Origin of the sequence: Cellulophaga sp. RHA_52 (assembly GCF_007827205.1) — a bacterium.
In the GTDB taxonomy this organism is placed as follows: domain Bacteria; phylum Bacteroidota; class Bacteroidia; order Flavobacteriales; family Flavobacteriaceae; genus Cellulophaga; species Cellulophaga lytica.
The window spans coordinates 1-57,671 of sequence record NZ_VIRZ01000001.1; the positions used below are offsets into that span (position 1 = coordinate 1).

Here is a 57,671-nt window from a genome sequence, read left to right on the forward strand (position 1 = left end):
ACTACAGATGGCACGTCTTTTAACGGAATTGGCTTGTAATTTTCTAAGGAATAAATACAATGTGCTCTAAGGTTGGTGCCTCTATATCTGCTGGAGAAAACCAGTCTGCCATAGCATACATTGTTGCCATAAAGCCTTTTTTATGATATACTTTTTGTAACCCGTCTTCATGACTTACCGTCCAACCTCTGCTACGCAATAATGCTACTGTTTTTTTAGGCTGAATCTGGTGTCCTTGGTAACGCTCTGACTTTGCACCAAGCTCTAGCTCATCTTTAGTAACCAAGTATAACTCTCTAAATACCTGCTTAAACGGCTGTACCAAACGCTCTGCAAATAGGTGTTTTTGGTACAAATCCCACTGTACGGCTTTGTATAGGTGAGATGGGTGTGCAATTACCAAAACATCATCATCTTGTAATTGATGCTTTTTACCTTCTGTATCTGTTAATACTCCGTCTGCATAAAAACCAGAAAATTCTTTTTCTGGAGCAAACAACACCAATTTGCTAAGCATAACTTTAACTATTGGATGTTGCATTATTTTTTGAATCTCTGCTGCAGTAAACTCATCTTCATTTACCATTGCATTTTCTAAAGACAAACGGGTTCTACTGTATTGTTTAGATAAGTAAGACTTGCCTTCTTTTAAGGCCCAATACTTGCTTGTCTTTTTTATACTTAGCAGGTATAGATTTTTGTTTTTTATTGCCTTTAGTTACTAAAATATCTGTTTTGCCATCTTCTGTAATTACCAGTTCTATAACTGCATCATCAAACTTTAAAACGGCGTTTTCCATTATTGCTAAAGTTGCTTTACTCTCCATAGCCCAACTAAAGCGTACGCGGTCTTGAAAACCTGCGTTTCTAGACAGGTTGTCTAACGCAATTTCTACTGCATTTTTCTCGCTCTCTTGACGTTGTGCACCAAACTGCTTGCTTTCTTTTAAAAACTGTTGCAACAAGTTGTAGCGTTTTAATAAATCTTTTTCTGGAATAGTTTTACTAAGCGGAATTAAGCCTAAAGCACGTACATAGTCTTTATCTCTTTTTTCCTTTATTTTTTTTAAGGTCTCTGTAATTTTTACTTCGCCAAGCATTACACTAGAGTATAGTTTTACTTGTCTGTGCCCATTACCATCTGTAATATATTTGGCTGCTTCGTGTAAAATTTTCCAGTTGGCTTTGCCTATACTTTTATACACTTTATTAAACCAGTCTATGTCTATAGCTCCAATTGCAAAGTCGGACTTTGGAATATTAGAATACCTAGAAATAATGGTTTCTTTTTCGCTACTCATATATTCTGATGCATGTGCTTGAAACCACCAAACTGCATCTTCTAATTTTTCTAACCCAAGATACTCACCTACAAAACCTGCCCATTGCGTTGCGTAACAAGCAAGCTCTACTAAACGTTTTTTAGGAATTTTAGTTTCATTTGCTAGTGCTGCAAAGTTTGCATAAGTTTCGGTTTCTTTTAACACACTCTTTTTTAAGATAGAGCTAAACTTAGATCTTTTACTGTCTCCATAATAGCTATAACCACGCTCAAAAGTATCTTTACCCATGCGTTGTAGTACTTTAAAAACATAGTCTACACCTTCTACTTTATAAAGAGAAGAAATATATTCTGATGCATCTGTTGCTAAATCTCCACGCTCTAACTCTACAGAAAGTATATTTGCTTTAAGCTCTGCAAGAACACCTTTTGGAACCAATGCTACATCTAAACTACCGTTACGTAGTCTGTAATTTTGCACCCCATCTAAAATAGACATTAGTTCTGATAAGTATAGTGCCTGAAAAAGAAGATCGTCTTTATTAATTATATTTTTTTGATACAACACTAAAGAAATATCTAAATACGGCAATACCAAACCTCTGTCTTGTATTTTTTTATCTGTAATGTCTTTAATGTTTGTTATTACCTTTGGATACCCTATGTATTGTGCAGCCAAATACATTTTTATATCCCAGTATTTTTTTAGTTGTTCTAATGTACCATACTCAGTTAATTCATCCTGATTGATAACACAAACCAAACCATCTACAACACTTACCCAGTTGTAATTGTCATACATATACCCTTTGTATGAAAATTTAGTTGTTTTTAATTTCTCTGGAAAATTAGCAATAACATCTTCCCATAAGCTTAACTTAAAGCTAAATAATGCTGGCATATCTGCGTAAGCATTAAGTAACAGGTTTAATACTTTTGTGTATTTAGAGTTTACACTGTAATAACTACGGTCTGATGCGTCTACATTTATAGCTTCTAAATTAGGCACATATTTTTGTACATAATCTTCTAATTTATCATAATTACCATAAGGAGCATTAACTCTATTAATGTAGCGTATGGCCATATACATTTCAAAATCATTAAGGCCACTTTCTTCATACCACTTTATCCAAAGATCTGCTAAAGGAACATTTTTTAAATGTACTTCTGGCGTAACAATTTCTTGAATTCTTTTTATGTCATGAATACCATTTGCAATTAATGTTGTACCTGTTTCTCCATCATAAGCCTCAAACTGGTACTCATAATTTCTATTTTCATGTATAAGATTTATTAACTTATTTATTTGAGTTACAATTTTTTCATCATCTATAAATTTTTTGAACTTAAATTTTGATGGTGTAAAACCAAGTTTATCAAATAAACTTTTAGGCTCTTCAAAATTTACCTGTGGTGTATATAAAGGTGTTAAGTTGTTATAGTCTACAGCTCCAAAACCATTACTAAACGTATACCCTACTTTTGTTTTAGAAAACTTATCTAAAAATACACTTTCGTTCTTTGTAAATTTAGGGCGTTCTTTAAACAGTGTTATTTGTTCTTCTATAAAGTCTGGGTATTTCTCCTCTTCATCTACAATTGTTAGTATTTCTAATGCAGCTAAGCGCCTATCTACACTTTTAGATGTGATTAAATTTTGCGTAGTTTGCTTAAATACTTTTTCTGGCTGCTTAATTACAAGTTTTATTAACCCAGAGCGTAACGTTTTGTTTTTACGTCCAAATAAATCCTCTACAATATCTAATTCTTTTTGGTATAAAGGCATATGATGAAAAACCGTTAAACCCGTAGACATTACAGACTCATTTCTATCTTTAACTGCTTGGTGCGCTAATTCTCTTCGCCATGCATCTTTAGATAGTACAAGCATTTTTGGTTTTGTTCTTCCGTAACTATATCCAAAAGAATATGTATAATGGTTTGGGAAAATTTTTCTAATATAACTTTCTCTAATTTCTGATGGCAGCTTTGCTAAATCATTAGATAACAAAATTAATTGCTCTTCTGAAGCATGCTTGATTAAAAAATTATAAAAATAGTTTGGTGTAACTGTAAAATTTAGCCAAGAAAAAACCATTCCTTCATACACCTTACCATCTTTTGGTAGACTCGTTGCTATTTTTTCAATTCGACTAAAAAGATCATTATCTATTTCTAAAACAGGTAAATTAACAGTTAACCAATAATCTAATGCAGGGTTATTGCCTAGTTCATTTTTATAATAATCAACAATAGAATTCTGGGTACGCTGCGTTTGACTAACAAAATACAGGCACAGTATTTTTTTCTCTAAACTATCTGTTTTATAAACCAACTCTAATGCTTTTTGGTTAGCAGCATCTACATTTATTAAACCAATAGCCCAAAGACCTATATAAATTTCTAAATTATCATTACTAGTTAAACAGTCTTCAATATTTTTTAAATCTAAAATATGATCTCTACTTAATTCTAAAACTCTTTTTATTGTAGATTTTTTAGGAGCTTCCCAACCAAATCCAAACCACGTATCTACTGCTCTAACTACACTACTAAAACGAGTTAAATCATGCTCTAAAATTACATTCATCATATATTTTAGAGCTCCCAAACTGGTAGTATCAATAGATTCTAAAATAGTTTGCCTTAACCCTTCTTGGCGTTGTGCTGCAAGCAAAAGTTTAGCTACCAACTCCCAATACGCCTCTTTTTTTGTAAGTAATAAACCTTTAATTATATCCCTACTTATACCACCAATTTCATCTTCGGCCTGTATAATATCTTTTACAACCTCATCTACCAACTCACCCTTAAACTCCAATACAACAGCAAAAAAATAACTGTGTCTATTATCAAAATACGTAGAATACTGAAATTGTTCTTTTAATGACAAATAGCCAAAACCACTACGGTTAGCATATAAAAGACGTTTAAAATACTCTAACTTATTATATAAATGATCTGTGTTTGGTTTTGTTCTAAAAGCTCTTCTACTATACCCGTTTTGGTAAGGCAAGGCATTAAACATACTCCATAACACTGGTAAAAAAGGAGATTGTATATCTCCAAACAAAAAAGAACCTAAGCGTATACCTTCTTCAGTTGCCCATGGGTTTACGGTAGTTTCATCATCAAACACATTAGAGAAAATAGTTACAGTCTCGTGTCTTTGTCGTGGGTTAAGCACATCTGCCACAATCATACCCAACACTTGATATGGATATGAAAACTGTTCAAAATCTGCGTCTGTTAATTCTTCTTTTTTATACTTTTTAATATACGCTTGTGCTTTTTCAAATGGAATCATATAGGTAATATTCTTTTCTAAATTTAGGCTTTGTTTACTATGGTTTAAATATAAACTAAGTCTTTATGTTCTTATTTTATTTAATCTTAAAACTTTCGCAAATTATTAAGACTACAAACATTTTTTATCCCTGAATTATGGGATATTTTAGCTCCACTGAATACCGTTAGAAAACCTATTTACTTATATTCTAAGTTTGTAAGTCTAAAAATTTAATTATTGCAATGCCAAAAACAATAAATACCCCTGTTTTTAATTTTTTTGAAATTGAAAAATCTTATAAAACTATTAAAACCCACAACAACTATCCTGAGGATTTTTATTATGAAATTTTTGTAATTGCAAAATCAACAACAGACAAAAATATTAGAACTGCGTGTACCAATATCATAAAAAAACAGGCACCAGAAGCTTTACAACTCGCCTTTAAAAGTCGAAAAAAACTCACCCAAAAAGGAGGGATAAAATCTGTAAACGCAAGACTGATTAGCATTTTAGAATATGGATTGCTTTCAGAAGACTTAGACCTGTTTAAACTCTATAGCCTTATTAGTAGAGCGCCAGAATTGGGATTATACAGTTTATCGAAAGAGTTTTTGGTTCAGTTGTTAGAACATCCTGAAATTTTAGGACGCTTTAATGGGATTGAAAGTCTAGAGATTCATTTAAAAGGCGAAGGCAATACCTATGATAATATCCTTAATGAAATACCAAAACTAACAACTTTAAAATCATTAGACCTTGAAGGTGAGTTTGAGCAATTACCTGAGGCTATTGGTAATTTACCCAATTTAAAAAAATTAAAGCTTGTGGTGCCTTGTTTAAAAAGGTTCCCCTGTACAATGTCGCAATTAACTTCTTTGAAAAAATTAGGTATTGAAGGGGCTTACTGGTCTAGAAACTCTACTGACAACCTGAATTTAACGGACTTTAATTGGCTTACAGCACTAACTAAATTAAAAGCGTTGAAACTGCGTTATGTTGGGGTTCAAGATTTGTCTCAAGTCGTGTTTCCAGAATCCTTAAAACGTATGGATTTATTTAGCCTGGATGAATTAACAGCATTACCTAAAGATGTTAGTCATTTAAAGCAACTAGAATGGTTTATGTTGCTGTCCAAAAGCATAACAAGCCTACCAAATGGTTTTGAAGATTTACCCAAATTAGAACATTTTGAGCTGATAGCACCGAAGATAGATACCATATCAGCGGCCTTGTTTTTTGGAGATGCGTCCAAACCTAAATTGGTCACTAAAATAGGTAATAGCAATATTAACATTGCACCTATGACTACGGAAACCCAACAAAAAACAATAGAATTAAACACGCCTAAATTGTTGAATTACGTTTTAGATAATGCCTCGTTTTTTCCTAATTTAGAAACTATAATTGTAAACTGTGAAGCTCCTAAAATAGAAAACACAACAACATTAGCTGCATTTAAAAACCTAAAACACCTTACTTACAGGCTAGAGCATAAATTAGATTGGTTATTTAAAGGCATAGAGCAATGTTTAAAATTAGAATCTTTAGAAGTGTATCGTTCTAAAGAATGGCACCATAAAGATGAGGAAGCACCAGTAACAATCTTCCCCAAAGCATTTTTAACAATAAAACAGCTAGAGAAACTTGTTGTAAAAAATGCAAGTGCACTGGTTTTAAATACTGATTGCTTACCTAAGTATATTACCAATTTAACTATTTCTGAAATTAAAGGTATAGAAGCGGGATCACAACCGCTTAATGTGTTTAGTATGGAAGTTAAAGCAACTCAAATACTCAATTTACAGCAATTTCACACTATAATTAGTGCTGCTAAATTTAATCTTGGACATAGAAATAATGATGTAGAAAATGTTTTAAATTTTGAAACTTTTAGGCATCCAGAAAAAATTGAATCTTATGAATTTACAAGTGATGCAAGTAAGCTTGGCAGCTTACTTAAAACTTTAGTAAATTTAAAAAGTCTTAGCATCACATTTAATAAAGATAACCCTGAACAAAACAATGCTTTAACAGCCTTTAAACACCCAAATCTAAAAGTATTAAGAATAGATGATTATAACGGAACTACCGAAGCTCTAGAATGTTTATTAAGTCAGACACCAAACCTTGAGTTTTTAGGAATATTTGAAGCAAAAGGTTTTGATGCTTTTCCTGCTGTAAATTTGCCTCAGCTTAAAAAGTTAAGAATGCAGAGTGTAGCTCTTAAAACCATAGACAACCTAAACGTTGATACTATAGAAGCTGTAAAACTGATACATTGTGATCATATTAACGATGAAAGTATTGAAGTGATATCGTGTTGGAATACTTTAAAAAACCTTTGGTTAGAAGGTTTAGATGAAAATGGAGGTATATATCCTGAATCAATTTCTGAATTAAATTTAGAAACACTTTTTATTAGAGCACATAAAAGAGAAGAAAAAATTCCAACCTGGATTGCTAATCTAAAAAATCTACGTGTTTTAGGAATAAACAATTTTAAACAAGTTGTTTTACCGGTAGAATTAGCCACATTAACACAGCTTGAAGTATTAAGTATTAGTGGTTGTGAATTTTCAGAAAAAGTATCTGACGATTTTAAAAATCTTAACCTACAAAAATTAGTGTATTGGACCTCTAAATTTAATGGAAGTAATATGAAATCTGAACTTTACCAGCCTTTAGAACATAAATTAGTGGCTCAACGTAATTTTGATGAGGAAGATAGTGAAGTGCCTTTTAAAATAGAACTATAATCATATTGTAAATATTTTTAATCTTATTTAAAAGCACATAATAACCTAGTATTGTACCAAAAATAACAGTACTAGGTTAGTTATTTTACATTGTTAGATAATTAAACTTTCGGTAATTACTGAAACTTTAAAATATTCAATATATATTTGTGATGAATTTAAGTTTTTTTAAAGATGAACTACACAGAAGCAAAATCTAAATTTATAAACACTTGGGGTAGTTTAGGTACTCTTTGGGGCATTAATAAAGCAATGGCACAAATACAGTCGCTCTTATTTATTTCTTCAGAACCACTTTCTATGGAAGAAATTATGGAGGAATTAAAAATCTCTAGAGGTAATACAAGTATGAATCTTAGACAACTTATAGATTGGGGAATTGTTAGTAAAGAGTTTAAAGCAGGCGAACGTAAAGAATATTTTACAACTGAAAAAGATGTGCAAGAATTAGCACGTATAATTGCTAAAGAACGTAGCCGAAGGGAGCTACAACCTACCATAAAAGTATTAAAAGAAGTTAGCAATATAACTCCCGATGGCACAAAAGAAACTGATGAGTTTATTAAACAAACTAAAGCTATGTGCGAGTTAACAGAGACTGCAGATAGTCTTTTAAATAAAATGGCTAATCAACAGAAAAACTGGATTACAAAATCCATTTTAAAAATATTTAGCTAATCCAACAATGCAAAAAAACATCTTAAATAAAATATTAACTATTGGTATTGGGCTTATTTGGCTTGCAAACGGGTTAATGTGCAAAGTGCTAAACTTAGTTCCAAGACACCAAAAAATTGTAGGTAATATTTTAGGTGATGGTTTTGCTAAGCCCCTAACAATTAGCATTGGAGTATTAGAAATTTTTATGGCAGTTTGGATTTTTAGTGGGTATAAATCTAGAGTAAACGCAATGCTACAAATGCTAATAATAGGTGTAATGAATATTTTAGAATTTGCTCTAGTGCCAGAGTTATTGCTTTGGGGTAATTACAACATCGTTTTTGCTTTACTTTTAATTTGTGTGATCTTTTATAGTGAATTTCATTTAAAAAAAACAAACTAGTATGGTAGCATCATTAAAAAATCATCCGTTTGCGGTTAAAGCTTTTTTTACAAACTCTACTGTACTTACTTTTGCCATTCCCAAAGAAGAATTAGCACACAGGATACCAAAACACTTACAACTAGACACGTTTAAAGACAAATGGGCTTTTGTAGCTGTTGCAATGGTACAAACAAAAGATTTGCGTCCTAAAGGGTTACCCAAATTTATGGGCAATAACTTTTTTTTAATTGGTTATAGAGTTTTTGTTACTTACACTAACAAGGCAGGTAAGCGCTTACGAGGATTGTATATTTTAAAGTCTGAAACCAATAAAAAGAAAATGCAGTTTATGGGTAATATTTTTACACATTACAACTACACCACAACAGACATTACAATTAAAAAAGAACATAAAAACACCCAAATAATCTCTTTAAATTCAAACTTTAAAATTGATTATAATGATAATTTAGACGATGTTAACCTGCCAAAAAACTCACCCTTTGGCACCTATAAAGAGGCACGCAGATTTGCAGGACCATTACCATTCACTTTTACATACAATAAAGAGAATAATAGCATTTTAATTATTGAAGGCGTACGACAAAACTGGAAACCATCTCCTATACATATCAATGAATATCACTTTAATTTTTTAAAAGAAGTTGGGTTTAAAAACGCTGTTTTAGCTAATGCTTTTTGCATAAAAAACATACCATATTATTGGAAAAAAGGAAAACTAGAATTATGGTAACAAACCGAAAAAAATTTCAAGGGGTATTAAATATTTTAAGTTTTAACAGGCATTTTTATGTTATTGGCTTACTTGTATTAGCCATTGCATTAACAGTTATGCTATTACTAAAACTACCTACTATAATAGTATGGATTACAATTAGTGCATTTGTTTATGGCTTAGTAACTCCTCTTCTAGTTTCTGCATATGTTTACGATTTTTCCGGCTACTACAGTTTTAAATGGTTGCAACCACATATAAATGACAATACTAGTGTAAAAAAAATTGTAAATATTAATGCTGGTTTTGATGAAACAAGTTTTATTCTTCAGACTAAATTTCCAACATCAGAAATAAAAGTATTCGATTTTTACAATAAAAAACAGCATACAGAGCCTGCCATTGTAAGGGCGCGCAATGTTAGCTTAACATACCCAAACACAAAGCAAATAACAACAAATAAAATTCCGCTTAAAGACAAAAGTACAGACCTTATATTTTTATTATCTGCAGCACATGAAATAAGAAACAATAAAGAAAAAGAAACGTTTTTAAAAGAATGTAAAAGAATATGTAAACCAAACGGAAAAATAATAATGGTAGAACATTTAAGAGATGTACCAAATTTCTTAGCCTTCTCTATTGGTTTTACTCATTTTTTTAGTGGAAAAACTTGGAAGAATACGTTTAAAAATGCTGGTCTTTCTAAAATTGAAGAAGTAAAATTTACACCCTTTATGTCGGTTTTTAACTGTAGCAATTAAACAAAAAAATATGCAAATTCATATATACATTATTGGTACGCTATTAATGGTTTTAGCATTAGTACACATTATTTTTCCAAAGTATTTTAATTGGAAAATAGAATTGCAAACCTTAGCGTTAATAAACAGGCAAATGATGACTACGCATACATTTTTTATTGCGTTAACCGTTTTTTTAATGGGGTTATTATGTGTAACATCTGCAACAGAACTTATAGAAACAACTTTAGGAAATAAAGTTGTTTTAGGCTTAGCTATATTTTGGACATTTAGGTTATTTTTTCAATTTTTTGTGTACTCAAAAAAACTTTGGAAAGGCAAAAAATTTGAAACAATAATACACATAATATTCAGTGTATTTTGGGTATATTTATCTACAGTATTTTTCACCATTTATTTTAATAATTAATATATGAGTAAACTAGTAATTGCAGGCGGAACAGGTTTTTTAGGAAATGAGTTACTAGATTTTTACGCTAGTAAGTTTACAGCCATTGTTGTACTAACGCGTAGTAAACCTTACCAAACCAAAAATATTAATTATGTGCAATGGGATGCAAAAACTATTGGTCCTTGGCATACTTGTTTAAATAATGCAGATGTACTTATAAATTTAACAGGCAAATCCGTAGACTGTAGGTTTACTAAAAAAAACAAAGAACTTATTTTAAACTCTAGAATAGATTCTACTCTTGCGCTTGGCAAAGCTATAAATTTGGTAGACACCCCTCCAAAAGTATGGTTAAATGCTTCTTCTGCAGCTATATCTCACCCAAACAAAGAAGAAAACGGAGAAGACTTTATGTTAGATGTAGGCTTAGCTTGGGAGAAAGCTTTTGGTAGTATAAAAAATTACAACACAAGAAAAGTAGCTTTGCGCATATCATTAGTTTTTGGAAAAAATGGTGGTGCATTGGTTCCTTTAAAAAAAATAGCTCAATTTGGACTTGGAGGTAAACAAGGTAACGGAAACCAAATGGTAAGCTGGGTACATATTAAAGACTTTGTATCCATTACAAATTTTGCAATAGAAAACTCTAAAATTATAGGGCCTATTGTTGTTGCTGCACCAGATGCAAAATCTAACAAAAAGTTAATGGCCTCCATAAGAAAAACGCTTAAGGTGCCTTTTGGTTTACCTGCATTTGCTTGGATGCTAAAAATAGGTGGTTTTATTATAGGCACAGAGCCAAGTTTAATTTTAAATAGTATGAATGTTTATCCCGAAAAACTACTAAAAAACGGATTTAAATTTAAATACGCTACTTTAGAAGCTGCCTTAAAAAACCTAATTAAATAAGCTATTTTTTGTTTTTTATAGCATCGTAACCACCTTCTAAATTTATAGCATTATAACCTAATGCTGATAATTTTTCAGCTGCTTTAGCACTTCTACCACCACTTTTACAATACACGTATATTGTTTTGGTTTTTGGTATACTATCAAAATAAGCTACAAATGTATTTTGCAAAACATCTACATTTTTTGCATTTTTTAAATGACCCAAACCGTACTCATCAGAAGTACGTACATCTATTAACAAAGCATTTTTTATATCATTTTGTGAAAATTCTGTGATATGTTTTGACTTACTTTGTGAACAAGCAGTTAAAAACAGTAGTATAAACAGTGAATTTAAAAATGGTCTCATAAAATTTTGTTTTCTTCAAAACTAAACAAATTAATTAAAAATCCCCTACATTTGAAAAATCAACAAGAACTAATGCACCACCTTAATCCAGATACTTGGGTAGATAATTACGCAGATTATCTATTTAATTATGCCGTAGCTAGAGTAAGTGATTCTGAAATTGCTAAAGATCTAGTACAAGAAACTTTTTTTGCAGGATTAAAATCTGCTAAAAATTACAAAGGAGATGCCGCTGAACGTACGTGGCTTATTGCTATTTTAAAAAGAAAAGTGATAGACCATTACCGTAAAATAAATTCTAACAAAGGTAAAGCAGAGGTTAGAATGACGTACAACTCTAACATAGACTCTGATGGAGATTGGCTAGAAGAACAAGTAGCTGACCCATATAGCAAGTTAGACAACAGTGATTTAGAAAATACAGAATTAGGCCTTGCAATTCAAGATTGTATTGCTAAATTGCCTAAGAAACAAGCATTGGTTTTTAAAATGAAAACAATACAAGGAGTAAGTACAGAAGATATTTGTAATGAACTTGGCATTAAAGCGTCTAACCTATGGGTAATAATCCATAGAGCTAGAACTACTTTAATGGGATGCTTAAATACTAATTGGTTTTAATTATGATTTCTTGCGAAAAAGCAGCTAAAATCTGCAACAAAAAACAATACAAAGAGGCTACTTTTTTTGAAAAAATAAGTTTATATATTCATCTTGCAATATGTAAAACTTGCCCTCAATTTTCTAGAAAAAACACAGAATTTACATCGCTTTGTGAAAAAGCACATTTGCAATCTTTATCCGAACAAGAAAAGATTAAAATGAAACAAAAACTACAAGAAGAGGTTACTAAATAAAGTAATTAGCAACATATACAATTACAAACCAAAATATAGGAAAAGCTTCTACCCAAAAAGAAGCAAAATATTTTCCTTGTTTACCCTGTGTGTATTGCACTAAAAAGCCAAAGCTAATAAACAATATACCTTTTGCTATTAAATCTAAAGGTGTAATAGTATCTTTTAAATAAGTCACAAAAAAGAAAATAAGTACCACTATACCTGTTGCTATTTTAGTATGTATAACTCCAAATCTTTGTGGTATGGTTTTAAGCGCAGGAGAATCATACTGTAAATCTCTAATTTCAAAAGGCATTAACAAAACCAGCACAATTAAAAAACGCTGAAAAGTTTCAATCCATACGTCTGTAGTTAAACTCATATTGGCAGACAAAACCGGCAGTAATACCGTTACACCTGCCCATACAATAGCTACCATAAATACCTTTAATGCACCAAAACTTCTTAAGTTTTTAGCATTTGGCAAAACCGGCACCGCATACAAGCCCGTAAATAAGCCCAAAGCTCCCATACAATACCACACATCTTTATGTAGAAAAAATGAAAAGTAAACTGCAAAGGCTAATGCAATAAAACTAAACACCTGTATATTTTTATGATACTTATTAGCAACCAAAACATATTTTTTTGCCTCTACTCCATATTTTATAAAATTATAGCACACAATTGTACTAAAAAAACAAAAATAAGCTAAGTTTTGGTTTATGGTTATATCTAAAATAAGTGCCGTAATTTCTAGCAAACAAAACACAGATGCAGCCACATGTATGCTTGCATCTAAGTAAAAATTAAAAATTTGCTTTACCAGCTTCATTACACAAATGTAACTAAACTGTTCATAACATTAATTATTCGTTAAAAACTTTAGATGAAGTACTCTAGAATTTAGCAATTTTGAAAAAAATTATCATTAATTTTGCGCATCTTTTTATAAAAAACACTCTAGAATATGAGAACAGATTTGTTTGCCTTAAGACACATTGGTATAAATGAAAATAATTACCAGCAGATGTTTAAAACTGTTGGAGTTGAAAATTTAGACCAGCTTATATATGAAACCATCCCAGATGATATTAAGCTTAAAAACAACTTAAATTTACCTGAAGCTTTAAGTGAAAATGAGTATTTAGAGCACTTACAAGAACTTGCAGACAAGAATAAAGTTTTTAAATCTTACATTGGTTTAGGATATAATGAAGGGCTACTACCCTCTCCTATTAAAAGAAATATTCTAGAAAACCCAGGTTGGTATACTGCCTATACGCCTTACCAAGCAGAAATTGCTCAGGGCCGTTTAGAAGCCTTATTAAATTTTCAAACTATGGTTTGTGATTTAACAGGTATGGAATTAGCTAACGCATCATTATTAGATGAAAGTACAGCTGCTGCAGAAGCAATGGCTATGCTTTTTGATGTACGTAGCAGACCTCAGAAAAAGGAAAATGTAGTTAAGTTTTTTGTTTCTGAAGAAATACTACCACAAACATTATCATTATTACAAACACGTGCTACACCAATAGGTATAGAACTTGTAATTGGTAATCATGAAGAGTTTACTTTTGGTGCAGATTTCTTTGGTGCCTTACTTCAATATCCAGGTAAATACGGACAAGTAAATGACTATGCTAGTTTTGTAGATAATTGCAACCAAAATAACATAAAAGTTGCCCTTGCCGCAGATATATTAAGCTTAGTAAAGCTTAAAGCTCCTGCAGAATTTGGAGTAGATGTTGTTGTTGGTACTACACAACGTTTTGGTATTCCGTTAGGATACGGTGGCCCACATGCTGCTTTTTTTGCAACAAAAGAAGCCTATAAAAGAAACATTCCTGGCAGAATTATTGGTGTTACCAAAGATACAGATGGTAAACCAGCATTGCGTATGGCCTTACAAACCAGAGAGCAACATATTAAAAGAGACAAGGCTACATCTAATATTTGCACAGCACAAGTTTTACTAGCTGTTATGGCTGGTATGTATGCTGTATATCACGGTCCAAAAGGGTTAGAGTATATTGCTAACAAAGTACACAACACTACAATAAATACTGCAACAGCAATTGAAAAATTAGGTTTTAAACAACTTAATACTGTTTATTTTGATACAATTAAGATAGAAGTTAAGGATGCCAGTGCATTAAAAACAATTGCAGAAAGCAAAAAAATAAACTTTAACTATATTAATGATACTACCGTATCTATATCTATTAATGAAGCTACATCCAAAAAAGATTTTGAAGCTATAGTAGCTTGTTTTGCAGAACTTAATAAAGCTGAAAATACTGCTTCATTTACTGAAGATGTACAAACTGTTATTCCTTCTTCTTTACAACGTAATACCCCATTTTTAGAAAATGAAGTTTTTAATTCTTATCACTCAGAAACAGAATTAATGCGTTACATAAAAAAATTAGAACGTAAAGATTTAGCATTAAATCATTCTATGATTTCTTTAGGATCTTGTACTATGAAACTAAATGCTGCATCAGAAATGCTTCCGTTAAGCTCAGCGCAATGGGGTAACATTCATCCGTTTGCTCCTGTAGACCAAGCAGAAGGATATCAAATTTTATTAAAAAGATTAGAAGATCATTTAAGTGAAATTACTGGTTTTGCCGCAACATCTTTACAACCAAACTCTGGCGCACAAGGAGAATATGCAGGTTTAATGGTAATTAGAGCATACCATGAGTCTAGAAACGAAGCGCACAGAAACATATGTCTTATTCCTGCTTCTGCACACGGTACAAACCCTGCCTCTGCTGTAATGGCAGGTATGAAAGTTGTAGTTACCAAAACAGATGATTACGGAAATATAGATGTTAATGACTTAAGAGAAAAAGCAGAATTACATAAAGATAATTTAGCGGCCTTAATGGTAACATACCCATCTACACACGGTGTTTTTGAGTCTTCTATTAAAGAAGTTACACAACTTATACATGACAATGGTGGCCAAGTTTATATGGATGGCGCTAATATGAATGCACAAGTTGGCTTAACAAACCCTGGTAATATTGGCGCAGATGTTTGCCACCTTAATTTACATAAAACTTTTGCTATTCCTCATGGCGGTGGAGGTCCTGGTGTTGGCCCTATCTGTGTTGCACCACAATTGGTTCCGTTTTTACCTGGCAACCCAGTAATTAAAACCGGAGGAGAAAAAGCCATAACGGCAATATCTTCTGCTCCTTGGGGTAGCTCATTGGTTTGTTTAATTTCTTACGGTTATATTGTTATGCTAGGCGAAGAAGGCTTAAGACAATCTACATCAATAGCAATTTTAAACGCCAACTATATTAAAGAAAGGTTAAGTGGTAAGTTTGATGTTTTATATACTGGAGAAAAAGGAAGAGCTGCACATGAAATGATTATTGATTGTAGACCATTTAAACAAAACGGTATAGAAGTTACAGATATTGCCAAACGTTTAATGGACTATGGTTTTCATGCACCAACAGTGTCTTTCCCTGTAGCAGGAACCCTAATGATAGAACCTACAGAAAGTGAAAGTTTAGCAGAGTTAGATCGCTTTTGTGACACAATGTTGTCTATTAAAGCAGAAATTGATGAAGCTACTTTAGACAACCCAAACAATGTTTTAAAAAATTCTCCACACACATTAGATATGGTTACTAATGATGTTTGGGATTTTCCTTATAGCAGACAAAAAGCAGCATTTCCGTTAGAGCACATTGCAGATAATAAATTTTGGCCTGTAGTTAGACGTGTAGACGAAGCGTATGGAGACCGTAATTTAATTTGTACTTGCGCTCCTATTGAAGCTTATATGGAAGCTTAAAACATCAATAAATACAATACCTTACAGCCGTTTAGCATTAACTAAACGGCTTTTTTTATTTCTTTTTTTAAGCTTGAACATCATACAATTTATTATGCATGCATAGTTTTTTAAAAGTGTTTTTTGTAACTTCATCGTGTTAAATTAAAATCTAATTATGCATATCGGAATTACAGGAACAGGTAGCTATATACCTACCATAACTACCTTAAACACAGACTTTATCAATCATACTTTTTTAAACACAGATGGGTCTCCTATTCCTAATTCTAATGAAGTTATTATTGAAAAATTTAAAAAAATAACCGGAATAGCAGAAAGGAGATACGCAAAAAAAGAACTTAACACATCAGATATTGCCTATTTAGCAGCAGAAAGAGCTATTGAGGATGCTAAAATAGACAAAGAGACTATAGATTATATTATAGTTGCCCATAACTTTGGCGATGTAACATACGGACAAACACAAGCAGATACACTGCCGAGTTTAGCTACCAGAGTAAAACATTTATTGCAAATAAAAAATCCAAAATGTATTGCGTATGATATTTTATTTGGATGTCCTGGTTGGATACAAGGTATGATACAAGCTTACGCATTTATAAAAGCTGGCCTAGCCAATAAATGTTTAGTTATTGGTGCAGAAACTTTATCTAGGGTTATAGACCCTTATGATAGAGACTCTATGATATATTCTGATGGTGCTGGGGCAACAATAGTAGAAAACACAGAAAATACAGGTGATATTTTAGCACACAATGCTGCAACTTTTGCTCATAACGAGGCTAATTACTTGTTCTTTGGAGAATCTTACAACAAGGAAGAAAACAACAATACTAGGTACATAAAAATGCACGGCCGTAAAATATATGAGTTTGCAGTTACTCATGTACCGCAGGCTATGAAAGATTGCTTAGATAAAAGTGGTGTAGATATAAACGATGTAAAAAAAATATTTATACACCAAGCCAATGAAAAAATGGATGAAGCAATTGTGCAACGGTTTTACAAACTTTACAACAAACCAATGCCTGAAGATATTATGCCTATGAATATCTACAAGCTTGGTAACAGCTCTGTTGCTACCGTGCCTACCCTGTTTGATTTGGTTAAAAGAGGAAAATTAGAAAATCACGCTGTAAAAAAAGGAGATGTTGTTATATTTGCGAGTGTTGGCGCTGGTATGAACATCAATGCCATAGTTTACAGATATTAAAATGTACGAAAAAACATATCCTAGCAAACGTTTTAAACATACGCTAGAGTTTCTTAATAAACACATTAATACTACAGAGAGTATTTTAGATTTAGGAGTTAAAAACCCTTTATCTAAATTAATGACCTCACAAGGTTTTAATGTAACAAATACTAGCGGAGAAGATTTAGACGTAGATTTTTCTTCTGTAACTACTTCTAAAACAGAAGTTGTAACTGCATTTGAAATTTTTGAGCATTTATTAGCTCCACTTAATATTTTAAAAGAAATAAAGAGTGATAAGCTTGTTGCTAGCATTCCGCTTAACTTATGGTTTGCTCCTGCCTATAGAAGTAAAACTGATAAATGGGATAGACACTACCACGAGTTTGAAGATTGGCAGTTTGACTGGCTTTTAGAAAAAGCTGGCTGGGAAATAAAAGATTCTGCCAAATGGACTAATCCTATAAATAAAATTGGCATTAGACCAATTCTACGTAGTTTTACACCTAGATATTATATTGTATATGCAGAAAGAAAAAAATAATATCTTTTTATCTTTTTAAGTATGATGTACTACATTATAATTCCTGCTCACAATGAAGAAGCCTTTATTGCAAAAACACTAGATTCTATTCTTCATCAAACCAAAAAACCAAAACAAGTAGTTATTGTAAATGATAACTCTACAGATACTACCGCGTCTATTATTAATTCTTACGCAAAAAAATACCCAATTTTTAAAATAGTAAACACTACTTCATCTACTAAGCATATGCCTGGCAGTAAAGTTGTAAATGCTTTTAACAAAGGGTTAGCCGTTATAGATTCTAAGTATGACTTTATTGTAAAATTAGATGCAGACATAATTTTACCTAATAATTACTTTGAAGAAATTGCTTCTATATTTATGTCTAATCAAAAAATTGGCATAGCTGGTGGTTTTGCTTACGAAGAAGACAAGGATGGCAACTGGATACTAAACCACCCAATGAACAAAGACCACGTTCGCGGTGCATTTAAGGCATATAGCAAATCTTGTTTTAATAAAATTAATGGCTTACGCAGCGCTATGGGTTGGGATACCGTAGATGAGCTACTAGCACAATACCACAATTTTACAATAGTTACAAACAACAATTTAAAAGTAAAACACCTTAGACCAACGGGTAATGCCTATAATAAACAAGCAAAACTATTACAAGGACAGGCAATGTACCGTATGCGCTATGGTTTTACAATAAGTTGTATTGCTTCTTTAAAAATGGCTTTAAAGCAGAAAAAAGCAGCAGTATTTTTAGACAACTTAACGGGCTATAAAAATGCTAAAAAAGAAAAATTGCCCTTTCTGGTAACACCAGAAGAAGGCAATTTTATTCGTAATCTTCGTTGGAAAAATATTAAACGTAAATTAGTTTAATTCTCTAATACAGCCTCAATAGGTTTTCCTGTTGTCCCATTTGGTGATGCTATGCCTAACAATGCAGAAATTGTTGGTGCAATATCTGGTATTTCAGTTGGCGCAACAGTGCTTCCTTGTTTAATTCCTTTTCCAAAAAACAATAAAGGCGCGTGAGTATCATAAACCCTAGGAGAACCGTGTGTAGACCCTGTTCTAGAGTAACTTATATAACCAGGTTTTAAAACCACTATTACATCACCAGAACGTTTTTGATTGTATCCATTTTGCAATATGTATGGTATACCTCTTGTGTACTCATTCTGCCACATTTGGTAAGCTGTATAAGCCATATCTACATCACTAAAAGTAAGTAATTCTTGAGCAAAAGCTTCTTGTACTGTTTGCAAATCTAAATCAAGATTAGCAATAACTTTATGGTCTAAAAATATTTGATTATTAGATATATTTTTAATTAAATCCTCAGAACCAAATTTAAATTTAGCCCATTCATTTAACTTAGTAGACATGTCCTTATAATTTACATAACCACCAGGTATTTTACTATCTTTTAAATACGTAGGAACTTGTATAGCTGCATGATCTGCACTTAAAAATACAGTATACTCTCCCTTACCAACTTCTGCATCTAATTCGTTAAATAATCTTTCTAAATCCTGATCTAGACGAATGTAAGTATCTTCAATCTCTTTAGAGTTTACTCCAAATTGATGACCAACATAATCTGTAGAAGAAAAGCTAATTGCTAAAAAATCGGTTATATTATCTTTTCCTAAATGCTCTCCTTTTAAAGCAGCTATAGCAAAATCTGCAGTTAAACTGTTTCCGTAAGGTGTTGCCTTAATAATATCAAAACCTCTATTTTTATCCCATAAAGCAGGCAAATTATGAGGAAAAGAAGTTGTTGTCTCTCCTTTAAATTTTCCCTCGTAGTTATTTTCATCACTACCGCTTTCTTGGTACGTACTAATATCTTTTAAAGTAGTCCAAGGTTTTTTATATTTTTCTGCTGCGTCTGAAGCATTAAAATTGTTTACCCAAGCAGGTAAACTGTTCATATAGTAAGAGCTTGTAATAAAATTAGCTTCATCTTTACCAACAAACCAATACGCTGCATTAGCCGCGTGGCCACCAGGTAAAACAGCTCCTCTATCTTTTATAGCAACTGCTATTACCTTACCTTTTTTTTGAGTGTGTAAACGCAACTGATCTGTAACAGTTGTAGTTAACATTCTGTGCGGACTCATTTTTCCTTCACTACCGTCAGTACCAACAGAGTTGTAATTACTATCTCCTGCACAATAAACATTTACGCCCAAATTTTTGTCGTACCAATTGTTACCAATTACGCCATGCATAGACGGTGTGGTCCCTGTGTAAACAGATGTATGTCCTGGACCAGTACTTGTAGGTGCATAGTTAAAATGATGATTTTTGGCATTAAAACCTTCATTAACCATACGTTTAAAACCACCTTCTCCATACTGGTTGTAAAAGCGTGTAAGATAATCATACCTCATTTGGTCTACCACAATACCTACAACTAACTTAGGGTTAGATTTTACAGATACAGAAGCTAATTCCTCAACAGTATTTTTATTTTTTCTTTTAGATTTTTTTTGTGCATTAACATTGTCTGTATTTGTAAAAAAACAAACAGCTAATAATGCTACAAATAGACTTCTTTTCATTGCAAATAATTTTATTGATAGCGTAAATGTAAATAAATAAACTTTTAATTTTTTTATTTGGATGTCAAATGAAAGTTAATATTATTATTTTTACAGACAGAAGTCTATTTTATATGAATTACATAGCATCTATTGGTAGTTATTTTATAATGATTAAGGAGGTTTTTAAAAAACCTACAAAGTGGTCTATTATGAAAAAACTTATTTTAAAAGAAATAGACGAATTGGTTTTTGGTTCCTTAGGTATCATTATATTTATTTCGTTTTTTATTGGTGGTGTAGTAACCATACAAACTGCTTTAAACCTTACCAACCCGTTAATACCAGAAAGTTTAATTGGTTTTGCCGCTAGACAATCTGTTATTTTAGAGTTTGCTCCCACGTTTACCTCTATAATAATGGCAGGTAAAGTTGGGTCTTACATTACATCTAGCATAGGCACAATGCGTGTAACAGAACAAATTGACGCCTTAGAGGTTATGGGTGTAAACTCTTTAAATTATTTGGTTTTTCCTAAAATTATAGCATTGCTATTGTACCCATTTGCCATAGCCATTGCAATGTATGTTGGCATTTTTGGAGGTTGGATAGCTGGTGTTTTTGGAGGTTTTACTACAAGCGCAAGTTTTATTGAAGGAATACAGCTAGACTTTATTCCTTACCACGTTACATATGCCTTTATAAAGTCTATAATATTTGCTTTTGTTATAGCTACCATACCATCTTTTCATGGGTATTACATGAAAGGTGGCGCATTAGAAGTTGGTAAAGCAAGTACCACTGCCTTTGTTTGGACAAGTGTTGCTATTATTATTTTAAATTACATATTAACCCAATTATTATTAGGATAATGATAGAAGTAAACAACCTACACAAATCTTTTGGAGAAGCACACATTTTAAAAGGTGTAACTACAGATTTTGAAAAAGGAAAAACAAACTTAATTATTGGGCAAAGTGGTTCTGGTAAAACTGTATTTTTAAAGTGCTTACTAGGCTTATTTACTCCAGATGAAGGCTATATTTGTTACAACGGAGATATTTACAACGATTTATCTGCCGACCAAAAAAGAAACCTAAGACAAGAAATGGGTATGGTTTTTCAAGGAAGTGCCTTGTTTGACTCTCTTACGGTAGAAGGCAACGTAATGTTTCCTTTAGAAATGTTTACCAAACAATCTAAATCTGAAATGCAAGACCGTGTTAATACTGTTTTAAAACGTGTTAACTTAATAGACGCTCACCATAAATATCCTTCAGAAATATCTGGAGGTATGCAAAAAAGGGTTGCAATTGCAAGGGCAATAGTAATGAACCCTAAGTACTTATTTTGTGATGAGCCCAACTCTGGATTAGACCCCAAAACAGCAATATTAATAGATAATCTTATTCAAGAAATTACTCAGGAATACGATATTACTACAATAATTAATACTCATGATATGAACTCTGTTATGGAAATTGGTGAAAAAATACTTTTTCTAAAAAACGGTCATAAAGAATGGGAAGGCACCAATAAAGAAATTTTTAAGACAGACAACGTAGCTGTAACAGATTTTGTGTATTCTTCTGAGTTGTTTAAAAAAGTAAGACAAATGTATATTGAGGAACGTAACTAATTAGCAAGTTCCCTTACTTGAATATTTTTATCTTTTAACCTTAATTTTAACCACTCTGCTATTTTTTTAATATCGGTTTGTTTATCTTTTGATTTTGTTTTAGGCTTCCAATTAATCTCAAAAACAGGAATAGTATCTACCTTTTTAAAGTCTGTACGTATTGTGTAAGAGTAACCTATAGATGCTAAATTTTCGTAATTAGCTTTGGCTTCTGCGCTTACATCATTAAAAGGTATTTGCTTAGATACAATTTTTTGCAATTGAATTAACTCTTTCTCTAACAAAGCAATTTTTTCTTCTTTACCCATTAATTCTGCTTTTTTAGCCTGGTAAAGCTCATCTACATACTTAATTTGGTCTACTTCATTGTTTTTAGAACCTTGTATAATTTTTAACTCTGTATTTTGTAGCTCTTGAAAATCTTCGTTTTTTATTTCATTCCAACTTGCAATAATATTATCTGGCACTAGTTCTTCACCCATAAACATTACTTCTATTACAGATTTTTGTTCGTTTTTATTTTTACTAAATATTTTATCAAACAAGGATGTATCACCTCCGTGGTACTCTATATTAGTCAAATTATTTAAATACAAACCATTACCAGAGAATTTATATTTAGCTATATTTTCTGATATAAACTGTTGAGCTTGACTTTTAAACTTAGACTCTTCCCAAGCCTTAAAAAACGTCCAACTAGCAGGTACCATAACTAATATTGCTACTATAGATGCTAATCTACTAATTAATCTACGGCGCTCAGAATTGGCATAACGCACCATAGGAAAACGTAATATTTTTATAACTAAAAATGTTGCTAGCGCTATAAAAATAGTATTAATAATAAACAAATACATTGCACCACTAGCATAGTCCCAATTACCAATTGCCAAACCAAAACCTACAGTACATAAAGGAGGCATTAAAGCAGTTGCAATTGCCACACCAAAAATAACACTAGCTATTGTTCCTTTTTTAGCACGAGCAATAACTAAAGCCAAACCACCAAAAAATGCAATAAGAACATCTCTAATGTCTGGTGCTGTACGGGCTAGCAGCTCTGACGACTCATCTCTTAATGGAAAAAATTTAAAAAATAAAAAGGCGGTAAGTATACTTAATACTACCATTACCCCAAAGTTTTTTAATGAACGGCGTAGCGTATCAATATCATTAATTGCTAATGACAACCCCATACCTAAAATAGGCCCCATTAACGGAGAAATTAACATGGCTCCAATTACTACCGCTGTAGAATTGGCATTTAACCCTATAGATGCTATAAAAATTGAGCAAATTAAAATCCAAGAAGTATGCCCTTTAAAGGGAATATCTGCCACTATAGATTCTCTAGTAGCTTCTTGGTCGGTGTTATTACGAATATCTAGAAGCTCTTTTAAAAACTTTTTAGTAGATCCTAATAAACCCTGAAAATCTTTTTTTACGTTATCTGATGTTTCATTACCAGCTACGTTATTATTCTGCTCTGTATTATTATTCATACACAATGGTATTATTTACCAAACTTGTCTTTTACCTCGTTTAAGATAACTTTTATGTCTTGCTCTTTTTCTTTTGGGCAAATTAATAAAACATCATCTTTATCTACTACAATAAAATCATCTAAACTATCTAAAACTACTACTTTATCATTTTTTGTACGCACAATATTTCCACTAGCATTACGGTCTAACAATTGCGCACCAACTACAGCATTACTACTTTCGTTTTTATCTAACTTATCATACAAAGATCCCCAAGTACCTAAATCATTCCAGTCAAAAGTTGCGGGCAACACATAAATACTTTTAGAGTGTTCTAATATGGCGTAATCTATAGAAATATTTTCTGCTAAAGCATAATTTTTAGCTATAAATTTTTTCTCTTCTGGAGTATTATAAGCTTCTATTCCCGAATTAAACAACTGGTATTGCTCTGGCTGAAACGCTTTAAATGCACCAACTATTGTTTTAACGCTCCACATAAATATACCTGCGTTCCATAAAAAGTTACCTTGGCTAATAAATTCTTTTGCTGTGTTATAATCTGGTTTTTCTCTAAACTGATTTACCTTCTTGATTTCTGCAGCAGGATTTTTATCAAACTCTATATATCCAAAACCTGTATTAGGAAATGTTGGTTTTATACCTAATGTACATAGCACATCTTCATTTTCACACTTAGTAAAACATTGTTTTACGTCATTTTCAAAAGCGTTTTCATCTTCTATCCAATGGTCACTAGGCGCAACAATCATTACTGCATTAGGATTACTTTTTTTAATTTTTAGTGCTGCATATAAAATACAAGGAGCTGTATTACGCATTGCTGGCTCTAAAACTACCTGCTCTTGTGTTAGCATAGGTAATTGCTCCAAAACTAAATCGTTATAACTCTCATTAGTTAACACTAATATGTTTTCTTTTGGAATAAACTTATGTAGTCTATTAAAAGTTTTTTGAATTAGTGTACTACCTGAACCCAGCATATCATGAAACTGTTTAGGGTATTCTGCCGTACTTACAGGCCAAAACCTTGACCCTATACCGCCTGCCATTATAACTGCGTAATAATTACTGTTCATATGATTAGTCTTTAATAAGTTCTACTTCTGCATTTGGCTGAAAAACATAAGTTCTCCCACTAGAAAGCTCAACACATTCGTATCTCTTTATTTTTTTTGGTCCTTTTTTAAATAGCTTACCATTGTAAATTCTAAATACACTACCAATAGGTAACTCAAAAATATACGTTTTATTTGATACTGGATCAAATTGCTTTAATGCTAACGATAATTTAGCATCAGTATCACTACTTGCCTTTGGGTTTTTAAAATGATTTGCTACAACTGGTAGTACTTTTGTTGGAAAAATTTCTGGTCTAATAAAAGGTAACATCAATGCCTGAAATGTTTTTTTCCACTCTAGGCCGTGTGGTTTTATTCTTCTTCCATACTTTTCAAAAGCGACTAAATGTGCTATTTCATGTACTAAAGTGATTAAAAATCTATATTTATTTAATGATGCATTTACTGTTATTTGATGCTTTCCGTTTGGTAATCTTCTATAATCTCCGTGTCGGGTAATTCTATCTCCAACAATTTTAAGATGCACTGCATTAACTTTTATTAATGAAGCGCAAGGTGTTACAGCCCTTTCAGGTAAGTATTTAAGAAGGATTTTCTCCATATATACAAAAATAACAGATTCTACCTTTTACAGGCGTACACTACAGTATATTTTGTAGTAAAATACAACTTTTCTTCTTATTATTTATTTGATATTCTAATTTTTTAAACAATGTACAACAAAATAAAAACCGCCTATTAGCACTAACAGGCAGTTTTTTACAATTAAATTATTTATAAAGTTATGGTGTACTATTGCTTACTTGCAACAATTTACCATTGTACATTTTATGTCCAGTAAGGGCAAAATTTTGAATATATTCTGCCATTTCTAAAGCAGTAATTGGTGCTTTATAGCCAGGAAAAGCTTCTTCTAGCATTTCTGTTTGCACGGCTCCTAATGCAAGCACATTAAAAGACGGGCCCGTTTCTTTAAACTCTTCTGCCCAAAGCTCTGTTAACGTAACTACGGCTCCTTTACTAGAACTGTATGCAGATAAGCCAGCAAATTTTAAACTACCTTGCACACCACCCATAGAACTGATAGTTACTACGTGTCCGTTTTTTGGCATTTTAGGTATTACCAACTTGGTTATACTTGCTACACCAAAAACATTTACTTTATAAACAGCTTCAAAATCTGCTGTTGTAGTTTCTAAAAAGGGTTTATTCGCTAATTTTCCTGCATTATTAATTAATACATCTACCTGTTTCCAGTTTGCAGAAATAAAATCTTCAACTTTTTGTAAATCTTCCTCTGCTGAAATATCAAAAGGAAAAGAAAAAATATTAGGATTTTTAAGGGAAGCTATAGGGTCACTATTCCTGGACAAGGCCAAAACTTGGTGTCCGTTGTTTGCAAATAGCTGTGCCATTTGGTAACCTATACCTCTACTACTACCTGTTATTATAATATTTGCCATTAATTGTATTGTATTTCTTTTGTGTCTGAATTTGCAATGCTTTTTATTATAGGAGCAAATTTATTTATTAAACTAGCCATATGATTAAAGTCCATTACACTTGGCTCATCACCTACTTTGTGGTAATGGTCAAAATTTGTAAAATCAAAAGTAGAATAGGTTTGTGATGGTACATTAAATTCGTTATGAAATGGATAATTATCAGATCTCATAAACAATCTAAAGTCACCTGCTTTTGGTAAAAAACCTGCAATTTTTTCACCAGCGTAAGTATTTGTTACAGATGCCAAGTTAGACTTATTAAACCCTGTTAAATATGCTAAATAATCTTTATTTTGCATAGGAATACCTATCATCTCAAAATTAAGCATAGTGTACAAGTTAAGGTTATCTCCCTTTAATTTTTTTGCCAAATGTTTAGAGCCTAATAAGCCCATTTCCTCAGCAGAAAATAGTGCAAAAATTATGCTCCTTTTGTTAGATTTTGTTTTTCCAAAATAACGAGCAAACTCCATAACTGCAGCAGTACCAGAAGCATTATCATTAGCTCCATTTGCTATTACATCATCGCCATCTGCCTTTGCAGTACCAATATGGTCATAATGAGCTCCTATAATTATAAATTCTTTTTTTAATTTAGGATCATTACCTTCTACAAAACCCACTACATTATAGGCAACACCTTTGCTAGAGTCAAAATTTGATAATGTATCTTTGTACGTTTTAAAAAAAGGCTTTACTCCGTTAGCCTTAAAGTTATTTTCTATAAAAGTAGCTGCTTCTGCTATACCATCTGATCCAGACATACGGCCTTGTAAATCATCAGAAGCTAAAAAGCTAACTATTTTTTTTATATCTGCTTCTGTTACCTCTGTTACAGACTCTTTTACTGCTGTATTCTGAGCAACACTAGAACAAGAAACTACAGCTAATAACCCTAAAAAATAAAACGTCTTTTTCATATTTAATTTATTTAAGCACTAAAGATAAAAAAAGCATCTCATTAATTAATGAGATGCTTTTTAATATAATTTAATACTGTTATAATTATGCAAGCATAGTAACAGGATTTTCAATATAACTTCTTAATGTTTGTAAAAACTGAGCACCAACAGCACCATCTACAGTTCTGTGATCACAAGCTAATGTTAACTTCATTGTATTACCTACTACAATTTCTCCGTTTTTAACAACTGGTTTTTCTACAATTGCACCAACAGATAGTATTGCTGAGTTAGGTTGATTAATTATTGACGTAAACTCTTGTATTCCAAACATACCTAAGTTAGATACTGTAAATGTACTGCCTTCCATTTCTGAAGGAGCAATTTTTTTAGATCTTGCCTTACCTGCTAAGTCTTTTACAGAAGCACCAATAGTTGTTAAACTCATTTGATCTGCAAACTTAAGTACAGGAACAACTAAACCTTCATCTACAGCAACAGCAACACCCATATGAATATGTTTGTTGTAACGTGTTACATCATCTTTCCAAGTTGTATTTACTTGCGGATGTTTTCTTAATGCCATTGCACAGGCTTTTAAAACCATATCATTAAATGATACTTTAGTATCTGGCAAACTATTAATTTGTGCTCTAGATGCTTTAGCGTTATCCATATCTACCTCTATAGTTAGGTAAAAATGTGGCGCTGTAAATTTAGACTGACCAAGAACTTTTGCAATAACCTTACGCATTGAAGAGTTTTTAACATCTTCAAAACCTTCTTCTCCTACAGGTGTATAAACCGCTGGTTGAGGCGTAGCTGACGTTACTGAACTAGAAGAAGCAGTTGTAGAACTAGCAGCCGCAGACGGCTTATAGTTTTCTACATCTTTTTTAATAATTCTTCCGTTATCACCAGAACCAGTTACGTCTGATAAATTTATTCCTTTGTCTGCTGCAATTTTCTTAGCTAATGGAGATGCAAAAATACGTTTACCATCTGTAGCTACATTTTCTACTGGAGCCGACTTTTCTTCTTTTTTAGTTTCTTCTTTTGGAGCCTCAGCTGGTGCACTAGCAGTAGCAGAACCACTACCTGCCTTAAGTACAGCATCTACATCTGTCCCTTCTGGACCAATAATTGCCAAAACTTCATCAACGGGAGAAGATTCTCCTTCTTTTATACCTACATATAATAGAGTACCTGAGTAAAAAGACTCAAACTCCATTGTAGCTTTATCTGTTTCTATTTCTGCAAGAATATCTCCTTCTTCTACTTTATCACCAACCTGTTTTAACCAAGCAGCAACAGTACCCTCTTCCATAGTATCACTAAGGCGTGGCATTTTTACAACCTCTACTCCTTCAGGAATAGCAGCTGTAGAACTTTCTGTTGCAGGCGAAGCAGCATCTTTAGGTTCTTCTTCTTTTTCCTCTGTAGCAGTATTGGCTGAAGCATCACCAGATAATAATCCAGAAATATCTTCACCTTCTTCTCCTATAATAGCTAAAAGAGAATCAACAGGAGCTGTATCTCCTTCTTGAATTCCTATATGCAAAAGAACACCTTCATTAAAAGACTCAAACTCCATTGTAGCCTTATCAGTTTCTATTTCTGCAAGAATATCTCCTTCTTCTACTTTATCACCAACATTTTTAAGCCAAGCAGCAACGGTACCTTCTTCCATGGTATCGCTAAGTCTTGGCATATTTACTATAACTGCCATCTTTTATAATTTATGTTGTACAAATGGAAAATCTTCTTGTTCGTAAACCATATCATATAATTGGTTTACTGGTGGGTAATCAGAACTTTCAGCAAATTCTTCACACTCCTTTACCATACGCTTAACTTCTTTATCTATAGCTGAAATCTCATCATCTGTAGCGTATTTATTTTCTTTTATTACATCTAAAACTTGAGTAATAGGATCTATTTTTTTGTATTCCTCTACTTCTGCTTTAGTTCTGTAGTGTTGTGCATCAGACATAGAGTGTCCTCTGTAACGGTATGTTTTAATTTCTAAAAACGTTGGTCCGCCTCCAGATCTTGCTCTTTCTACAGCCTTACTAACTTCTTCTGCAACAGTTACAGGGTTCATACCTTCTACTGCTTTACAAGGCATTTCATATCCTAAACCAAGTTTCCAAATTTCTGTAGAATGTGATGTTCTTTCTACAGATGTACCCATTGCGTAACCATTGTTTTCACAAATAAAAACAACAGGCAATTGCCAAAGCATAGCTAAGTTAAATGTTTCATGTAAAGATCCTTGCCTTACAGCACCATCTCCCATATAACATAATGTAACAGCGTCATTACCAGCGTATTTGTCTCCAAATGCAAGACCAGCTCCTAGAGGAATTTGACCACCAACAATACCGTGACCACCGTAAAAACGGTGTTCTTTAGAAAATATGTGCATAGAACCACCCATCCCTTTAGATGTACCAGTTACTTTACCATAAAGTTCTGCCATTACTTTTTTAGGGTCTACACCCATACCAATAGGTTGTACGTGGTTACGGTAAGCCGTAATCATTTTATCTTTAGTAAGATCCATTGCATGTAACGAGCCAGCTAAAACAGCTTCTTGTCCGTTATACAAGTGTAGAAAACCTCTAACTTTTTGTTGAATATATACTGCAGCAAGTTTATCCTCGAACTTTCTCCAGAATAACATATCCTTGTACCAATTAAGGTAAACTTCTTTGGTTATTTTTTTCATTGAAAACTATTTTAAAAAGTCTGTTTTACAGAATAGCAAAAATACACATTAAATCCACTATCAAAAAAAAATTAAAGAAAAAGCACAGACTAGTTGATGAATGTTTTTTTTAATTAAATTTTTATCAAAAAATTAGGAATAAAAAAATAATTCATCAAAAAAAACAGCTTATAAGAAAGAATTACTAAATGCTAACGGTAAAATATCAGAAATAGAATTGCATTTTACCACAGTACCTTCTTCTCCCATTAACAACAAAGTCATAGGTTCTTTTTGTTTTTGCTCATACTCAATCATAGATTGTCTGCAATTACCACAAGGTGCGGCAGGTTCCAAAACTTTATAATTTTTGGATGTAGCTGAAATTGCTACTGAGCATATTTTAACATTGGGGTATATTGCTGCTGCTTGATAAATAGCTACACGTTCTGCACACAAACCAGAAGGGTAAGCAGCATTTTCTTGATTATTACCTAAAACAATTTTTCCGTTTTCTAATAAAACTGCAGCACCTACAAAAAAACTAGAGTAAGGTGCGTATGCATTATTACGTGCTTCTACGGCTTTGAGCATTAATTTTTTGTCTGTTTCAGGCAACTCATTTATAGAGTCGTAAACAGACATATCAAAAGATAAGGTATGTTTTTTCATTTAGTCGTTTAATAATTCTTCACCTAAGTTAAAGGTAAGAGAAAAACGTAAAGTATTTTCTAACGGATTTTTTATTTTTGATGTAGAAAATAAATAAGATAAATCTACCTGTGCAGCTTTAAATTTAAATCCGGCACCTAGTGAAAAGAATTTACGAGCTCCTTTTAGTTCATTTTCATTAAAATAACCTGTTCTAAGCATAAATGCATCTTGGTAGGTGTATTCTGCTCCTAGTGCCCATGTTACTTCTTTTATTTCTTCACTAAAACCATCTGGTGCATCTGTAAAAGAATCAAAAGCACCTTCTAAAAAGCTAATTTGTTGGTAACGCTCATTATCTTCACTATCAATTTGGCCATCTTCATTAAAATCTTGTGGTGTTGGCACTAATAACTTATTAAATTCTGTATTTATAGATAATACATTGTCTTGATCTAAAATAAAATCAAACCCTGCTCCAAATTTTAAGTTTCCTGGCAAAAAGTTTTCTTGTCCGTTGTTGTCATATGATATTTTACTTCCAAGGTTAGATATGTTAAACCCTGCTCTCCATCTTCCATCAAACTTTTCGTAAGCAATTTCTGGAGATCTATAAAAACCAGATATATCTACGGCAAAAGCTGTAGCTGCACTAGTATCTTCACTAGAATCATCTGAAGGAAATTTTAAATTAGACGTAATAAATCTACCACCAACACCCATAGAAAAGGTATTAGATAATTTTAATGCATAAGCACCTTCTAAAACAAACTCGTTTGGTTTTGCTATTCTAGCTGGTTCATCTATAGTTTGCCTAAGTTCTACTTCTCCTAAACCAAAATAACGCAGTCCAAATGCAAAAGCACTTCTATCATTAATTTTATTATGAAAAGTTGCATTAAGTAAAGCTACATCTGTAACTATGTTTTCTAGATAAGGAGTATAACTTATACCAAATCCCATTTTTTGCTCTGCAAAAGCAAATTTTGAAGCGTTCCATTGTAAGGAATAAGCATCTGCCGAAGTGGCAACCCCCATATCTCCCATACCTGCAGCTCTGGCGTCTGCGGCTATATTTAAAAAAGGTACTGCTGTTGTAATTGCTCTGTTCTGCTCTTGAGCATTACCAAAATATACGGACACCAAAAGTGCTAAGGCTAGTATTTTTTTCATCATCAATTTTATAATATCTGTTCTTTATCCAAATGTCACTACAATAAATAGTGCAATATTTTAATAAACGCTCTTTTTCAAAATATCTTATAAATTAAGAACTTTATTTTTAATAATACATAACAATGCCCAATATACTATAAAAAATAAAACTCCTTATTTACTTATTATTAAGCAACTATAAATTTCTATTAAAAAGAATTCATAAAATAATACTAATATAATATTTACGCCGTTATAGATTTGTTGAACATTGTTTTATAGCTTGTTTTATAATTTTTTGGGAATTGTAAAATATTCTAAGAAAATTTGCGTTTAATAAGCCGATAGTAAGCAAAGTTTAAATAGAAAATAAGTATAGTATAACTGCAATTAGCAGTAAAGTATAGAACTCAAGTCTTAATTATGAAAAAACAATTCATTAAAGTTGTACTCTCGTGTGCTGTTGTAGCAGGTAGCATAACTAGTTGTAAAAAATCATCTTCATCTAAAGATGTATCTCGTGCCACAGGTTGGAAGATAAATGCCAAAGAGGGTGGTTTTCAGCACAACTCTGATTTTAAAGAACAAGTTACCGCACCGGGACTTGTATTTATAGAAGGTGGTACATTTACCAAAGGTAAGGTACAGGATGATGTTATGCATGATTGGAATAATACTCCAACGCAACAACATGTACAATCCTTTTATATGGATGAAACTGAAGTAACTAATAAAATGTACCTACAATTTTTAGATTACTTAAAATCTGTTTACCCACCAGAAGACCCTAAATATGCAAATATTTACAAAGGGGCTTTGCCTGATACTTTGGTATGGAGAAACAGACTTGGTTTTAACGAAACTATGACTAACAACTATTTAAGACACCCTGGCTATGCAGAGTATCCTGTAGTTGGTGTTAACTGGGTACAAGCTACGCAATTTGCAGAATGGCGTACAGACCGTGTTAACGAATTAATGTTGGAAAAAGAAGGCTACCTTAATAAAGAAGCTAAATACAAAGCATTAAATGGTGAAGCTGCTGGTACTTTTAGTACTGAAGCTTACCTAAACAGACCAGAGTCTGTTTATGGCGGACAAATAGATTCTTTACAAGGTAAAGCTAAAAAGAACGACTCTGTACCTTCTTTTGCTAAAAGAAGTAGTGGTGTAATTTTACCAGAATATAGATTACCTACAGAAACAGAATGGGAATATGCTGCACAAGCTAACCAAGGTTCTAGAGAATACAATAACTACAGAGGTAGAAAAAAATATCCTTGGGAAGGAGATTACACTCGTAACGGACAACGTGTTGGTAGAGGTGATCAACTAGCTAACTTTAAACAAGGAAAAGGTGATTATGGTGGAATTGCTGGTTGGTCTGACGATGGTGCAGATATTACAAACGCAGTAATGTCATACAAACCAAATGATTTAGGTCTTTATGATATGGCAGGTAACGTGTCTGAATGGGTTGCAGATGTATACAGACCAATAGTAGATGATGAAATTAGTGACTTTAACTACTATAGAGGTAACATTTACATGAAAACAGCAATTGGTGAAGACGGTAAAGTAAACGTACTTAGAGACTCTGTTGTTTATGACACCTTACCTAACGGAAAAATAGTAGCTGTTAATTTACCTGGTGAAATTAAAATGGTTGCCGTAGATGAAGAAGAAACTTATTTAAGAACTAATTTCTCTTCTAGTGATAACAGAGGTTATAGAGATGGTGAGCCTGGATCTACAAGATTTTATGACAGATTTAATGAAGCTGATGGTGATGAAGAAAACAAGATATCTATGTACAACTCTCCTACTAATAAAATAGAAAGAGATAGCGCTGGTAATTTTGTTAGAAACTATGACAAGTCTAACTACAGAACGTCTTTAATTAATGATGAAGTTAGAGTATACAAAGGTGGATCATGGAGAGACCGTGCATTTTGGTTAGATCCTGCACAACGTAGATACTTACCACAGTATATGGCTACAGATGATATTGGATTTAGATGTGCAATGTCTAGAGTTGGTTCTAAGTCTAAAACAAAAAACAAAACTGCTAGAGGTAAAAAAGTAAAATAATTTACCACAACATATTTTTTAAAAAAGACTGCTCCTTTGAGCAGTCTTTTTTTTTATATTCGCTTTATGACAATAGCACAAATCCATCAACTATTTTTAACACATTCTACCGTTTGTACAGACACTAGAAAAATAACTAAAGACTGTATTTTTTTTGCGCTTAAAGGCGATAATTTTAACGGTAATACATACGCTTCTGAAGCTTTAGAAAAAGGTGCTGCTTATGCAGTTGTAGATGAAAAAGAATACGCAATTAACAACAAGTTTATTTTGGTTGATGACGTATTACAAGCATTACAGCAACTTGGCAAGTATCATCGTAAAAAATGTAAGGCAAAAGTAATAGGCTTAACGGGTAGTAACGGAAAAACAACAACCAAGGAACTTATTAAAGCTGTTATTCAAAAAAAATATAAAACCGTTGCAACTGTAGGTAACTTAAACAACCACATTGGTGTTCCTTTAACGCTTTTAACCATACAAAAAGATACAGAAATTGCAATTGTAGAAATGGGCGCTAATCACCTTAAAGAAATAGCATTTTTAAGTAGCTTAGCAGAACCAGATTATGGGTATATTACCAATTTTGGAAAAGCACATTTAGAAGGTTTTGGCAGTACTGAAGGTGTTATACAAGGTAAAAGTGAATTGTACAAGTACCTAACCACAAACCAAAAACACGTTTTTTTAAATGCAGATGATCCTATACAAGAAAGTAAGCTTGGTACGTATGTAAAAAAAATAGGGTTTAGCAGTAACAATAGCAATTATTTTAAAATAGAATTACTTAGCGCAGACCCGTTTGTTACTATTAAAGTAAAAGATATTACAATAACCACTAAGTTGGTTGGTGCTTATAATTTTACCAATTGTTGTGCTGCTATAATTATGGGTAAATATTTTAACATAGCACTACCATTAATTAAAGAAGCTATAGAAGGTTACACACCAGCAAATAACAGATCTCAGATACTAGAACAAAACGGTTACAAAATAATACTAGATGCCTACAATGCTAACCCAACAAGTATGGCTGCAGCATTAGATAATTTTAATGGTATAAAAGCCGCACATAAAATTGTTTTTTTGGGAGATATGTTTGAGCTTGGTACTACTGCAGAAACAGAGCACCAGCATATAGCAGATAAGGCTTGTAAAATGAATTTCACCACTACTTTTTTAGTAGGCGAAAATTTTGCAAAAGCGAAAACAGAAGCTACACAACTAGTCACATTTAAAGACTTAGAAGAGTATTTAAAAAAGCATCCTTTACAACCCAATAGCAGCCTTTTAATAAAAGGATCTAGAGGTATGGCTTTGGAACGCATTTTAGATATATTATAAAAAAACCTCTCTTTTCAGAGAGGTTTTTAGTTTTTAAAAAATTTTTAAAATAAGCATATCTAATACTTCTATTACAATAAGTATTATAATAATCCACTCTAGCCTACTGCTTTCTTTGTGGTCCATAATATCTTTAAACAATTCTAGATTTTCTTTAATAATCTCTAATCGTTCATGAATATACCTATACCTATCTTTTAGGTCAAACGTTTTTTTAAGTTCAAGGTTTAAAAGACTTAAAGCTTCATTATCCCAAGTTATATCTGGAGAATCAAAAATATATAGGTTTTCAGAAATCTCATTTTTAATATTTAAAACTCTACCTATAAATCTTTTTAGTTTATTACCAGAAATATCTAGTTTTCCTTTTTGCTCCAAATACTTTGTGTGCTCATTTGTTTCTCCCAATAGTTGCTCTGTAATATCAAAATAATTATCTAAAGCCACAGACTGCGATGCATTTAAAACTATTAAACGTATAGCCTCATAATCAAAAAAAGGTATTATTACCTTGTTAAATGACACCTCTTGTTTTTCTGGTTCTATAACAACATTTACTTCTTCAGAAAAACGTTCATCTTTTAAGCCTTTACAAAAGGGTTTAATACTATCTAAAATTGTTCTTTTTTCTTCTAAAGTATGATTAAAAAAGCCAACCATACCATATTGAAAAATGTAAACAAATTTTTCATTTCCCATTTTATAAAATAACTCGTCTCCGTCTGAAAAAAGGAGCTCCCAAGTTAAACTACGCTTGCATTCTCTAATACTTATAGAGGCAGCAATTTGGTATGCATCTACGCTATACATGGCTAATCTTCAACATCGTCTATAGGAATATCTGGTATAGCGTTAGGATCGTCATCATCAAAATCTTCATAATCATCCTCATCATAATTAGCCATAGTCACCTCTAACTTTTCACTAATTTTAACCAAATACTTAGTATCTTCTGTTAGTACCTCTACAGCTTCAATGCGCTCTCCTTTTGCGTTGTAAAAACTTATAACATTAAGGTCATCATAACCATCTGGATACTTCTCTACCAAAAGTTTTAAAACTTCTGGAGTAAGCTTTTTAAAATCTACAATAACTCTTTTTAAATTATCCATAGTTACATATCTAATAAGTAAGCAAAAATTAATGGCGCAACAATTGTAGCATCACTCTCTATTATAAATTTAGGCGTATCTATATCTAATTTACCCCAAGTAATTTTTTCATTTGGCACTGCACCAGAGTAAGATCCATAACTTGTTGTAGAATCGCTAATTTGACAAAAATAGCTCCAGAATGGTGTATCTGTTCGCTCCATATCTTGGTATAACATTGGCACTACGCAAATAGGAAAATCACCTGCAATACCACCACCTATTTGAAAAAATCCAATTCCGTTTTCAGAATTCTCTGTATACCAATCTGCCAAGAATGTCATATATTCTATACCAGATTTCATAGTACTAGCTTTAAGCTCACCTTTTAACACATATGATGCAAAAATGTTACCCATTGTACTGTCTTCCCAACCAGGACAAACTATTGGTAAGTTTTTTTCTGCTGCTGCATACATCCAAGAATCTTTTAAATCTATCTCATAATACTCTTCTAAAACACCAGAAAGTAGCATTTTGTACATATATTCATGAGGCAAGTAACGCTCACCAGCAGCTTCTGCATCTTTCCAAATTTTTACAATATGCTCTTGCAAACGTCTAAAAGCTTCTTCTTCTGGTATACACGTATCTGTTACACGGTTTAGGCCTTTTTCTAGCAAATCCCACTCTTGTTGCGGAGTTAAATCTCTATAATTAGGCACACGTTTGTAATGTGAGTGTGCTACCAAGTTCATAATATCTTCTTCTAGGTTTGCACCAGTACAGGATATAATTTGCACTTTGTCTTGGCGAATCATCTCTGAAAATATTTTTCCTAACTCTGCAGTACTCATTGCACCAGCCAAAGAAACTAACATTTTAGATCCTTTGTTTAACTGATCTTCATACCCTTTTGCAGCATCTACCAAAGCAGCAGAATTAAAGTGTAAGTAGTATTTTTCTATAAAATTAGAGATAGCTCCTTTAGTCTTCATCTTCTTCAAATTTTGAAATAGTAGAGTTACCAGCTTTTAGATCTATAGCATATGTATTATCATAAGCATCATCTACACCTTCACCCATAAATTTATAACTTAACATTTTGTAGTATAATTTTGCTGCTAAAAAATCTGACGATTTATCTGCCTTATTTGGGCAAAGTTCAACAATATCAAAACCTACAACATTTTTTTCTGTAAATACTTGTTTTAAAAACTCTAGAGTTTCATACCAAAACAAACCTCCTGGTTCTGGTGTTCCTGTAGATGGTAATATAGATGGGTCTAAAGCATCTAAATCTAAGGTAATAAAAACGTTTTCTGTCATTTGGTCTACAACCTTATCCATCCAATACTCATCATTAACCATATCATGAGCAAAGAATGTTTTTTCTTCATCCATATATGTTTTTTCTATAGCATCCATACTACGTATACCTACTTGTAACAAATTAGTTTGTTGACTTGCCTCATGCACTGCGCAAGCGTGGTTACAAGCTGTTCCCTCATAAGATGCTCTTAAATCTGCATGTGCATCAATATGCAAAACAGTTAGGTTATTAAAACACTCATTAAAAGCCCTAATAGTGCCTATAGAAATAGAATGTTCACCACCAAATAACGTTACAAACTTGTTACGTTTAATGTACTTTTTAGTTATTTTATGCACCTCGTCTACCATAGCTTCTGGCGAGCTATTTTCTGTAATTGCATCAGCAAGGTATATTCCTTGTTGGTATGGTTCTGTACCGGTTTCAATATCGTACAATTCCATATTTTCTGATGCAGCTAAAAAAGCCTCTGGCCCTTTATCTGCTCCTTTTCCCCATGTACTTGTTCCGTCATAAGGAACTGGGATTAAAACTACTTTTGCGGTCTCCAATTGCGCAAACTCATCTGGAATGCCTGCGTAATTATTTGTTGTGCTCATATCCTAAAATTTTAAGCAGATCTTCTGCCTTTTGTTGTTCATTAAATAATTTGGTTGTTATTTTTCCTTCTGCATCTTTGTTTATTAATATGTGCTTTGGCTGTGGTATTAAGCAATGTTGCAAACCGCCATAACCACCAATACTTTCTTGGTAAGCTCCAGTATTAAAAAACCCAATGTATAAAGGCTTATTTTTTTTATATTTTGGTAAATAAATAGCATTTGTGTGTTGCTCACTGTTGTAATAATCATCACTATCACAAGTTAAACCACCAAGCAATACTCGCTCATACTCATCATTCCACCTATTAATTGGCAGCATAATAAACCTTTTATTTATTGCCCAAGTATCTGGCAATGTTGTAATAAAAGAAGAGTCTATCATATTCCACTTTTCTCTATCGTTTTGTTGTTTTTGGTATAAAATTTCATAAATAGCACCACCTGCTTCACCCACAGTAAAACTACCAAACTCAGTAAAAATATTTGGCACATCTACGCCTGCCTCATCACATGTTAATTTAATCTGATTAATGATTTCATCAATCATATATTGGTAATCATAATCAAAAACTAAAGAGTTTTTGATTGGAAAACCACCACCTATATTTAAACTATCTAGAGACGGACAAATCTTTTTTAATTTTACATAAACCTTTAAACACTTTAAAAGCTCGTTCCAGTAATATGCATTGTCTTTTATACCTGTATTTATAAAAAAGTGCAACATTTTTAACTGTACCTTATCATTATCTCTAATTTGATTTTCATAAAAAGGAACAATGTTTTTGTAGCCAATTCCTAAGCGAGAAGTATAAAACTCAAATTTTGGTTCTTCTTCAGACGCTATACGAATTCCTACTTTAAAGTCTTCATTAATTTCATTAGACAACAGGTCTATTTCCTCATAATTATCTATAATTGGTATGCAATTACGGTGTCCTTCATTAATTAACCTTGCTATGTTTGTTATGTATTGGTCTCTTTTAAAGCCGTTACATATTACATAAGTATCATCTTTAATTTTACCTTCTTTTTTTAAGTGCTCAACAATATTAATATCAAACGCAGAAGACGTTTCTATATGTATATTATTGTTTAAGGCCTCATGCAATACTGGTTTAAAATGAGAACTTTTAGTACAATAACAGTAATGGTATTTACCTTTATATTGGTATTTTTCCATTGCTATAGTAAACCAATTTTTAGCTCTAGAAATATTATCAGAGATTTTTGGTAAGTATGTAAACTTTAACGGGCTACCGTATTGTTCTACTAGTTGTTTTAATGGTATGTCATGAAACATTAAGTTTTCACCATCTAACTTAAACTCTTCTTGTGGAAAATGATAAGTCTGGTCAATTAAATCAATATATTTAGTATTCATTAAATTATTATTTGATAAATTAAAATTTTAAAACACAGGAAAACCTTATGCTTTTGGGCGTTTTTTGCGACTAAAATTTTAAAATACTAAACAATGATTTGACGTTCCGTGGTTGGCACGAAAAAGTAGTCATGCTGGCTGCAGACTATAGAGGTGTTACCGGAAGTTAGCTTTAAAATTCGGTTTCCTATCTTATAGGTTGTTTTTGGGTATGACTTCCTAATTCCCAAAAACCCGAACATAGAAACATTATACATTTATGCTCAGCTATGTGCTAAATTGCCAAAATTTAATCCTTTATTTTGACGGGACAAATGAAAACAAAAAAAATGAAAAAACTAATATTCCATCAAAAAAAATAAAAAAAATAATTTTCTGATAACACAAAGCTAACAGAAAACTTAAAAACCCCTTTAAAACAAGGAATACAAGAGTTATAATCAATTTAAAAATAAGTCTTAAAAATCTTATATTTTTAAAAAAAAGTTCTTTTTAAAGTCAAAAACACTTGTTACTTTAAGTTATTTTAATGCCGTTTATAACTTATTCTCTCTTAAATTTACAAAACAATAGTAATAAAACGTATGAAAAATACCATATCACATAGAGTAGCAGATTTTTTAAAAAACTACCCTCCTTTTAATCAATTATTATTAGAAGAATTACAAGAATTAGCTACACAAATATCTATTGTTTATAAAGAAAAAGATGCTATTATTTTTAATGAAAATGATGCGCCACATACTCATTTTTATATTATACATAAAGGTGCCGTATCTTTAAATAAAACAGAAACCAATACTATTGTAGATATTTGTGATGAAGGAGATATTTTTGGTTTACGCCCTTTAATTGCTAATGAAAATTATAAAATGCAAGCAAAGGCACATGAAGAAAGTATATTATACGCCATACCTATTGTTACTTTTAAACCATTTGCTACTAGCAACAGAGATGTTGGTAATTTTTTAATAGATAGTTTTGCCTCTAACACTAGAAACCCTTATTCTAAAAGCTACAGAGGTACCTTATACGGAGAGCCTGAAAGCGGAGAAGTTTACAACCCTAGTGCAGAGTTGTTTGACTTGCAGCCTGTAAAATATTCTAAAAAACTAGTAAGTTGCTCTCCTAAAACACAAGCAAAAGTGCTAGCTGCAAAAATGACAAGCAAAAATGTTGGTGCTATTTTAGTTTTAGAAGACAAATTACCCATTGGTATTATTACAGACAAAGATTTGCGTAACAAAATTGTTACTGGGAAACTACCTATTTCTGCTCCTGCAAGAGAGATAATGACATCGCCAGTAATTACTTACTCAAAAAAATTAACCATTACGCAGGCACAAATGGCAATGATAAAAAGTAATATTAGCCATTTATGCTTAACAAAAGATGGTACTGTTAATTCTAAGGCTGTTGGTATTTTATCTAAACATGATGTTATGCTTGCGGTTGGCAACAACCCAACAGTACTAATTAAGGCAATAAAAAGAGCCACTAGAACTAAGGAAATTAAGCAGGTTAGAAAAGGCATAATGATGCTGTTAAAGGGATATTTAAACCAGAATATACCAATGACATTAATTTCTAAAATTATTTCTGAACTTAATGATGCCTGTATTAAGCAAATTATAAAAAATTCTATTGCTAAGTTAGGTACTCCGTTACCTGTATCTTTTAGTTGGCTTGCATTAGGTAGCCAAGGTAGAAGTGAACAATTACTACATACAGACCAAGACAATGCTCTGGTTTTTGAAGATGTACCACCAGAAAAACTAGAAGAAACAAAAGCAATATTTATAAATTTTGCCAAACAAGTAACACAAAGACTAAACGTTATTGGCTACGAGTATTGCCCTGCAGAAATGATGGCTTCTAACCCAAATTGGTGCTTAAGCCTTAGTGAGTGGAAAACAAATGTTACATCTTGGATTACAAATCCTGGTAAAGATGAAGTATTGTTATCATCTATATTTTTTGATTATAACAATGTATATGGCAACCAAGAGTTGGTTACAGAACTATCAAACCATATATTTGAAACAGCTAAAAATTACCCAAATTTCTTTTTACATTTAGCTAGCGGATCTTTACAAAACCCATCTCCTACCGGTTTTTTTAGACAATTTTTAGTAGAGCAAGATGGTGCAAATAAAGACTTTTTTGATATTAAAAGACGTGCGCTTATGCCATTAACAGATGCAGCTAGAGTTTTAATATTATCTCACTCTATAAAGTCTATTAATTATACTGCAGAGCGTTTTGAAAAATTAGCCGAGTTAGAACCCAATAACGCAGAACTATTTATTGCTGCATCTTATGCTACCAAAGCATTACTAAAATTTAGAACCAAACAAGGTTTATTACATAACGATTCTGGCAGGTATATATCATTAAGCAAACTAACTAAAGCAGAGAAAATAAAACTTAAACGAACCTTTAGAACTATTAAGGAAATACAAGAATTAGTGTATATTAGATTTAAAGTATCAAACCTATTAAGATGATAAATTTCTTTAAAAAAAGTAAATTAGATTTACCAGATTATTGGCTTGAATATGAAAATCTTTTTAAAACCAAACAACCAGAAAACATACAAGATATTACGTTTGTTGTTTTAGATACAGAAACTACTGGCTTTAGTTACCAAGAAGATCGTATGCTTTGTATTGGTGCTTTAAAACTTAAAAATAATGATATTAATATAGGTGATAGTTTTGAGGTTTTTATACACCAAGATCATTACAACCAAGAAACGGCAGAAATACACGGAATATTAAAAGAAGGTAAAACTACTAGACTTGAAGAGCTAGAAGCCTTAAAACTGTTTTTAGCGTACCTAAAAAACAGTGTCATTGTAGCCCACCACGCTGGTTTTGATGTTACTTTTATAAATATGGCATTAGAGCGCCATGGCTTACCCAAATTAAAAAACAAAATTTTAGATACATCTACCTTGTATAAAAAAACACTTATACGCTCTAATTTATTGGTAAAAAAAGAGCATTATTCTTTAGATGAATTGGCAGAAAAGTTTAGTATATCTGTAAAAGATAGGCATACCGCTCTTGGTGATGCGTATATTACTGCTATTGCTTTTTTAAAGATTTTGGTAAAATTAAAAGAGAAAAAAATTACCACTTTAAAACAGTTACTCCGCATTTATTAAAACAGCATAAAAGAAGCGACAAACTAGGTCTACCAGATTGCCGCTTTTTTTAAAGTTATTTGCGTATTATTCTTCTACACTCATTGCCATTTCATGATCATACTTGCAACAGGCAGGTAATTCTTTATAAGCTTCTTCACTTCCGGAAGACTTTTCTGTATCGTAACCAGATTCTGCTATAGCTTTATGAAATGCATCTTCATTAGTTTTATCACCATTAAAAGCAATTGTAATTTGTTTCTTTTTAACATCCCAATTTGCACTAGCTACACCGTCTACAGATTTTGCTGCTTTTTCTATAGTACTTTTACACATACCACAGTTACCACGCACACCAAAAGTAGTTTTAGCCGTAGCCAACTCATCTTCTACATTTACACTAGTGCTGTTACCACCATCTGTAGTCTGCTTTGCATCATTTTTACAACTGGTAAAGGCTAATAAGCCAAGTACAGCTGTAGTCAAAATCATCTTTTTCATAGTAGATATTTATTAATCGATGTTAATATAGTAATTTTTATTTTTTATACATTTAAAAAATGCATCTACTTATTTATATTTTTATTTTTTTTAATCGTAATGCATTTGCAATTACAGACACAGAACTAAAACTCATAGCTAAAGCTGCTATCATAGGGGAAAGCAACAAACCAAAGACAGGATACAAAACACCTGCTGCAATTGGTACACCTATAGTATTATAAATTAGCGCAAAAAATAAGTTTTGTTTAATGTTTTTAAGTACTCCACTACTTAAGTTATGTGCTTTAACTATACCGTGTAAATCTCCTTTTACAAGTGTAATCATTGCGCTCTCTATAGCCACATCTGTACCAGTACCCATTGCAATGCCAACATCACTTTTTGCTAATGCAGGCGCATCATTAATTCCATCACCAGCCATAGCAACTATTTTACCTTGTTGTTGTAATTTTTCAACTTCTTTTAACTTATCTTTTGGCAACATACCGGCTTTAAAACTATTTAAATTAAGTGAGTCTGCTACAGCCTTAGCAGTTTCATAAGTATCACCAGTAAGCATAATTACGTCTACTCCTCTATTTTGTAGTTCCTTTATTGCTTTAGCGCTTGTTTCTTTAATTTTATCAGCAATAACAACATAACCTATGACCTCTTTATTTATTGCTACATAAGAAACTGTTTTTCCTTGTTTTTGATATTTTTGTACCTCCTCTTCCATTACAGAAGAAATAGCAGCATTAGCATAGTTCATCATTAATGCATTACCCAAACTTATTTTAGTATCAGAAATAACACCTTCTACACCTTTACCTGTAACAGCATTAAAGTTTTTTGTTTTTAAAAAATCAACTTTATTTTCTTTAGCATAATTTACTGTAGCTTCTGCTAAAGGGTGCTCACTAAAATTATTTAATGAAGCTATAAATTGTGTTACTTTATCTACCGTAAAATCTTTATTAAAAACACTTACCTTTTCTACTGTGGGTTTCCCTTCTGTAATTGTTCCTGTTTTGTCTACAATTAAAACTTCTAATTTATTCATTAACTCCAAAGCCTCAGCATTTTTTATTAAAACACCGTTTTGGGCTCCTTTACCAACACCAACCATAATAGACATTGGTGTTGCCAAGCCTAATGCACAAGGACACGCTATTATTAATACCGCAATAGCATTTACTAAGGCAAAAACATAAGCAGGCTCTGGACCCCAAATTACCCAAGCAATAAAGGTTAGTATAGAAACAATAACCACTACTGGCACAAAATAACTAGATATTTTATCTGCTAATTTTTGTATTGGCGCTCTACTACGACTGGCATCATTCACCATTTTCACAATCTGAGAAAGCAATGTATCTGCACCCACTTTTTCTGCTTGCATTAAAAAAGACTGGTTACCGTTAATAGTACCACTACTAACCTCATCTTTTACAGTTTTACTAACAGCAATGGGTTCTCCAGAAATCATAGACTCGTCTACCGTTGTGCTACCCTCTGTAATATAACCATCAACAGGGATTTTTTCTCCTGGTTTCACTTTTAGAACATCACCTTTAACAACGTTATTTATAGCAACTTCTTCTTCTACTCCGTTAACAACCTTAACTGCTTTGTTAGGTGCAAGTTTAAGTAACTCTTTAACGGCTGCATTAGTTTTACTGTGCGCGCGTGCCTCTAACACCTGCCCCATTAAAACTAATGTTAATATTACCGTTGCAGCTTCAAAATATACATGTACTGCTCCACTTTGTGTTTTAAACTCAGCAGGAAAAAAATCTGGTACCAATAAGCCAAAAACACTAAATAACCAAGCTACACCTGCGCCAATACCAACCAGTGTAAACATATTTAAATTCCACGTTTTTACACTTCTGTAAGCACGTTCAAAAAACATCCACGTACCATAAAAAACTACAGGTATAGACAACACTAATTGTACCCAATTCCAATATTTTTGATCTAAAATGGTATACAATGTGTTGTTAAGCAGCATCTCGCTCATTGCTATTAAAAAAATAGGTAATGTAAAACCTAAAGACAACCAAAATTTATGTATTAGTTTTTTATATGTTTTTTCTTCTGCAGAAAGACTAGGTTCCATTGGCACTAAGTCCATACCACAAATAGGGCAATCTCCGGGCTCATCTTTTACAACCTCTGGGTGCATTGGACACGTATATTGTTGTTGAGTAACAGGGTTTAAATTTTGTTCCTCTACCAAATCCATTCCGCAGACAGGACAGTCACCAGCCTCATCGTAAGTTTTATCATCTTCACAATGCATAGGACAATAAAAAACACCTGTGCCTTGCCCTTTTGGCTGTGCTTCTTTTGTTGGAGTATGCACGTGCTCACCTACATTATGTATACTATACCTGTCACCATCTTTTTTTAAAGCTTCTTTAAAAGTATTTATAGGTATATGAGATTCGGATTCTATTGTAGCTTCTGCTTTTTCTAAATTAACGCTAGCATTAGTAACACCATCTACATTAGCCAGTGTTTTTTCTACGTGCCCACGGCAACCATTACAAGTCATTCCGTGTATATGATAGGTATGTTTCATTTTGTTTCTTTTTACACTACAAAATTAAGCACACAGTCTTTGTTGCACTTTCACAATTCCGATTCTTATTTATACAATTTGGTCTAGTGTTTTTCTATCCCAATTCTCCAAATTTTTATAATCGCTCATAGACATTCCTGTAACAGTTTTAAACTGGCGGGCTAAATGGCTACTTGTTTTATAATTTAAACTATAAGCTATTTCAGAAAAATTTAGTTGTCCTAACTGTATGTATTCCTTTACTTTTTCTATTTTTAAGTTGATGGTGTATTTCTCTAACGTTACACCTTCAGACTTACTAAAAAGCTTACTAAGAGCTGTTTCTGTTTTACCAAATTCTTTTGCTAAAGCCTGAAAAATATGAGCTGTTTCTCCATTTTCGATCTTATGAATTATAGCCACTTTTAATTGTTCAATTAAAGTATCTGTCTTGTTAGCTATTACTTCAAAACCAATTTGGGTAAGCATTTTACTTAAGTTTTTAAAACTACTTTTAGCACCTTTTGTAGCAATAACTTTTCCTAATTCTACAGATTCCACCACATAATCTTCAGCATTAAAAATATCTAAAACCGAAGCTATACAACGGTTGCAAACCATATTTTTTATATAAATTGTTTCTTGCATAATTAATTGAGGGTGCTATTTTTTTAAAAAAAATTGACATAAAAAAAATACACAAATGGGCAATTTTAAAACTGCTACAATGGTGTATTTTTTTATAATGAATACATTGTAAACAATGCATCAAAATTACTTAAAAAAAAGAATTACTAGTGTTATAAACCTCTTAAAACAATGCTTTTAAAGTTTTGCAACTAGCTTTTAAAACGATTATAAGCTTCTTTACTTAACTCCTCTCTAAAATTAGGGTGAGAAATAGATATTAATACCTTTGCTCTTTCTTGTAAATTTTTACCATATAAATTAACCACTCCGTATTCTGTGGCTACATAGTGTACGTGAGCACGTGTTGTAGTAACACCCGCTCCTTGTTTTAAAAACGGTGTTATTTTAGAAATGCCTTTAGCGGTAATAGACGGCATTGCAAAAATAGGTTTACCACCTTTAGACAAAGATGCACCACGTATAAAATCCATTTGTCCGCCTACACCAGAATATTGCCTGCTACCAATTGTATCTGCACAAATTTGACCTGTAAGATCTATTTCTATAGCGCTATTAATAGCTGTAACCTTAGGGTTTCTGCGTATAATGGAAGTATCATTAGTATAAGCAGCTTCTTTAAAATGCACCAATGGATTATCATCTACAAAATCGTAAAGTTTTTGTGATCCTACAGCAAAGCAGGTTACAATTTTACCGTGTTTTACTACTTTATCTTCGCCTGTAATTACACCACTTTCTATTAAAGGCAAAACACCATCAGAAAACATTTCTGTATGTATACCCAAACGTTTGTGGTTGCCTAAATTACTTAACACTGCGTTTGGTATATTACCTATACCCATTTGTAAGGTAGCACCATCTTCTATTAAACCTGCTACGTGTTTACCAATTTGTTGTTCTATGTTAGATATTGATGAAACACCGTGCGTATGTATTGGTGTATTAACCTCAACAGCACAGTCTATATCTTTTATGTGTATAATACCATCACCGTGAGTTCTGGGCACGCAAGGGTTTATTTGTGCTATAACTTTTTTTGCTGTTTGTATGGCTGGTAATGTTATGTCTACAGAAACACCTAAAGAACAATACCCGTGTTTATCTGGTGGAGACACTTGCACAACAGCAACATCTAACGGAAGAATTCCGTTTCTAAAAAGCAGGTTAATTTCGCTTAAAAAAATTGGAATATAATCTCCTTGAGTTGTATTTATTAATTGCCTAACATTGCTACCAACAAAGCAACTATTCATTTTAAAACTTTTACTATAAGGCTCTTGTGCATATTTTGCTTGCCCCTCTGTATGTATAGATACAATTTCTACGTTTTTTAATTCTTCGTATCTATTACACAAAGCATCTATTAGCACATTTGGCGTCATTGCAGCTCCTTGCAAAAAAACTCTATTACCAGATTTTATAGATTTTGCGGCTTGCGCTGCAGAAACAATATTCATAACATTAAATTTTTTAGTAATTAGTGACACTCCATATTGGTAGAAACCATTTCTACAACAGGTTTAGGAGACACATAAGGAATACCAAGGCCCAAGCCTCTAAGAATAAACAACACTCCAATTACAATTACAAAAACAGGAATTAACTGTTGTACTTTTTTACGCGCAACACCTTTTAGCATTCCGCCAAAATAAACAGCAATTGTCATAAGTGGTATGGTACCTGCACCAAAGATTACCATATATAAAGAGCCTTGCGCTGCATTACCCATAGCTATGGCTCCAAACAATGCCATATATACCAAGCCACACGGTAAAAATCCGTTTAAAAAACCAATAGTTAAAAACGTATCTGGAGTTCTTTTTTTAAGCTCCTTTCCTAATTTAGATTTTACTTTAGAAATAAGCTTATAAATAGGTTTAGACACATTGTATTTTTGTATTTTTTTAGATGGAATTAATACTATAACAATCATTAAAATTCCTATTGCAATTGATAGTTTTTGTTGCAAACCAAAAACATACAACCCTTTACCTAGCAGCCCAAAAACAAGACCTATTACTCCGTAAGCAAGCAACCTACCAATATGATAAATAAAGATCTGAACAGTTTTTTTTAGTTTGCTATGCCTATCTACTGGTAACATAAAGGCTATGGGCCCACACATACCTACGCAGTGCAAACTTCCCATTAACCCTAATATAAAAGCAGATAGTAACATACTTAATACGTTATACTTTGTTTGTGTAAAAATTCTTTTTTATTGTATTCCCATGCAATTTTAATGTCCCACCGACCATCTAACAAACGTTTGTCAGGTATGAGCAAATGTGTTTTGGATAAACTTATGGGTAAGCTAAAATCCAATTGTTTATTAGATGGTCTATATAGGGACACCTTACCTGTTATTTTATTAAAATCTTGATCCTTTGGAAAAGCTATTAATAAGCCATCTTCAGTTTTTTCTACAGCTAGTTTATTGGTTAATTTATACGCATTGGTAACGTCATTAATTTCTTTTTGATACCCTAACTCTGCCTTATAATACTCCTCTGTAACCAAATCATGTTTAGCCCTGTTCTCAGAATTCATTCTAACAACAAAGTATAATATAAAGCTAATGAAGCCTACAAATGCCAGTACTATTCCTGTTCCCCAATTTATTTTCATAACTTATTTTTTTATTTGTAGCTTCTTGGTGCTAAAAAACGTGCTGTAGTTGTTTCTACTAATTTATTATTACTATACACTCCTATTTTAAGCTTGTCTTTGTCACCATTTAAAGCTGCATTATTAATTTCTATAAATAATGTGCCTTCTGCCAGCTCTTGTGCTGGCACGTTAAAGTTTTTATGTGTAACCAGTTTAATTGTTCCTTTATGGGATAACAGTTTAAAACTAACATCTGTAACATCCTCTGTAGTTTTATTCACCAGTTTAAAAGTATATACATTACTAATTATGTTTCCTTCTTTATGTTCATATAACTGACCTGGAAGTCTTAAAATATTTGCTTCTAAATCGTTTCTTAAAAACAGCATACCAATAAGCAATCCTATTAAAATTATTAAAACTGCCGAGTAACCTTTTAGTCTTGGTGTAAATTTAAACTTGGTCTTTTTCTCTATATTATCTTCACTAGCATACCTAATTAAACCTTTTGGCAAGTTTACTTTTTCCATTATGGTATTACACTCATCTATACAAGCTGTACAGTTTACACACTCTAGTTGTGTACCATTTCTTATATCTATGCCAGTAGGACAAACGTTTACACATTGGGAACAGTCTATACAATCTCCATGACCAAGTGCTGTACGATCTTCATTTTTTCTAAACTTTTTTCTTCCATTTTCCCCTTCTCCTCTTTTATGGTCATACGCTACTACAATAGATTTGTTGTCTAAAAGCACACCTTGCATACGCCCATAAGGACAAGCTATAATACATACTTGCTCTCTAAACCAAGCAAAAACAAAATAGAAAACTGCTGTAAAAATTAATAATGATATCATTGTACTGGTATGCAACAATGGTCCGTCTGTGATGTATTTAATTAGCGTATCACTACCAATTAAATATGCTAAAAAAACGTTAGCAATTATAAACGAGATGACAAAAAAGATAATCCATTTGGTTACTCTTTTTCTAATTTTAACAGCATCCCACTTTTGCTTATCTAAACGCATTTGTGCTCCACGGTCACCTTCAATCCAATATTCTATTCTACGAAAAACCATTTCTAAAAAAATGGTTTGCGGACACATCCAACCACAAAAAATACGCCCAAAAGCAACAGTAAATAAGGCGATAAAAACCACACCTATAATCATTGATATTACGACCAAATGAAAATCTTGTGGCCAAAAAGGAAAACCAAATATATTAAAACGACGATCTATTACATTAAACAATATAAATTGGTTGCCCTTTATTTTTATAAAAGGAGATACTAGCAAAAACAACAGTAATGTGTAACTAACTATTTTGCGATAATTGTAAAATTTACCACTAGGTTTTTTTGGAAAAACCCAAGCTCTTTTACCGTCAGTATCTATTGTACCAATAGAATCCCTAAACTTTTCATCTGCAGCCATTTTGTTGTTTTTACTAGTAATACTCCTTTGTTATTCTTCTGCTGGTTCTGGTTTCCAAATTTCTCCTTGAGGTTCTTTAGGATTTGCTGGTGTTGTACCTTGTAGTGTTAATACATAACTAGCTACTTGTGCACGCTCCAACGGCTTTAATATTTGCTTCCAAGCAACCATACCTTTACCATCTCTACCACCTTCAGATATGGTGTTAAAAACGTTTTTAATACCACCACCTAAAAGCCAATATTCATCTGTTAGGTTAGGTCCTATACCACCACCACCATCTGCAATATGACAAGCAACACAACTTGTTTGGTATATTTTTTCACCAGCTTTTATATCTGCAGCATCTGTTAAAACTTCAACTGTGTTTACATCTACTAAACCTTTAGCGGTTTTTTTATACTCTTCTATTTCTATTTTTGCAGCAGCAACATCTTGCTCATACTCCAATGCTTGGTCATAATCATTAAAAACATGAAATCTAGCTAAGTACACTGCTCCAAATATGATACCTGCATAAAAAAGATACACCCACCATGGCGGTAAATTGTTATCTAACTCTTGTATACCATCATAATTATGATCTAAAATTATTTCATGCTCTTCTTCCATAGGTTTAGATCCTAATAGTTTAGCATAAACTCTTTTCCCCCATTTCCACTCAACCTTTTTAGTATCTTCTTCTAAATATTTCTGTTTTGCTTCTTCTGGCAATGTTTGGAACATTACATTTTCAATAGACCTAACAATTACTTCAGACGCTATTAATATTAGTAATACCAATACTAAAAAACCTAAAACAATTGGATAGGCTATAAACGCTGGTTGGTCACCAGAGTCTATAAAGTATTCCATTAATCCAAAAACGATAAAGAAAACTAGAGGTATCCTTATCCACCAAGGTGTCATATTTTTCATAGTACTATTATTTTGTTAGGTTGGTTTTATCATCATCTTCTAGAGGTATGTTACTTACCTCCTTAATATGTTCTTTTGTTGCTGTAAACACCCACCAAAAAAGTATGGTGAAGAACACAAAAAATATAAGTAGTGATATCATAGGATAGGTTGCTATACCCTCCATACTCTCCATATGTCCTTTTATAAACTTTAGCATAATATTATTTTTTAGCAGTTGTCTCTTCTGTATTCTTTATTTTAATATCTGTACCTAAACGCTGTAAATAAGCTATTAGAGATACAATTTCCCTGTCTTTCATTTCTACAAAAGGCTTTCCGTTATCTTTAGCAAACTTTTTATCTGCCTCGTAGCTCTTTGCAAAATCTGGATCTGTATATAGGTTCTTTTCTATTTTAGTAGCTTGCTCCTCCATAGATTTTTCTGCGTTAGCAATATCTTCTTTTGTATAAGGCACACCTAAAGAAACCATAGCCTCCATTTTGCTTTTTACATTGCTCCTATCATGTTCATTACGTATAAGCCATTGGTAGGCTGGCATTATAGAACCAGATGAGGTACTTTGCGGATCGTACATATGGTTTAAGTGCCAATTGTCTGAATATTTACCACCAACTCTTAATAAATCTGGACCAGTACGCTTACTTCCCCATAAAAATGGATGATCATAAACAAACTCTCCTGCTTTAGCATACTCACCGTAACGCTCTACCTCTCCTCTAAACGGACGTACCATTTGCGAGTGGCAACCAACACAACCTTCTCTTATATACAAATCTCTACCCTCTAACTCTAAAGGTGTATACGGTTTTACACTTGTTATTGTTGGTATGTTAGATTTTACTAGTATTGTAGGTATAATTTGCACTATACCACCAATTAAAATAGCTACTGTTGCCAATATGGTTAATTGCACAGGCTTACGCTCTAACCAAGAGTGGTATGTTTCTCCTTTTGTTCTTTTTTTAGATACTCTTGTAAGAGGTGCAGCTTCTGCCAATTCATCTTCTACTTTTTGGCCAGAACGTACTGTTTTAAACACATTATACAGCATAATAAATGCACCTAATATGTACATACTACCACCTATTGCACGCATCCAATACATTGGTATAATTTCTTTTACGGTTTCTAAAAAGTTACCATAAACTAAAGTTCCATCTGGATTAAAATCTTCCCACATTAAGGCTTGTGTAAACCCTGCTACATACATTGGCAATGCGTAAAGAATAATACCCAAGGTACCAATCCAGAAGTGGGCATTTGCTAAACCAGTAGAGTGTAACCTTGTTTTAAACATTTTTGGTACCAACCAGTAGATCATACCAAAAGTTAAAAACCCGTTCCAGGCCAATGCTCCAACGTGTACGTGTGCAATAATCCAGTCACTAAAATGCGCAATTGCATTTACATTTTTTAATGATAACATAGGACCTTCAAAAGTTGCCATACCATAACCTGTAATGGCTACTACCATAAATTTAAGCGTAGGATCTGTACGTACTTTATCCCAAGCACCACGCAAGGTTAAAAGTCCGTTTATCATACCTCCCCAAGACGGAGCAAGTAACATAATAGAGAATGCTACACCTAAATTTTGTGCCCAATCTGGTAAAGCAGAATACAACAAGTGATGAGGACCTGCCCAGATATAAATAAATATTAAAGACCAAAAGTGTACTATAGATAACCTGTAAGAATACACAGGTCTGTTTGCTGCCTTAGGTACAAAATAATACATTAACCCTAAAAATGGTGTTGTTAAGAAAAATGCTACCGCATTATGTCCATACCACCACTGCACCAATGCATCTTGTACACCTGCATAAACAGAGTAACTTTTTAGTGCACTTACTGGCAGCTCTAAACTATTAAATATATGCAGTACAGCTACAGTAACAAACGTAGCTAAGTAAAACCAAATTGCTACATACAAATGTCTTTGTCTTCTACGCAACATTGTTCCTATAAGGTTCCAACCAAAAGCTACCCAAACTACTGCAATAGCTATATCTATTGGCCACTCTAGTTCTGCATACTCTTTAGATGTGCTGTAACCCAATGGCAATGTAATAGCTGCGGCTACAATTATGGCTTGCCAACCCCAAAAGTTAAAATTACTTAACCCATCACTAAACATACGTGCCTTTAACAAACGCTGCGTAGAGTAATATACTCCCGCAAAAATAGCGTTACCCACAAAGGCAAAAATTACTGCGTTTGTATGTAATGGTCTTAACCTACCAAAACTTAACCATGAAATACCATCGGTTAAATTTGGAAAAAGAAACATAAAGGCTAATAACAGACCCACTGACATTCCTACAATACCCCAAAATATTGTAGCATAGAGAAATTTCTTTACGATTTTATTGTCGTAATAAAACTGTTGTACTTCCATAATTTAATTCATCTTAGTTTGTTCGATTTTTTTACTTTCTTGAGTCTTAGAGCTCTTTTGTACCAATTCGTCTTCAAAAAGCATACGTATAGATGGTGTATAAGAATCATCATACTGACCACTCTTTACCGATATTATAAATGCTAAAAAGAAAAACAACGCCACTATAATACTTATAGACAGCAACACATAAATTACACTCATACCTACCTGAATTTATAAGACAAAATTACCGGCTATGCACTTCTTATAATATGATATATATCATACTTTAAAGAAATTTTAAAAAACATTTATGAGGTATAAGCTGTTAAGATTGTGATTGTAATTAGCCTATGTAATAAAAGCTAGTATATTTGAAAAAACATTACAAAAAGAGAACTAATATGAAGTTATTGAAGAATGCATTTTTTACTGGTTTAATACTTTTAATACAGCAAGTAAATGCACAACAGTTTAATTTAGATGCAGAAATAAAACCACGTTTTGAGTTTAGAAACGGTTACAGCACCTTAAATTCTGATGCCGTTGACCCTGCTTCTTTTATATCACAAAGAACTAGATTAAATTTTGACTACAAAGGAACTGAATTTAACGCCTTTGTTGCTGCACAAAATGTAAGGGTTTGGGGAGATGCTGCTACATTATCTACAACAGATGCAAATGGCATAACATTACAACAAGCTTGGGCAGAAGCTTTTTTAGGAAAATGGAGTTTTAAACTGGGAAGACAACATATTGCTTATGATACAGAGCGTATTTTTGGACGTGCAGACTGGAACCAACAAGGTAGAAGCCACGATGCTCTTAGAATAAAATTTAAACCAAATGCAACTAACAGAATGGATATTGGTTTTGCACTAAACGAAACATCACAATCTATTTTTGAAGAAGATTACACCCTAAATAACTACAAAAACTTTCAGTATTTATGGTACAACACTAAGTTTAACAAAATAGGTTTAAGCTTTTTATTTTTAAATACTGGTTTTGCTTTTGATGACAATAACGAACAAAAAATAGCGTACAACCAAACCATTGGTTTAACAAGTGCCTTAAATGATAATAGATGGAGTGCAAATGCATCAATTTATTTACAAACTGGTAAAATTGAAAATTCAGATTTATCTGCTTTAAATGCCAGTGCAATCATAAACTACAGCTTAAACTCTGAGTTTTTAGTAGGGCTTGGAGCCGAGTATATGTCTGGGACAGATATGAACGAAACTACTAGCGATTTAAATTCTTTTACTCCTTGGTTTGGAACCAACCACAGGTATAATGGTATTATGGATTATTTTTATGTTGGTAACCACAGTAACTCTGTTGGCTTAGTAGATATTAACGCTAAAATTAATTACAGTAAAAATAAGTTTTCTGCCAACTTAGCACCTCACTTTTTTAGTTCTGCTGCTACTATAGTAAATGGTAACGGTATAGAGCAAGATAGCTATTTAGGTACAGAAATAGACCTTACTCTTGGGTACAAAGCATCTAAAAGTATAGTTTTTAATGCCGGATACTCACAAATGTTTGCTTCTGATTCTATGGAAATTATTAAAGGAGGAGACGCTTCTATGACCAACAATTGGGCTTGGGCTATGATTACTTTTAAACCACATTTTTTTAGTTATAATGGCAATTAAACTTTAATGTTTTACGCATAAAAAGAGCAGTTTTACAATTTGTAAAACTGCTCTTTTTTTATTCTAATTTTTTACCCACTAAATTGGTTGCAATAGTAGTAAACAAAACAATACTTATAGAGCTTAAAGGCATTAATATAGCTGCAATAACAGGCATTAATTGTCCTGTAGTAGCAAAATACAATCCAAATAAATTATACAATAAAGAAAAACCAAAACTTAGTTTTATAATTTTCATTGCACTTTTAGATGCGTTTATATACTGGTACAATTGCTTAAATTTTGATGCATCTAAAATACCATCACAGGCAGGTGAAAATACATTTACATTTTCTGATATAGCAATACCTACATTACTTTGTGCCAAAGCACCAGCATCATTTAAACCATCACCAACCATAAGCACTTTTTTTCCTTGCTCTTGTAAACTTTTAATAAAATCTAATTTATCTTCTGGTTTCTGGTTAAAGTAAAGTGGAGTTAATTTGGGTAACAAAGCTTGCAAACGTTCTTTTTCTCCTTCATTATCACCAGATAAAACACCCAAATCTAAAGTTTGTTTCATTTCTTCAAACAATTTAGACACACCTTCTCTATATTGGTTACTAAAAACAAACTTGCCTTTGTATGCATCATTACTACTAATGTATACAGCTGTATTCTCTTGTGCGGTTACACTGTTATTTCCAACAAAATTTGCAGATCCTACTTTTATATTATTATCTTCTAAAACTCCTATTATTCCTTTTCCTAAATGTTCTTCATAATCATCTAAGGTTAAAATATCTTGCGCTGCTAATAAATTATAAAGGGTTCTACTTAAAGGGTGGTTAGAGGCTCTTAATGTATTTTTTAATAACGATTCTTCTTCTGCGCTTAACGCCATACCCTCATAACTAGCTGTGCTTTTTTGAGCTGTTGTTAAGGTTCCTGTTTTATCAAAAATAGCTGTAGTTAACTGTGCTAACTGCTCTATAGTTTGTGTGTTTTTTAAATAGAATTTTTTACGCCCAAAAATGCGTAACATATTACCCAATGTAAATGGTGCTGCTAATGCTATTGCACAAGGGCAAGCAATTATTAAAACCGCAGTAAAAACATTTATAGCCTTACTACTATCAATAAACATCCAAATAAATGTAGCCATAAAAGCAATACTTAAAACTGCAATTGTAAAACGCTGACTAATTTTATCTGTAATGGTTTGGAACTTACTTGTTTTATCTATAGAAAAAACAGAATTGCCCCATAATTGTGTTAAGTAACTTTGTGATACCGTTTTTAAAGCTTCCATTTCTATTGCTCCTTGCAACTGCTTACCACCTGCCAAAATTTTATCTCCGCTTTCTTTTACAACAGCTTCAGACTCTCCTGTAACAAAACTATAATCTATACGTGCATTACCTTTTAATAGAATACCATCTACTGGTATTAATTCTTCATTTCTAATTAAAAGTCGGTCTCCTTGCCTAATATCATAAACCTGCAAAGTTTCTTCTTTTCCTCTGGTTACAATTCTGGTTACTGCTATTGGAAAGTACGACTTATAATCGCGCTCAAAAGATAAAAAGGAATATGTTTTTTGTTGAAAAAATTTACCTAGCAGCAGAAAAAATATCAACCCTGTTAAACTATCAAAAAAACCAGTTCCCCAATCAAAAATAATTTCTAATGTACTACGTACAAAAAGCACCAAAACACCTAATGCAATAGGCACATCTATATTTAAAATTTTAGAAGAAATACTTTTGTAAGCAGATATTAAATAGTCTTGTGCAGAATAAAAAACTACAGGCAATGAAAAAGCAAACATTAACCACCTAAACACATTTTTGTATTGATCTAACCAAAACTCTTGCACCTCAAAATACTCCGGAAAAGACAAAAACATAACGTTACCAAAAGCAAAACCTGCAACCCCTAATTTATAAATAAGACTACGGTCTACGTTTTTTTTACCTTTGTCATAATCATCTAAAGAAATGTATGGCTCATACCCAATTTTAGCCAATAAAATAACCAACTGCTTTAAACTTAAATCTTCTGGGTTATAGGCAATACGCACCATTTTTTTTGGAAAATCTACCTGAGAAGAACTTATGGATTGTTGCAATTTATTTAAGTTTTCTAAAACCCAAATACAAGAACTACAATGTATATGAGGTATGTAAAGATTTACTATTTGATGTTTTTTTTCATTAAACTCTATAAGCTTATTTAAAATTACAGGATCATCTAAAAAGTTATACTTATCCGCTACTTCATTTGGTATTGTACCAGCAGCAGATTGTAAGTCATAGTAATAAGTTAAGTCGTTAGACTCAAAAATTT

51 protein-coding genes (1 of these 51 running past the window's edge) are annotated in these 57,671 nt (G+C 32.4%); 20 read left to right on the plus strand and 31 right to left on the minus strand.

Translation table 11 applies throughout. The annotated features are described in order from the left end of the window. Positions 1-43 precede the first annotated feature (43 nt). Both JM80_RS16540 and JM80_RS00005 read right to left on the minus strand, forming a co-directional pair. Positions 44-709 (minus strand): DUF4132 domain-containing protein, encoded by a 666-nt coding sequence (locus JM80_RS16540; RefSeq protein ID WP_370511831.1) that lies wholly within the window; start codon positions 707-709, stop codon positions 44-46. After that, a complete protein-coding gene (locus JM80_RS00005) occupies positions 624-4,592 on the minus strand; it encodes a DUF5724 domain-containing protein (protein WP_255436449.1) in 3,969 nt (1,322 codons plus the stop codon). The genes JM80_RS16540 and JM80_RS00005 overlap by 86 nt, the downstream gene beginning before the upstream one ends. A gap of 224 nt (positions 4,593-4,816) precedes the next feature. Here JM80_RS00005 and JM80_RS00010 point away from each other — a divergent pair, with 224 nt between their 5' ends. The 7 genes from JM80_RS00010 (at position 4,817) to JM80_RS00040 (ending at position 11,178) form a co-directional block, all read left to right on the plus strand. Next, complete coding sequence (locus JM80_RS00010; RefSeq protein WP_144708810.1) at positions 4,817-7,333, plus strand: hypothetical protein; 2,517 nt, start codon at positions 4,817-4,819, stop codon at positions 7,331-7,333. Between the two features lie 174 nt (positions 7,334-7,507). Further along, positions 7,508-8,011: a GbsR/MarR family transcriptional regulator gene (locus JM80_RS00015; protein ID WP_144708812.1), complete on the plus strand. Its 504-nt coding sequence runs from the start codon at positions 7,508-7,510 to the stop codon at positions 8,009-8,011. 7 nt (positions 8,012-8,018) lie between these two features. Next, on the plus strand, positions 8,019-8,396 hold the full coding sequence (locus JM80_RS00020) for a DoxX-like family protein (RefSeq protein ID WP_144708814.1): 378 nt from the start codon (positions 8,019-8,021) through the stop codon (positions 8,394-8,396). Position 8,397: 1 nt separating this feature from the next. Next, positions 8,398-9,132 (plus strand): DUF2071 domain-containing protein, encoded by a 735-nt coding sequence (locus JM80_RS00025; protein ID WP_144708816.1) that lies wholly within the window; start codon positions 8,398-8,400, stop codon positions 9,130-9,132. Next, on the plus strand, positions 9,126-9,878 hold the full coding sequence (locus JM80_RS00030; protein WP_144708818.1) for a methyltransferase domain-containing protein: 753 nt from the start codon (positions 9,126-9,128) through the stop codon (positions 9,876-9,878). Before JM80_RS00025 ends, JM80_RS00030 begins: the two co-directional genes overlap by 7 nt. A 10-nt stretch (positions 9,879-9,888) precedes the next feature. Then, the gene (locus tag JM80_RS00035) at positions 9,889-10,287 is read left to right on the plus strand and encodes a hypothetical protein (protein WP_013621656.1); all 399 of its coding nucleotides are present in this window, start codon (positions 9,889-9,891) and stop codon (positions 10,285-10,287) included. A 3-nt stretch (positions 10,288-10,290) separates the two neighbouring features. After that, positions 10,291-11,178 (plus strand): TIGR01777 family oxidoreductase, encoded by an 888-nt coding sequence (locus tag JM80_RS00040; protein ID WP_144708819.1) that lies wholly within the window; start codon positions 10,291-10,293, stop codon positions 11,176-11,178. A 1-nt stretch (position 11,179) separates the two neighbouring features. On the opposite strand, the gene JM80_RS00045 is transcribed toward JM80_RS00040, so the two are convergent. Beyond that, entirely contained in the window at positions 11,180-11,530 is a 351-nt protein-coding gene (locus JM80_RS00045) for a rhodanese-like domain-containing protein (protein ID WP_038506051.1), read from the minus strand. A 72-nt stretch (positions 11,531-11,602) separates the two neighbouring features. On the opposite strand from JM80_RS00045, the gene JM80_RS00050 reads away from it, so the two are divergent. After that, a complete protein-coding gene (locus tag JM80_RS00050) occupies positions 11,603-12,151 on the plus strand; it encodes a sigma-70 family RNA polymerase sigma factor (RefSeq protein WP_144711127.1) in 549 nt (182 codons plus the stop codon). A gap of 2 nt (positions 12,152-12,153) precedes the next feature. Further along, complete coding sequence (locus JM80_RS00055; RefSeq protein WP_013621652.1) at positions 12,154-12,387, plus strand: hypothetical protein; 234 nt, start codon at positions 12,154-12,156, stop codon at positions 12,385-12,387. Here JM80_RS00055 and JM80_RS00060 read toward each other — a convergent pair. Then, positions 12,380-13,204: a hypothetical protein gene (locus JM80_RS00060; protein ID WP_013621651.1), complete on the minus strand. Its 825-nt coding sequence runs from the start codon at positions 13,202-13,204 to the stop codon at positions 12,380-12,382. The two genes, JM80_RS00055 and JM80_RS00060, sit on opposite strands and share 8 nt — an antisense overlap. Before the next feature lie 135 nt (positions 13,205-13,339). Here JM80_RS00060 and gcvP point away from each other — a divergent pair, with 135 nt between their 5' ends. From gcvP to JM80_RS00080, 4 genes are all read left to right on the plus strand, one after another. Continuing rightward, the gene (gene gcvP / locus JM80_RS00065) at positions 13,340-16,192 is read left to right on the plus strand and encodes an aminomethyl-transferring glycine dehydrogenase (protein WP_144708821.1); all 2,853 of its coding nucleotides are present in this window, start codon (positions 13,340-13,342) and stop codon (positions 16,190-16,192) included. Positions 16,193-16,349: 157 nt separating this feature from the next. Beyond that, positions 16,350-17,408, plus strand: a complete 1,059-nt coding sequence (locus JM80_RS00070; RefSeq protein ID WP_013621649.1) for a 3-oxoacyl-ACP synthase III family protein — start codon at positions 16,350-16,352, stop codon at positions 17,406-17,408. Between the two features lies 1 nt (position 17,409). Continuing rightward, complete coding sequence (locus JM80_RS00075; RefSeq protein ID WP_038506037.1) at positions 17,410-17,934, plus strand: methyltransferase; 525 nt, start codon at positions 17,410-17,412, stop codon at positions 17,932-17,934. Between the two features lie 21 nt (positions 17,935-17,955). Further along, a complete protein-coding gene (locus JM80_RS00080) occupies positions 17,956-18,807 on the plus strand; it encodes a glycosyltransferase family 2 protein (RefSeq protein ID WP_013621647.1) in 852 nt (283 codons plus the stop codon). Here JM80_RS00080 and pafA read toward each other — a convergent pair. Continuing rightward, complete coding sequence (gene pafA, locus JM80_RS00085; protein ID WP_034642895.1) at positions 18,804-20,498, minus strand: alkaline phosphatase PafA; 1,695 nt, start codon at positions 20,496-20,498, stop codon at positions 18,804-18,806. The two genes, JM80_RS00080 and pafA, sit on opposite strands and share 4 nt — an antisense overlap. Before the next feature lie 113 nt (positions 20,499-20,611). On the opposite strand from pafA, the gene JM80_RS00090 reads away from it, so the two are divergent. After that, positions 20,612-21,349, plus strand: coding sequence for an ABC transporter permease (locus JM80_RS00090; protein ID WP_034642898.1), 738 nt, complete (start codon positions 20,612-20,614; stop codon positions 21,347-21,349). Continuing rightward, positions 21,349-22,116: an ABC transporter ATP-binding protein gene (locus JM80_RS00095; RefSeq protein WP_013621644.1), complete on the plus strand. Its 768-nt coding sequence runs from the start codon at positions 21,349-21,351 to the stop codon at positions 22,114-22,116. The genes JM80_RS00090 and JM80_RS00095 overlap by 1 nt, the downstream gene beginning before the upstream one ends. On the opposite strand, the gene JM80_RS00100 is transcribed toward JM80_RS00095, so the two are convergent. The 9 genes from JM80_RS00100 to porV all read right to left on the minus strand — a co-directional run bounded on the left by JM80_RS00100 (position 22,113) and on the right by porV (position 31,644). Further along, entirely contained in the window at positions 22,113-23,618 is a 1,506-nt protein-coding gene (locus JM80_RS00100) for a DUF389 domain-containing protein (protein WP_013621643.1), read from the minus strand. The two genes, JM80_RS00095 and JM80_RS00100, sit on opposite strands and share 4 nt — an antisense overlap. Before the next feature lie 11 nt (positions 23,619-23,629). After that, positions 23,630-24,700 (minus strand): mannose-1-phosphate guanylyltransferase, encoded by a 1,071-nt coding sequence (locus tag JM80_RS00105; RefSeq protein WP_089118163.1) that lies wholly within the window; start codon positions 24,698-24,700, stop codon positions 23,630-23,632. Between the two features lie 4 nt (positions 24,701-24,704). Beyond that, entirely contained in the window at positions 24,705-25,304 is a 600-nt protein-coding gene (locus JM80_RS00110) for a SprT-like domain-containing protein (protein ID WP_013621641.1), read from the minus strand. A 181-nt stretch (positions 25,305-25,485) separates the two neighbouring features. Continuing rightward, positions 25,486-26,166: an SDR family oxidoreductase gene (locus JM80_RS00115; protein ID WP_089118164.1), complete on the minus strand. Its 681-nt coding sequence runs from the start codon at positions 26,164-26,166 to the stop codon at positions 25,486-25,488. Beyond that, complete coding sequence (locus JM80_RS00120) at positions 26,166-27,128, minus strand: M28 family peptidase (protein WP_144708823.1); 963 nt, start codon at positions 27,126-27,128, stop codon at positions 26,166-26,168. Before JM80_RS00120 ends, JM80_RS00115 begins: the two co-directional genes overlap by 1 nt. Positions 27,129-27,213: 85 nt before the next feature. After that, on the minus strand, positions 27,214-28,839 hold the full coding sequence (locus JM80_RS00125; RefSeq protein WP_089118166.1) for a pyruvate dehydrogenase complex dihydrolipoamide acetyltransferase: 1,626 nt from the start codon (positions 28,837-28,839) through the stop codon (positions 27,214-27,216). A 3-nt stretch (positions 28,840-28,842) separates the two neighbouring features. Beyond that, on the minus strand, positions 28,843-29,841 hold the full coding sequence (gene pdhA, locus JM80_RS00130; protein ID WP_013621637.1) for a pyruvate dehydrogenase (acetyl-transferring) E1 component subunit alpha: 999 nt from the start codon (positions 29,839-29,841) through the stop codon (positions 28,843-28,845). Positions 29,842-30,009: 168 nt separating this feature from the next. Then, positions 30,010-30,492, minus strand: a complete 483-nt coding sequence (locus JM80_RS00135; RefSeq protein ID WP_075695164.1) for a cytidine deaminase — start codon at positions 30,490-30,492, stop codon at positions 30,010-30,012. Then, entirely contained in the window at positions 30,493-31,644 is a 1,152-nt protein-coding gene (gene porV, locus JM80_RS00140) for a type IX secretion system outer membrane channel protein PorV (RefSeq protein ID WP_034642912.1), read from the minus strand. It lies immediately after the preceding gene. Positions 31,645-32,049: 405 nt separating this feature from the next. Here porV and gldJ point away from each other — a divergent pair, with 405 nt between their 5' ends. Beyond that, on the plus strand, positions 32,050-33,717 hold the full coding sequence (gene gldJ / locus JM80_RS00145) for a gliding motility lipoprotein GldJ (protein WP_013621635.1): 1,668 nt from the start codon (positions 32,050-32,052) through the stop codon (positions 33,715-33,717). A 66-nt stretch (positions 33,718-33,783) separates the two neighbouring features. Then, positions 33,784-35,061 carry a UDP-N-acetylmuramoyl-tripeptide--D-alanyl-D-alanine ligase gene (murF, locus tag JM80_RS00150; RefSeq protein WP_144708825.1) on the plus strand — a complete coding sequence of 426 codons (1,278 nt, stop codon included), beginning with the start codon at positions 33,784-33,786 and terminating at the stop codon, positions 35,059-35,061. 33 nt (positions 35,062-35,094) lie between these two features. On the opposite strand, the gene JM80_RS00155 is transcribed toward murF, so the two are convergent. From JM80_RS00155 to JM80_RS00175, 5 genes are read right to left on the minus strand one after another with little or no spacing between them, the layout of a single operon-like run. Beyond that, positions 35,095-35,871 carry an RMD1 family protein gene (locus JM80_RS00155; protein ID WP_013621633.1) on the minus strand — a complete coding sequence of 259 codons (777 nt, stop codon included), beginning with the start codon at positions 35,869-35,871 and terminating at the stop codon, positions 35,095-35,097. A gap of 2 nt (positions 35,872-35,873) precedes the next feature. After that, on the minus strand, positions 35,874-36,173 hold the full coding sequence (locus JM80_RS00160) for a hypothetical protein (RefSeq protein WP_013621632.1): 300 nt from the start codon (positions 36,171-36,173) through the stop codon (positions 35,874-35,876). Positions 36,174-36,175: 2 nt separating this feature from the next. Next, the gene (locus JM80_RS00165) at positions 36,176-37,150 is read right to left on the minus strand and encodes a deoxyhypusine synthase family protein (RefSeq protein WP_144708827.1); all 975 of its coding nucleotides are present in this window, start codon (positions 37,148-37,150) and stop codon (positions 36,176-36,178) included. After that, on the minus strand, positions 37,140-38,084 hold the full coding sequence (speB, locus tag JM80_RS00170) for an agmatinase (RefSeq protein ID WP_075695161.1): 945 nt from the start codon (positions 38,082-38,084) through the stop codon (positions 37,140-37,142). The genes JM80_RS00165 and speB overlap by 11 nt, the downstream gene beginning before the upstream one ends. Further along, positions 38,068-39,471: an arginine decarboxylase gene (locus JM80_RS00175; protein ID WP_144708829.1), complete on the minus strand. Its 1,404-nt coding sequence runs from the start codon at positions 39,469-39,471 to the stop codon at positions 38,068-38,070. Before JM80_RS00175 ends, speB begins: the two co-directional genes overlap by 17 nt. A 584-nt stretch (positions 39,472-40,055) precedes the next feature. Here JM80_RS00175 and JM80_RS00180 point away from each other — a divergent pair. Together JM80_RS00180 and JM80_RS00185 are read left to right on the plus strand one after the other, a co-directional pair. Further along, entirely contained in the window at positions 40,056-41,978 is a 1,923-nt protein-coding gene (locus JM80_RS00180; RefSeq protein ID WP_144708831.1) for a DUF294 nucleotidyltransferase-like domain-containing protein, read from the plus strand. Next, on the plus strand, positions 41,975-42,640 hold the full coding sequence (locus JM80_RS00185; protein WP_144708833.1) for a PolC-type DNA polymerase III: 666 nt from the start codon (positions 41,975-41,977) through the stop codon (positions 42,638-42,640). Before JM80_RS00180 ends, JM80_RS00185 begins: the two co-directional genes overlap by 4 nt. A gap of 66 nt (positions 42,641-42,706) precedes the next feature. Here JM80_RS00185 and JM80_RS00190 read toward each other — a convergent pair whose 3' ends face one another. The 11 genes from JM80_RS00190 to ccoS all read right to left on the minus strand — a co-directional run bounded on the left by JM80_RS00190 (position 42,707) and on the right by ccoS (position 53,898). After that, positions 42,707-43,120, minus strand: a complete 414-nt coding sequence (locus tag JM80_RS00190) for a heavy-metal-associated domain-containing protein (protein ID WP_144708835.1) — start codon at positions 43,118-43,120, stop codon at positions 42,707-42,709. A gap of 73 nt (positions 43,121-43,193) precedes the next feature. Further along, positions 43,194-45,689: a heavy metal translocating P-type ATPase gene (locus tag JM80_RS00195; RefSeq protein ID WP_144708837.1), complete on the minus strand. Its 2,496-nt coding sequence runs from the start codon at positions 45,687-45,689 to the stop codon at positions 43,194-43,196. 69 nt (positions 45,690-45,758) lie between these two features. Beyond that, positions 45,759-46,316, minus strand: a complete 558-nt coding sequence (locus JM80_RS00200) for an AraC family transcriptional regulator (RefSeq protein WP_034642934.1) — start codon at positions 46,314-46,316, stop codon at positions 45,759-45,761. A 191-nt stretch (positions 46,317-46,507) separates the two neighbouring features. Then, positions 46,508-47,776, minus strand: coding sequence for an acetyl-CoA hydrolase/transferase family protein (locus JM80_RS00205; protein ID WP_144708839.1), 1,269 nt, complete (start codon positions 47,774-47,776; stop codon positions 46,508-46,510). Between the two features lie 20 nt (positions 47,777-47,796). After that, positions 47,797-48,498, minus strand: coding sequence for a sulfite exporter TauE/SafE family protein (locus JM80_RS00210; protein WP_144708841.1), 702 nt, complete (start codon positions 48,496-48,498; stop codon positions 47,797-47,799). 2 nt (positions 48,499-48,500) lie between these two features. Then, positions 48,501-48,947, minus strand: a complete 447-nt coding sequence (locus JM80_RS00215; protein ID WP_013621621.1) for a FixH family protein — start codon at positions 48,945-48,947, stop codon at positions 48,501-48,503. 11 nt (positions 48,948-48,958) lie between these two features. Next, positions 48,959-50,374 (minus strand): cytochrome c oxidase accessory protein CcoG, encoded by a 1,416-nt coding sequence (gene ccoG / locus JM80_RS00220; RefSeq protein WP_075695157.1) that lies wholly within the window; start codon positions 50,372-50,374, stop codon positions 48,959-48,961. 30 nt (positions 50,375-50,404) lie between these two features. Continuing rightward, on the minus strand, positions 50,405-51,292 hold the full coding sequence (locus JM80_RS00225) for a cbb3-type cytochrome c oxidase N-terminal domain-containing protein (protein WP_144708843.1): 888 nt from the start codon (positions 51,290-51,292) through the stop codon (positions 50,405-50,407). Positions 51,293-51,299: 7 nt separating this feature from the next. Beyond that, positions 51,300-51,491 carry a CcoQ/FixQ family Cbb3-type cytochrome c oxidase assembly chaperone gene (locus tag JM80_RS00230; protein ID WP_013621618.1) on the minus strand — a complete coding sequence of 64 codons (192 nt, stop codon included), beginning with the start codon at positions 51,489-51,491 and terminating at the stop codon, positions 51,300-51,302. Positions 51,492-51,495: 4 nt separating this feature from the next. Continuing rightward, the gene (ccoN, locus tag JM80_RS00235; protein WP_075695155.1) at positions 51,496-53,694 is read right to left on the minus strand and encodes a cytochrome-c oxidase, cbb3-type subunit I; all 2,199 of its coding nucleotides are present in this window, start codon (positions 53,692-53,694) and stop codon (positions 51,496-51,498) included. 3 nt (positions 53,695-53,697) lie between these two features. Continuing rightward, on the minus strand, positions 53,698-53,898 hold the full coding sequence (gene ccoS, locus JM80_RS00240; RefSeq protein WP_034642949.1) for a cbb3-type cytochrome oxidase assembly protein CcoS: 201 nt from the start codon (positions 53,896-53,898) through the stop codon (positions 53,698-53,700). A gap of 182 nt (positions 53,899-54,080) precedes the next feature. On the opposite strand from ccoS, the gene JM80_RS00245 reads away from it, so the two are divergent. Next, positions 54,081-55,340: an alginate export family protein gene (locus JM80_RS00245; RefSeq protein WP_144708845.1), complete on the plus strand. Its 1,260-nt coding sequence runs from the start codon at positions 54,081-54,083 to the stop codon at positions 55,338-55,340. Positions 55,341-55,398: 58 nt separating this feature from the next. Here JM80_RS00245 and JM80_RS00250 read toward each other — a convergent pair whose 3' ends face one another. Next, positions 55,399-57,671: the 3' portion of a heavy metal translocating P-type ATPase metal-binding domain-containing protein gene (locus JM80_RS00250; RefSeq protein ID WP_144708848.1), read on the minus strand. The gene runs 103 nt beyond the window's last position; the window shows 2,273 of its 2,376 coding nt (coding positions 104-2,376); its start codon lies beyond the right edge, outside the window — the gene reads right to left on this strand; its stop codon occupies positions 55,399-55,401.

What these genes read in the sequence shown, in the direction of transcription:
- JM80_RS00005 (WP_255436449.1), bottom strand. Translation starts at nt 4,592, where the DNA reads ATGATTCCATTTGAAAAAGCACAAGCGTATATTAAAAAGTATAAAAAA.
- JM80_RS00010 (WP_144708810.1), top strand. Translation starts at nt 4,817, where the DNA reads ATGCCAAAAACAATAAATACCCCTGTTTTTAATTTTTTTGAAATTGAA.
- JM80_RS00015 (WP_144708812.1), top strand. Translation starts at nt 7,508, where the DNA reads ATGAACTACACAGAAGCAAAATCTAAATTTATAAACACTTGGGGTAGT.
- JM80_RS00020 (WP_144708814.1), top strand. Translation starts at nt 8,019, where the DNA reads ATGCAAAAAAACATCTTAAATAAAATATTAACTATTGGTATTGGGCTT.
- JM80_RS00025 (WP_144708816.1), top strand. Translation starts at nt 8,398, where the DNA reads ATGGTAGCATCATTAAAAAATCATCCGTTTGCGGTTAAAGCTTTTTTT.
- JM80_RS00030 (WP_144708818.1), top strand. Translation starts at nt 9,126, where the DNA reads ATGGTAACAAACCGAAAAAAATTTCAAGGGGTATTAAATATTTTAAGT.
- JM80_RS00035 (WP_013621656.1), top strand. Translation starts at nt 9,889, where the DNA reads ATGCAAATTCATATATACATTATTGGTACGCTATTAATGGTTTTAGCA.
- JM80_RS00040 (WP_144708819.1), top strand. Translation starts at nt 10,291, where the DNA reads ATGAGTAAACTAGTAATTGCAGGCGGAACAGGTTTTTTAGGAAATGAG.
- JM80_RS00045 (WP_038506051.1), bottom strand. Translation starts at nt 11,530, where the DNA reads ATGAGACCATTTTTAAATTCACTGTTTATACTACTGTTTTTAACTGCT.
- JM80_RS00050 (WP_144711127.1), top strand. Translation starts at nt 11,603, where the DNA reads ATGCACCACCTTAATCCAGATACTTGGGTAGATAATTACGCAGATTAT.
- JM80_RS00055 (WP_013621652.1), top strand. Translation starts at nt 12,154, where the DNA reads ATGATTTCTTGCGAAAAAGCAGCTAAAATCTGCAACAAAAAACAATAC.
- JM80_RS00060 (WP_013621651.1), bottom strand. Translation starts at nt 13,204, where the DNA reads ATGAAGCTGGTAAAGCAAATTTTTAATTTTTACTTAGATGCAAGCATA.
- gcvP (WP_144708821.1), top strand. Translation starts at nt 13,340, where the DNA reads ATGAGAACAGATTTGTTTGCCTTAAGACACATTGGTATAAATGAAAAT.
- JM80_RS00070 (WP_013621649.1), top strand. Translation starts at nt 16,350, where the DNA reads ATGCATATCGGAATTACAGGAACAGGTAGCTATATACCTACCATAACT.
- JM80_RS00075 (WP_038506037.1), top strand. Translation starts at nt 17,410, where the DNA reads ATGTACGAAAAAACATATCCTAGCAAACGTTTTAAACATACGCTAGAG.
- JM80_RS00080 (WP_013621647.1), top strand. Translation starts at nt 17,956, where the DNA reads ATGATGTACTACATTATAATTCCTGCTCACAATGAAGAAGCCTTTATT.
- pafA (WP_034642895.1), bottom strand. Translation starts at nt 20,498, where the DNA reads ATGAAAAGAAGTCTATTTGTAGCATTATTAGCTGTTTGTTTTTTTACA.
- JM80_RS00090 (WP_034642898.1), top strand. Translation starts at nt 20,612, where the DNA reads ATGAATTACATAGCATCTATTGGTAGTTATTTTATAATGATTAAGGAG.
- JM80_RS00095 (WP_013621644.1), top strand. Translation starts at nt 21,349, where the DNA reads ATGATAGAAGTAAACAACCTACACAAATCTTTTGGAGAAGCACACATT.
- JM80_RS00100 (WP_013621643.1), bottom strand. Translation starts at nt 23,618, where the DNA reads ATGAATAATAATACAGAGCAGAATAATAACGTAGCTGGTAATGAAACA.
- JM80_RS00105 (WP_089118163.1), bottom strand. Translation starts at nt 24,700, where the DNA reads ATGAACAGTAATTATTACGCAGTTATAATGGCAGGCGGTATAGGGTCA.
- JM80_RS00110 (WP_013621641.1), bottom strand. Translation starts at nt 25,304, where the DNA reads ATGGAGAAAATCCTTCTTAAATACTTACCTGAAAGGGCTGTAACACCT.
- JM80_RS00115 (WP_089118164.1), bottom strand. Translation starts at nt 26,166, where the DNA reads ATGGCAAATATTATAATAACAGGTAGTAGTAGAGGTATAGGTTACCAA.
- JM80_RS00120 (WP_144708823.1), bottom strand. Translation starts at nt 27,128, where the DNA reads ATGAAAAAGACGTTTTATTTTTTAGGGTTATTAGCTGTAGTTTCTTGT.
- JM80_RS00125 (WP_089118166.1), bottom strand. Translation starts at nt 28,839, where the DNA reads ATGGCAGTTATAGTAAATATGCCAAGACTTAGCGATACCATGGAAGAA.
- pdhA (WP_013621637.1), bottom strand. Translation starts at nt 29,841, where the DNA reads ATGAAAAAAATAACCAAAGAAGTTTACCTTAATTGGTACAAGGATATG.
- JM80_RS00135 (WP_075695164.1), bottom strand. Translation starts at nt 30,492, where the DNA reads ATGAAAAAACATACCTTATCTTTTGATATGTCTGTTTACGACTCTATA.
- porV (WP_034642912.1), bottom strand. Translation starts at nt 31,644, where the DNA reads ATGAAAAAAATACTAGCCTTAGCACTTTTGGTGTCCGTATATTTTGGT.
- gldJ (WP_013621635.1), top strand. Translation starts at nt 32,050, where the DNA reads ATGAAAAAACAATTCATTAAAGTTGTACTCTCGTGTGCTGTTGTAGCA.
- murF (WP_144708825.1), top strand. Translation starts at nt 33,784, where the DNA reads ATGACAATAGCACAAATCCATCAACTATTTTTAACACATTCTACCGTT.
- JM80_RS00155 (WP_013621633.1), bottom strand. Translation starts at nt 35,871, where the DNA reads ATGTATAGCGTAGATGCATACCAAATTGCTGCCTCTATAAGTATTAGA.
- JM80_RS00160 (WP_013621632.1), bottom strand. Translation starts at nt 36,173, where the DNA reads ATGGATAATTTAAAAAGAGTTATTGTAGATTTTAAAAAGCTTACTCCA.
- JM80_RS00165 (WP_144708827.1), bottom strand. Translation starts at nt 37,150, where the DNA reads ATGAAGACTAAAGGAGCTATCTCTAATTTTATAGAAAAATACTACTTA.
- speB (WP_075695161.1), bottom strand. Translation starts at nt 38,084, where the DNA reads ATGAGCACAACAAATAATTACGCAGGCATTCCAGATGAGTTTGCGCAA.
- JM80_RS00175 (WP_144708829.1), bottom strand. Translation starts at nt 39,471, where the DNA reads ATGAATACTAAATATATTGATTTAATTGACCAGACTTATCATTTTCCA.
- JM80_RS00180 (WP_144708831.1), top strand. Translation starts at nt 40,056, where the DNA reads ATGAAAAATACCATATCACATAGAGTAGCAGATTTTTTAAAAAACTAC.
- JM80_RS00185 (WP_144708833.1), top strand. Translation starts at nt 41,975, where the DNA reads ATGATAAATTTCTTTAAAAAAAGTAAATTAGATTTACCAGATTATTGG.
- JM80_RS00190 (WP_144708835.1), bottom strand. Translation starts at nt 43,120, where the DNA reads ATGAAAAAGATGATTTTGACTACAGCTGTACTTGGCTTATTAGCCTTT.
- JM80_RS00195 (WP_144708837.1), bottom strand. Translation starts at nt 45,689, where the DNA reads ATGAAACATACCTATCATATACACGGAATGACTTGTAATGGTTGCCGT.
- JM80_RS00200 (WP_034642934.1), bottom strand. Translation starts at nt 46,316, where the DNA reads ATGCAAGAAACAATTTATATAAAAAATATGGTTTGCAACCGTTGTATA.
- JM80_RS00205 (WP_144708839.1), bottom strand. Translation starts at nt 47,776, where the DNA reads ATGAATATTGTTTCTGCAGCGCAAGCCGCAAAATCTATAAAATCTGGT.
- JM80_RS00210 (WP_144708841.1), bottom strand. Translation starts at nt 48,498, where the DNA reads ATGTTACTATCTGCTTTTATATTAGGGTTAATGGGAAGTTTGCACTGC.
- JM80_RS00215 (WP_013621621.1), bottom strand. Translation starts at nt 48,947, where the DNA reads ATGAAAATAAATTGGGGAACAGGAATAGTACTGGCATTTGTAGGCTTC.
- ccoG (WP_075695157.1), bottom strand. Translation starts at nt 50,374, where the DNA reads ATGGCTGCAGATGAAAAGTTTAGGGATTCTATTGGTACAATAGATACT.
- JM80_RS00225 (WP_144708843.1), bottom strand. Translation starts at nt 51,292, where the DNA reads ATGAAAAATATGACACCTTGGTGGATAAGGATACCTCTAGTTTTCTTT.
- JM80_RS00230 (WP_013621618.1), bottom strand. Translation starts at nt 51,491, where the DNA reads ATGCTAAAGTTTATAAAAGGACATATGGAGAGTATGGAGGGTATAGCA.
- ccoN (WP_075695155.1), bottom strand. Translation starts at nt 53,694, where the DNA reads ATGGAAGTACAACAGTTTTATTACGACAATAAAATCGTAAAGAAATTT.
- ccoS (WP_034642949.1), bottom strand. Translation starts at nt 53,898, where the DNA reads ATGAGTGTAATTTATGTGTTGCTGTCTATAAGTATTATAGTGGCGTTG.
- JM80_RS00245 (WP_144708845.1), top strand. Translation starts at nt 54,081, where the DNA reads ATGAAGTTATTGAAGAATGCATTTTTTACTGGTTTAATACTTTTAATA.